Source organism: Synechococcus sp. CCY 0621, from assembly GCF_019038465.1.
GTDB lineage: Bacteria > Cyanobacteriota > Cyanobacteriia > PCC-6307 > Cyanobiaceae > Cyanobium.
Genome location: NZ_JAFKRH010000010.1, coordinates 167,653 through 225,323 on the forward strand (window position 1 = coordinate 167,653; position 57,671 = coordinate 225,323).

49 protein-coding genes (2 of these 49 only partly in view) are annotated in these 57,671 nt (G+C 66.6%); 5 read left to right on the plus strand and 44 right to left on the minus strand.

What is annotated here, in order from left to right:
- From KUG43_RS02830 to KUG43_RS02960, 27 genes are all read right to left on the minus strand, one after another.
- A protein-coding gene (locus KUG43_RS02830) for a hypothetical protein (RefSeq protein WP_216905808.1) crosses the window boundary here: on the minus strand, window positions 1–163 show its start. It extends 275 nt beyond the left edge of the window; 163 of the gene's 438 nt are visible here — the first part of the coding sequence; the start codon lies at window positions 161–163; its stop codon lies beyond the left edge, outside the window.
- 374 nt (window positions 164–537) lie between these two features.
- Window positions 538–1,335 (minus strand): exosortase/archaeosortase family protein, encoded by a 798-nt coding sequence (locus tag KUG43_RS02835; protein WP_216905810.1) that lies wholly within the window; start codon window positions 1,333–1,335, stop codon window positions 538–540.
- Window positions 1,332–3,185 (minus strand): polysaccharide biosynthesis protein, encoded by a 1,854-nt coding sequence (locus KUG43_RS02840; RefSeq protein WP_286194349.1) that lies wholly within the window; start codon window positions 3,183–3,185, stop codon window positions 1,332–1,334. The genes KUG43_RS02835 and KUG43_RS02840 overlap by 4 nt, the downstream gene beginning before the upstream one ends.
- A gap of 398 nt (window positions 3,186–3,583) precedes the next feature.
- Window positions 3,584–4,522: an MraY family glycosyltransferase gene (locus KUG43_RS02845; RefSeq protein WP_216905814.1), complete on the minus strand. Its 939-nt coding sequence runs from the start codon at window positions 4,520–4,522 to the stop codon at window positions 3,584–3,586.
- On the minus strand, window positions 4,519–5,442 hold the full coding sequence (locus KUG43_RS02850) for an SDR family oxidoreductase (protein ID WP_216905816.1): 924 nt from the start codon (window positions 5,440–5,442) through the stop codon (window positions 4,519–4,521). Before KUG43_RS02850 ends, KUG43_RS02845 begins: the two co-directional genes overlap by 4 nt.
- A gap of 8 nt (window positions 5,443–5,450) precedes the next feature.
- Entirely contained in the window at window positions 5,451–6,185 is a 735-nt protein-coding gene (locus KUG43_RS02855; RefSeq protein ID WP_216905818.1) for a YdcF family protein, read from the minus strand.
- A gap of 28 nt (window positions 6,186–6,213) precedes the next feature.
- A complete protein-coding gene (locus KUG43_RS02860; protein WP_353617911.1) occupies window positions 6,214–7,080 on the minus strand; it encodes a glycosyltransferase family 2 protein in 867 nt (288 codons plus the stop codon).
- Window positions 7,077–8,828, minus strand: coding sequence for a carbamoyltransferase family protein (locus KUG43_RS02865; RefSeq protein WP_216905820.1), 1,752 nt, complete (start codon window positions 8,826–8,828; stop codon window positions 7,077–7,079). Before KUG43_RS02865 ends, KUG43_RS02860 begins: the two co-directional genes overlap by 4 nt.
- A 256-nt stretch (window positions 8,829–9,084) precedes the next feature.
- Window positions 9,085–10,905, minus strand: a complete 1,821-nt coding sequence (gene asnB / locus KUG43_RS02870) for an asparagine synthase (glutamine-hydrolyzing) (protein ID WP_216905822.1) — start codon at window positions 10,903–10,905, stop codon at window positions 9,085–9,087.
- 5 nt (window positions 10,906–10,910) lie between these two features.
- Window positions 10,911–12,092, minus strand: a complete 1,182-nt coding sequence (locus KUG43_RS02875; protein ID WP_216905824.1) for a glycosyltransferase family 4 protein — start codon at window positions 12,090–12,092, stop codon at window positions 10,911–10,913.
- On the minus strand, window positions 12,089–13,123 hold the full coding sequence (locus tag KUG43_RS02880) for a GDP-mannose 4,6-dehydratase (RefSeq protein WP_216905826.1): 1,035 nt from the start codon (window positions 13,121–13,123) through the stop codon (window positions 12,089–12,091). Before KUG43_RS02880 ends, KUG43_RS02875 begins: the two co-directional genes overlap by 4 nt.
- 157 nt (window positions 13,124–13,280) lie before the next feature.
- Window positions 13,281–14,084 carry a glycosyltransferase family 2 protein gene (locus KUG43_RS02885; RefSeq protein WP_216905828.1) on the minus strand — a complete coding sequence of 268 codons (804 nt, stop codon included), beginning with the start codon at window positions 14,082–14,084 and terminating at the stop codon, window positions 13,281–13,283.
- Window positions 14,081–15,541, minus strand: coding sequence for a hypothetical protein (locus KUG43_RS02890; protein ID WP_216905830.1), 1,461 nt, complete (start codon window positions 15,539–15,541; stop codon window positions 14,081–14,083). The genes KUG43_RS02885 and KUG43_RS02890 overlap by 4 nt, the downstream gene beginning before the upstream one ends.
- Complete coding sequence (locus KUG43_RS02895; protein ID WP_216905832.1) at window positions 15,538–16,716, minus strand: glycosyltransferase; 1,179 nt, start codon at window positions 16,714–16,716, stop codon at window positions 15,538–15,540. The genes KUG43_RS02890 and KUG43_RS02895 overlap by 4 nt, the downstream gene beginning before the upstream one ends.
- A complete protein-coding gene (locus KUG43_RS02900) occupies window positions 16,713–18,014 on the minus strand; it encodes a glycosyltransferase family protein (protein ID WP_216905834.1) in 1,302 nt (433 codons plus the stop codon). Before KUG43_RS02900 ends, KUG43_RS02895 begins: the two co-directional genes overlap by 4 nt.
- 1 nt (window position 18,015) lies before the next feature.
- Window positions 18,016–20,079, minus strand: a complete 2,064-nt coding sequence (locus tag KUG43_RS02905; protein WP_216905836.1) for a glycosyltransferase — start codon at window positions 20,077–20,079, stop codon at window positions 18,016–18,018.
- Entirely contained in the window at window positions 20,076–21,011 is a 936-nt protein-coding gene (locus KUG43_RS02910; RefSeq protein ID WP_216905838.1) for a glycosyltransferase family 2 protein, read from the minus strand. The genes KUG43_RS02905 and KUG43_RS02910 overlap by 4 nt, the downstream gene beginning before the upstream one ends.
- 4 nt (window positions 21,012–21,015) lie before the next feature.
- A complete protein-coding gene (locus KUG43_RS02915; RefSeq protein WP_216905840.1) occupies window positions 21,016–23,037 on the minus strand; it encodes a glycosyltransferase family 2 protein in 2,022 nt (673 codons plus the stop codon).
- Window positions 23,030–24,355: a glycosyltransferase family 4 protein gene (locus KUG43_RS02920; protein ID WP_216905842.1), complete on the minus strand. Its 1,326-nt coding sequence runs from the start codon at window positions 24,353–24,355 to the stop codon at window positions 23,030–23,032. Before KUG43_RS02920 ends, KUG43_RS02915 begins: the two co-directional genes overlap by 8 nt.
- Window positions 24,352–25,236: a glycosyltransferase family 2 protein gene (locus KUG43_RS02925; protein ID WP_216905843.1), complete on the minus strand. Its 885-nt coding sequence runs from the start codon at window positions 25,234–25,236 to the stop codon at window positions 24,352–24,354. The genes KUG43_RS02920 and KUG43_RS02925 overlap by 4 nt, the downstream gene beginning before the upstream one ends.
- A 22-nt stretch (window positions 25,237–25,258) precedes the next feature.
- Window positions 25,259–26,380: a glycosyltransferase family protein gene (locus KUG43_RS02930; RefSeq protein WP_216905845.1), complete on the minus strand. Its 1,122-nt coding sequence runs from the start codon at window positions 26,378–26,380 to the stop codon at window positions 25,259–25,261.
- Window positions 26,381–26,396: 16 nt separating this feature from the next.
- Window positions 26,397–27,281: a glycosyltransferase gene (locus KUG43_RS02935; RefSeq protein WP_216905847.1), complete on the minus strand. Its 885-nt coding sequence runs from the start codon at window positions 27,279–27,281 to the stop codon at window positions 26,397–26,399.
- Window positions 27,278–28,186, minus strand: a complete 909-nt coding sequence (locus KUG43_RS02940) for a glycosyltransferase family 2 protein (RefSeq protein WP_216905849.1) — start codon at window positions 28,184–28,186, stop codon at window positions 27,278–27,280. The genes KUG43_RS02935 and KUG43_RS02940 overlap by 4 nt, the downstream gene beginning before the upstream one ends.
- Window positions 28,179–29,396: a glycosyltransferase gene (locus KUG43_RS02945; protein WP_216905851.1), complete on the minus strand. Its 1,218-nt coding sequence runs from the start codon at window positions 29,394–29,396 to the stop codon at window positions 28,179–28,181. Before KUG43_RS02945 ends, KUG43_RS02940 begins: the two co-directional genes overlap by 8 nt.
- Window positions 29,393–30,943, minus strand: coding sequence for an asparagine synthase-related protein (locus KUG43_RS02950; protein WP_216905853.1), 1,551 nt, complete (start codon window positions 30,941–30,943; stop codon window positions 29,393–29,395). The genes KUG43_RS02945 and KUG43_RS02950 overlap by 4 nt, the downstream gene beginning before the upstream one ends.
- Before the next feature lie 6 nt (window positions 30,944–30,949).
- Window positions 30,950–31,870, minus strand: coding sequence for a glycosyltransferase family 8 protein (locus KUG43_RS02955; RefSeq protein WP_216905855.1), 921 nt, complete (start codon window positions 31,868–31,870; stop codon window positions 30,950–30,952).
- Window positions 31,871–31,967: 97 nt separating this feature from the next.
- A complete protein-coding gene (locus KUG43_RS02960) occupies window positions 31,968–33,887 on the minus strand; it encodes an ABC transporter ATP-binding protein (protein ID WP_216905856.1) in 1,920 nt (639 codons plus the stop codon).
- 384 nt (window positions 33,888–34,271) lie between these two features.
- On the opposite strand from KUG43_RS02960, the gene KUG43_RS02965 reads away from it, so the two are divergent.
- Window positions 34,272–35,357: a TIGR03790 family protein gene (locus KUG43_RS02965; RefSeq protein WP_286194327.1), complete on the plus strand. Its 1,086-nt coding sequence runs from the start codon at window positions 34,272–34,274 to the stop codon at window positions 35,355–35,357.
- Here KUG43_RS02965 and galE read toward each other — a convergent pair.
- The 9 genes from galE to KUG43_RS03010 form a co-directional block, all read right to left on the minus strand.
- On the minus strand, window positions 35,311–36,357 hold the full coding sequence (gene galE, locus KUG43_RS02970; protein WP_216905858.1) for a UDP-glucose 4-epimerase GalE: 1,047 nt from the start codon (window positions 36,355–36,357) through the stop codon (window positions 35,311–35,313). The genes KUG43_RS02965 and galE overlap by 47 nt on opposite strands.
- Complete coding sequence (locus tag KUG43_RS02975) at window positions 36,354–37,322, minus strand: GDP-L-fucose synthase family protein (RefSeq protein ID WP_216905860.1); 969 nt, start codon at window positions 37,320–37,322, stop codon at window positions 36,354–36,356. The genes galE and KUG43_RS02975 overlap by 4 nt, the downstream gene beginning before the upstream one ends.
- Before the next feature lie 130 nt (window positions 37,323–37,452).
- On the minus strand, window positions 37,453–38,577 hold the full coding sequence (gmd, locus tag KUG43_RS02980; protein WP_216905862.1) for a GDP-mannose 4,6-dehydratase: 1,125 nt from the start codon (window positions 38,575–38,577) through the stop codon (window positions 37,453–37,455).
- 280 nt (window positions 38,578–38,857) lie between these two features.
- On the minus strand, window positions 38,858–39,586 hold the full coding sequence (locus KUG43_RS02985; RefSeq protein WP_216905864.1) for a Bax inhibitor-1/YccA family protein: 729 nt from the start codon (window positions 39,584–39,586) through the stop codon (window positions 38,858–38,860).
- Window positions 39,587–39,689: 103 nt separating this feature from the next.
- Window positions 39,690–40,196: an FUSC family protein gene (locus tag KUG43_RS02990; protein ID WP_216905866.1), complete on the minus strand. Its 507-nt coding sequence runs from the start codon at window positions 40,194–40,196 to the stop codon at window positions 39,690–39,692.
- Window positions 40,193–41,209: a PhoH family protein gene (locus tag KUG43_RS02995; RefSeq protein WP_216905936.1), complete on the minus strand. Its 1,017-nt coding sequence runs from the start codon at window positions 41,207–41,209 to the stop codon at window positions 40,193–40,195. The genes KUG43_RS02990 and KUG43_RS02995 overlap by 4 nt, the downstream gene beginning before the upstream one ends.
- Entirely contained in the window at window positions 41,206–41,634 is a 429-nt protein-coding gene (rpsP, locus tag KUG43_RS03000; RefSeq protein WP_216905868.1) for a 30S ribosomal protein S16, read from the minus strand. Before rpsP ends, KUG43_RS02995 begins: the two co-directional genes overlap by 4 nt.
- Before the next feature lie 45 nt (window positions 41,635–41,679).
- On the minus strand, window positions 41,680–43,149 hold the full coding sequence (gene ffh / locus KUG43_RS03005; protein WP_216905870.1) for a signal recognition particle protein: 1,470 nt from the start codon (window positions 43,147–43,149) through the stop codon (window positions 41,680–41,682).
- Window positions 43,149–45,083, minus strand: a complete 1,935-nt coding sequence (locus tag KUG43_RS03010) for an ARC6/PARC6 family protein (protein WP_353617912.1) — start codon at window positions 45,081–45,083, stop codon at window positions 43,149–43,151. Before KUG43_RS03010 ends, ffh begins: the two co-directional genes overlap by 1 nt.
- Before the next feature lie 144 nt (window positions 45,084–45,227).
- Between KUG43_RS03010 and pdhA the strand changes: the two genes are divergently transcribed.
- Window positions 45,228–46,337 (plus strand): pyruvate dehydrogenase (acetyl-transferring) E1 component subunit alpha, encoded by a 1,110-nt coding sequence (pdhA, locus tag KUG43_RS03015; RefSeq protein WP_216905874.1) that lies wholly within the window; start codon window positions 45,228–45,230, stop codon window positions 46,335–46,337.
- A 66-nt stretch (window positions 46,338–46,403) separates the two neighbouring features.
- Window positions 46,404–47,282: a hypothetical protein gene (locus KUG43_RS03020; protein ID WP_216905876.1), complete on the plus strand. Its 879-nt coding sequence runs from the start codon at window positions 46,404–46,406 to the stop codon at window positions 47,280–47,282.
- Between the two features lie 9 nt (window positions 47,283–47,291).
- Here KUG43_RS03020 and KUG43_RS03025 read toward each other — a convergent pair whose 3' ends face one another.
- Both KUG43_RS03025 and KUG43_RS03030 read right to left on the minus strand, forming a co-directional pair.
- Window positions 47,292–48,221 carry a sigma-70 family RNA polymerase sigma factor gene (locus KUG43_RS03025; RefSeq protein WP_216905878.1) on the minus strand — a complete coding sequence of 310 codons (930 nt, stop codon included), beginning with the start codon at window positions 48,219–48,221 and terminating at the stop codon, window positions 47,292–47,294.
- Between the two features lie 244 nt (window positions 48,222–48,465).
- The gene (locus KUG43_RS03030) at window positions 48,466–50,097 is read right to left on the minus strand and encodes an NAD(P)H-hydrate epimerase (RefSeq protein WP_216905880.1); all 1,632 of its coding nucleotides are present in this window, start codon (window positions 50,095–50,097) and stop codon (window positions 48,466–48,468) included.
- 133 nt (window positions 50,098–50,230) lie between these two features.
- Here KUG43_RS03030 and mnmA point away from each other — a divergent pair, with 133 nt between their 5' ends.
- Window positions 50,231–51,385, plus strand: a complete 1,155-nt coding sequence (mnmA, locus tag KUG43_RS03035; protein WP_216905938.1) for a tRNA 2-thiouridine(34) synthase MnmA — start codon at window positions 50,231–50,233, stop codon at window positions 51,383–51,385.
- On the opposite strand, the gene glf is transcribed toward mnmA, so the two are convergent.
- The 6 genes from glf to KUG43_RS03065 form a co-directional block, all read right to left on the minus strand.
- The gene (gene glf / locus KUG43_RS03040; RefSeq protein WP_216905882.1) at window positions 51,370–52,482 is read right to left on the minus strand and encodes a UDP-galactopyranose mutase; all 1,113 of its coding nucleotides are present in this window, start codon (window positions 52,480–52,482) and stop codon (window positions 51,370–51,372) included. The genes mnmA and glf overlap by 16 nt on opposite strands.
- A gap of 3 nt (window positions 52,483–52,485) precedes the next feature.
- Complete coding sequence (locus KUG43_RS03045; RefSeq protein ID WP_216905884.1) at window positions 52,486–53,532, minus strand: radical SAM protein; 1,047 nt, start codon at window positions 53,530–53,532, stop codon at window positions 52,486–52,488.
- Between the two features lie 124 nt (window positions 53,533–53,656).
- The gene (locus KUG43_RS03050) at window positions 53,657–54,697 is read right to left on the minus strand and encodes a hypothetical protein (RefSeq protein WP_216905886.1); all 1,041 of its coding nucleotides are present in this window, start codon (window positions 54,695–54,697) and stop codon (window positions 53,657–53,659) included.
- 5 nt (window positions 54,698–54,702) lie between these two features.
- Window positions 54,703–54,927 carry a 2Fe-2S iron-sulfur cluster-binding protein gene (locus KUG43_RS03055; RefSeq protein WP_216905940.1) on the minus strand — a complete coding sequence of 75 codons (225 nt, stop codon included), beginning with the start codon at window positions 54,925–54,927 and terminating at the stop codon, window positions 54,703–54,705.
- 416 nt (window positions 54,928–55,343) lie between these two features.
- Window positions 55,344–56,843: a cobyric acid synthase gene (locus KUG43_RS03060; protein WP_216905942.1), complete on the minus strand. Its 1,500-nt coding sequence runs from the start codon at window positions 56,841–56,843 to the stop codon at window positions 55,344–55,346.
- Window positions 56,844–56,875: 32 nt separating this feature from the next.
- Window positions 56,876–57,250: an Npun_F0494 family protein gene (locus tag KUG43_RS03065; protein WP_216905887.1), complete on the minus strand. Its 375-nt coding sequence runs from the start codon at window positions 57,248–57,250 to the stop codon at window positions 56,876–56,878.
- Between the two features lie 54 nt (window positions 57,251–57,304).
- Here KUG43_RS03065 and KUG43_RS03070 point away from each other — a divergent pair, with 54 nt between their 5' ends.
- Window positions 57,305–57,671 carry the 5' portion of a nucleoside triphosphate pyrophosphatase gene (locus KUG43_RS03070; protein ID WP_216905944.1) on the plus strand. Its footprint extends 221 nt past the window's final position, so only the first 367 of its 588 coding nucleotides appear in the window; it begins with the start codon at window positions 57,305–57,307; its stop codon lies off the right edge, out of view.

The following is a 57,671-nucleotide window of genomic DNA, read 5'->3' on the forward strand; positions in this document are numbered from 1 at the left end:
CCAGGCCCATCGCTGTCGGCACCGGTGATTCGCTCAGACGGCGCTGAGTCAGCTTCAGGCTGGGCTGATCCATGCCCATGCTGCTCGCTTGAAAGTTGAACCGCTGGCGCACGGAGCCCTGCATCAAGGTGAGCTCGAAACCTCCACGCAGGGGCAGCCGCACGGGGACGGACGTCGCGAGTTCGAGGCTGCGCTTCGCAGGCCAGGGGTTGGCTGGCGAGCGCCGCTCCGATCGGGAGAGCAGCCCCGCCCCACCCAGTCGAGCCTCCAGCTGCTCAGCCGGGAGGGGGTCGGAGGCCGTTGAGGGCCAGCGTGGCATCACGATGGCCTGGGTGGCGAGCAGTGCCGCCACAGTGGCAAGTGTGCCGTACCACTTCACCAGGAGTGGAGGGGTGATCACGTTGCCTCTCCCTGCGATGGCGGCGAGGGGAGGGGTGGTAGTTCCCTCTCCAGCAACCGCATGTAGACCATGCCGAAGATCAGAACGGCGACTCCGGAGAAGACCAGAGATCCAGTGCTGTCATGGAAGAAATCAAACTACCAGCTTCCCTTGGAGTGACCATTGCCGGCAAAGATGGCCAGCAGAGCGATGCGTAAGGTGTTGCAGATCAGCCCGATCAGCGGAGCCGCCAGAAACATCAGGCAGCGACTACCCCAGGAGCGAATCGGAAAGGCCAACAGGAAGATCACTCCCACGCAGAGGATCTGGGCCATCAGATCGAGGCCGTTGCAGGGGCCAAGCACCTGCACGCCGCCACCAGGGAGCAGCACGCTGCGGGAATTCACGACCACGTCTAATCCCAGGATGCTGAGCCAGATGCCGGACAATCGGGCGGTGAGCAGGCTGAGGGGGGCTTCCGGCAGAATTCGCATCAACAGGGCGAAGCCCGGGAGCAGCATCAGGCAGAGCAGGGGATCGCGGAAGCGGCCAAGCCTGCCGGGCTTCTCGGCCATCAGCCCCAGGGCAAGGCCGCCGATCGGAGCAAGGGCGAACAACAGCCCGTCCCAGTGAACGATCACGGCCGATCGGGTCAGGACCCAGAGGAGTAGCAGAGTGCCGAGGATCAACCCCCAGGCGGCAGGCCTGGGATTGAGGTCTTCAAACTGATCCTCCATGCAGATCACTGCACCTCCCCATACCAGTACGGCGAACACCGTCGTGTGCTCGCTCTGGCTGCTTTGGAAGACGGCGGAGTTCTGGATCGCCACGGCTGCGGCAAGGGCAAGCCAGAGGTTGCGGGGGGTCGGTGGGGGAATGGCTGGAATGGCCGCCCGCCAAGACGATGGAAGCTTCATCAGAAGCCTGTTGGCAAGACGCACGACAATGTTGCTCATCGGGCCATCGCGTCAACGAGGGAGGCGGTCGGAAGCTCTTCAGATGGATCGTATTCCGGCACCAGTCGGCGCAGCAGTGCACCAGTTGTCACTTCGTCCCAGTTGGCGAGAGCCTCGTGCAGTTGCTGAATGAGTGGAAACAACTGTTCTGCTTCGCGATGTGGTTCGTTGGCCCGACGGATCAGCGGGTGCTGGGTGGGCTGGTCGTCGGCGCTGATCAAAAGTTCTTCGTAGAGCTTTTCCCCTGGTCGCAGACCCGTGTACTGAATGGCGATGTCTCCGTCGCTGTTGTGCTCGTCCCGTACCCGTAGGCCGGATAGTTCGATCATCTGCCTGGCCAGGTCGGCGATCCGGACCGGTTCACCCATGTCGAGCAGGAAAAGATCGCCTCCCATCGCCATGCCGGTGGACTGGAGCACAAGCTGCACGGCTTCCGGGATGGTCATGAAATAGCGGGTGATGGCCGGATGGGTGACGGTGACAGGTCCCCCCGTTGAGATCTGCTGGTGAAACAGGGGGATCACCGAGCCGGATGAGCCGAGCACATTGCCGAACCGAACCATGGACAGAATCGGTCCGCCCGCTTCGATCTCCGCGGCGGCGGCTTGGAGAAGCAGTTCGCAGATGCGCTTGCTGGCCCCCATGACATTGGTCGGGCGCACGGCCTTGTCGGTGGAGATCAGGGTGAGCCGGCTGACCCCTGTGGCGAGGGCGGCGGCGATGACGGCCTCGGTGGCGCCGATGTTGTTGGCGATTCCGGCGCAGAGATTGGCCTCCACGAGCGGTACGTGCTTGTAGGCAGCAGCGTGGAAAATCGTGTCCACAGCATGCCGGCGGCAGAGCAGGGTGAGGCGACTCGCATCACAGGCATCGCCCAGAACGGCTTGGAGTTCCACCCCGCACGGGTGGGATCTCAGCTCGCGCTCAATGGCGTAGAGGGCGAACTCATTGCGCTCAACCAGCAGCAGCCGGGAAGCGCCCAACGCCACAACCTGGCGGCAGAGTTCGCTGCCGATCGAGCCACCCGCTCCTGTCACCATCACCACCTTCCCTTGGACACCAGCCTTCAGCAGCACCGGGTCGGGATTGGAGGGCTCTCGTCCCAGCAGATCTTCAATCGCCACCGCCTGCAGGTCGGAAACGATCCTCTGGCCACTGGCCATCTGAGCCAATGAGGGAATCGACAGCACCTCGAGCCCCCTGTGGGTGAGCTGGTCAACAAGCAGCCGCTTGCGACGTCTGGAGATGGCCGGCATGGCAAGCAGGACCTTGGTAACGCCGTGACGCTCGATCAATCGGGGCAGCCTGACGGGCGTGTGGATTCCCATGTTCTGAAGCGTTCGGCCCTGGATCCCTTCGTCGTCGTCAAGGAATCCGATGATGCGGAAGCGGGGGTCGTTGCGCAGGGCCATCAGCAGAGCCATCCCGGAGGCCCCGGCCCCGTAAATCAGGGTGGCATCGCCCTGGATGTTGTCGGGATTGTGGTTGTCCCGTTGATCAAGGTGATGGATCAGGACGTCGCGCAGCACGATTCGGCTGGCGATGGCGCCCCCGGTGAACAGCAACCAGTAGAGAATCCAGAACGAGCGAGGTGGTTGGGCCCCCCCGATCAGGGTGCTGATCAGCAGCAGGATCAGCACCATCGAGCCTGAGCGGGGCACGAGTCCGTAGAGGGAATGGCTGCCGGCGTAGCGGGTGAGCCCCCGGTACCAACCGGAGACCACCAGAACGGGTAGGCCCGTGATCACGGCCAGGGGCAGAAGCAGGATGGTGGATGGCAGGAAACCACTGAGAGACGCGGCATCCGGTAAGCGCAGAATGAAGGCCCCGAGGTAAGCCGCAATGATCATCAGACCGTCAAAGACGACCAGAAGCAGCCTGCGGGCGAGCAGCTGCTTCTGGACATAGCGAAGAATGGTGAGCTGGGGAATCAAACGTTCAGATCGCTAAGAATCGATCGATCAGGTAAAGACTTGCTGAAAAGATACCAAGGCAAAGCCAGTACTAAAGGGTGGCGAGATGTGAAAGCTGCTGAAACAATGATGAAGGGTCGAGCCTGGATCCTTGGACAGTAGTAACGCCTCTGTCTTGTCGCCGCTAGGGCAGTGCATGACATCAGGAACAGATGCTAGCAATGAAAGCTGGGATCGAGATTTTCATCCAACATTGATGTGATCAAATGGATGTGATCAAGGAATGGAATGGATCGCCGGATGGATTTGAGCCCACTTGGCACTTTACTGCCATTTCAGGGTGAGAAGGGGACAGCGTGGTGCCGATCCAGCCAGAGGCCGACAGCGAGTGCCGCCAGCAGCAGGCCGAGCTCCAGGGCCAGGCCCTGGAGAAGGAGGGCCCCGCCCAGCAGGGCGGTGGCACCGATGTACAGGATGGCCACCCGGCTGTGGGGCCAGCCGGCTTGATGCAGGCGTTGGTAGAGATGCAGCCGATGGGCCTGGAAGATGGGCTGTCCTGCCTGCCAGCGGCGCAAAACGCAGAGGCAGGGGTCGCCCAGTAGGGGAAATCCCGCCAGTAGAAGGCCCAGGGCCATGGCCGGCGTTCCCTGCTGCAGCACGACGCCGGCGATCACCGCCCCGAGGAACGTGCTGCCCACGTCCCCCATGAACACCCTGGCCGGGCTCCAGTTCCAGACAAGGAAGCTCAACAGGGCCCCGAGCAGGGGGAGAAGGGCGTTGCCAGCCTCCGGCGCCATCGCCAGTACGGCAATGGTCAGCAGCACCGAGGCGCAGCCGGCGACGAGTCCATCGAGGCCATCACTGAAGTTGACGAAATTGATCACCGCCGTGACGGCGAACCAGGCCACGGGCAGCAGCCACCACGCCAGAGGAAGCGGGGTGATCGCCACCAGGGCCAGGGCCGTGGCGATCTGGATGCCGTAACGCCCTGCTGCCGGCAGATCAAGGCGGTCGTCCAGCAGACCCACGAGGGCCAGCGGCAGGCAGATCATCGGAATCCAGGCCGGCCAGCCTGCCCCGGCCAGGGGAGCCAGCCCACTGCCGACCAGGACAAAGGCCAGGCCCCCGCCCCGGGGGGTGGGCCGTTGGTGAGAGCTGCGGGCGTTGGGCTGATCCACCAGCCCACGCCTCAACAGAGGCAGCAGCAGGTGCAGGAGCAGCGCCCCCAGGCCCCCGCCCAGCATCAGAACAACCGCGTTGTGAAGGGCGGTCATGGTGCCAGCGGCAGCACGGGAAAGGGTTCAGGTGGTGCCCCCAGGATGCGATGGGCTGGGGTGAACCCGGCCAGGTCGGCGCCCATGCGGAGCACCGCCTCGAAGAATTTCGGCGAGAGCAGCAGCAGCGGTGCGGCCAGGATCTGAAAGAGGCGTGGCGGCAGGGCCAGCAGCCGGCAGCCTCGGGCCGGATCGCCCGGCTCGGTCGCGTCCTGAAGACGGCGCAACATGCTGGCGTAGGTCAGGGTGTCATCGCCTCCGAGGGGCAGATGCACCGGCTGGGCATGGTCGCCCCCCGACGAGGGCAGGAGGTGGGCCAGATGCAGCGCCACGGCGGCCAGCTGGCGGCAGTGGATGGGTTGCCGCAGGCCCCCCTCGCCGGGTAGGGGCAGCAGGGGCAGGCGGCGCAGCAGCTGGCGCAGCTTGCTCAGGTTGCGATCGCCCAGGGGGCCGGCCTGGCCATAGATGAGGGTGGGCGCCAGGATGCGGAGGGGCAGGCCGTGGGCCGCGCAGGTCAGCGTCAGCTGCTCCTCTGCCTGTCGCAGCCGTTGCACCAGACCTCGGTCGAAGCCATTGGCGGCGAACCGCTTGGTGATCACCGAGGAGGAGGAGCAGGCGATCACCCCCTGCAGGGAGGCGAAGCCGAGCGGGTCGGTGCTGGCATAACGGGCCACCCAGGGTGCGAACGACCAGATGGGGGCAAAGCTCACCAGCAACCCGGACGGGGCCATGCCCAGACCGTTGGCATGGTCGAGGTCGCAAGGCAGAAAGGGAGGTGGATCGCCACCCCAGGCGGGCGACTGCGGAGGACGTCGGCCAGCCACCACCAGCTGGGTCCCCCTGGCCAGCTCCATCAGGGCCTGCCCGCTGGGGGTCGTGGCTCCGAAGAGCGTGATTGGGGCGGGGGCCGGGAGGGCCAAGGGGGAGATCAGAGGCATTCGTTGCCATCCAGGCGGCCATCCCACCCCGTCAGTCGCCAGAGGGAGGTGCGCACCTGGTCGCGCCAGAGCCGCAGCTGGGATTCGGGGCGCAGATCACCGGTTTCGGCGTCAGAGCCCTCCACCTGCCAGCCGGTGCCGGCAAAGACGATCCGGGCGATGGCCAGGGTACGGGCCATGTGGGTTTCGGCTGTGACGAAGGTGAGCTGTCCCGGTCCGGGTCTGGTCTCCAGCATTCGGGCCAGGGCGGTCACCTGACCGACGGTGTCGCAACCGGCAAGCAAGCGCAACAGTTTCGAGGTGTCCTGGGGCCAGAGCCTTCGGTTGCGGAGGTGGTTGTAGGTGATGGCCTGGTACTCGGCGTTGCCCTGCAGTACCAGCAACGCACCTGGTCGCTCCCGCCAGAGGAGAAGGGCCGACTGGCTCCGCCAGGGATCCTCAATGAAGGCGGTGATCACCTGGGTCCCTTGTCCCGTGCTCGTCTTGGGCGCCGTGACGGTGTCTCTCCCTGACGTTGGCCCCGGACCCCGGGTCCCCTGCCAGGCGGGAGAGAAAAACCAGGCGACCACGGCCACGATGCCCAACGCCATGGCCCCCAGGCGGGCTGTGCGGTTGGCCCAGAAGCGTTGCAGGGGGCTGCCCTGGATGGTCCGGGGGGTGTGTCGCCGCACCCGTTGCCGCTGCCGTTTCCGGTCTGCCCCGGCCGGCCCGCTCTGCTCTGGCAAGGGAATTGACGCGCAGGCCCAGGTGAGTTTATCTGCCCTGTCCCGTTCTCATCCGGGCCTTCCCCAACACAGGGATCCGACTCCAGAGACGCCTGACATAGCGCAGCAGGAAGGGGATCCACCAGAGCCAGCCGAACGCCCGCCCATAGGCCAGCCGGACCTCCTGAAGCCGCCGGCGGGTCTGCTGGCCGCTGACACCCGCCTCGCCCATGTGCACCAGCTCCAGATCCAGTGTCCGGCACGAAAGGTCGGCGCAGGCGCTCAGGCGGAGGAAGTAGTCGAGGTCGGCGGAGAGCCGGAAGGGTGCGGCGAACGGATCGACGCGCCGGCGGGCCCCCGGCCCGATCAGGGTGGCCTGGTGGGGTGGGGTGGAGCCCAGAAACAGGTTGAGGCGATAGGCCCCACAGCTGGAGAAGGCCGTGCTGCGTCCCAGCCGGACCGCCCCGTCCTTGCCTGGCCCTGCATAACGGCCATGGCAAACCACCAGATCGGGTGGGTCGCCCCCTGGCGTGGCCGGCCGGGTCGCCTTGAGCGCCTCCTCGAGTGCGGTGGGGCTGGCTGCCCAGTCGTCACTGCCCCAGCACAACAGCCAGTGGTCCGCGGGCGCGGCAAGGAAGCCCTGGTTCATGGCGCCAAAAATGCCAGGACACGTCGGCTCCTGGGGCTGCCAGGTGAAGCGCTTGTCCCGGTGGCAGAGGGCCTCCAGCCAGGCCCGGTGCTCCGCTCGGCTGGGCCCGTCGATGAACAGCACCCGCCAGTGGGGCCAGCTCTGACGTTGCAGGGAGGTGACCAGCCGGGGCAGCAGCCGGTAGGAATCGAGAGTGGGAACGATCAGGGTGAGCCCTGTGGCGGATCCAGGGGGCAGCGGGGCGCCTGCGGCAGCGGGGGAGCTCACCCCTGCCGGCGGATCAGCACATCTCCCAGCACCAGGAGGTCCATGCGGGTGCGCAGGAAGCAGTCGAGGGCCTGGGCGGGGGTGCAGACGATCGGCTCGTTTTCGTTGAACGAGGTGTTGAGCACCATCGGCACGCCGGTCTGGTCGGCGAAGGCGCGGATCAGGCGGTAGTAGCGGCCATTGTCCGCCGCGTTCACGGTCTGGAGACGGCCGCTGCCGTCCACATGGGTGACAGCTGGGATACGGGCCCGCTGCTCCTCACGGATCGGATACACCTGCATCATGAAGGGCACCTCCCCATCGAGGCTGAACCAGTCGCCCACCGCTTCCTCCAGCACTGAAGGGGCGAACGGACGGAACGATTCCCTCCGTTTGATCTTGAGGTTGAGGATGTCCTTCATGTCGGCGCGGCGAGGGTCGCCGAGGATCGAACGGTGCCCCAGGGCCCGCGGTCCCCACTCCATGCGGCCATCGAACCAGCCGATCACCAGCCCCTCGGCGATCGCCGCCGCCACCTGTTCACAGAGGGCACCTTCCTCCGGTCGCTCCAGGCTGCACTGGGCCTGCTCCAGGGCCATGCGGGTGTTTGGGCTGGCGAGCAGTTCCTCCACCTCTCCTGGCGCCGGCTGGCTGCCCAGGTAGGCATGGCGCATCGGCGCGCTGCGGGTCCGTCCCAGGCTGTGCCACACATCCAGGGCGGCGCCGAGGGCGCCCCCGGCGTCACCGGCGGCCGCCTGCACATAAACCCGCTGGAACGGGGTGGCCAGGGTCAACTTGCCGTTGGCGACCGAGTTGGCACCGCAGCCCCCGGCAATGCAGAGCTGGTCGCTGGGGTGGGTCCGGTGCAGGGCCCGCAACAAGTGGAAGAAGGCTTCCTCGTACATCGTCTGGGCCGAACGGGCGATGTCCATGTGGTGCTGCTGGAGTGGCTCCTCCGCCTGGCGGGCAGGACCGAGCAGGGCTTCCAGCTCCGGGCTCCAGTGGCCGCCCACCACCGGGGCCCCATGGCTCCACTGGTGGGGCAGCTTCTGGGTGGCGTGCAGGAAATAGCGCAGATCCAGCCGATAGGTGCCGTCGGACTGGAGCCTCACGATGCGGCGCATGGCCTCCATCCGGGTGGGCTGGCCATAAGGCGCCAGCCCCATCACCTTGTATTCGTCGCCGTAGTTGGGGAAGCCCAGGTACTGGGTGATGGCCGTGTAAAAAGCGCCCAGGGAATGGGGGAACCAGATCTGGCCATCGAGGCTGAGCTGGTTGCCCTGGCCATGGCCCCAGGCGCCGCTCGCGAAGTCGCCGAACCCATCCACCGAGATCACCGCCGCCTCCTGGAAGGGGGAGGCGAAGAAGGCCGAGGCGAGGTGGGCCCGATGGTGCTCCACGAAGTGCAGTCGGGCCCCGATCTCCGATCCAGGGAAGGCCAGGGCCAGTTGCTGGGCCAGGCCGGCCCGTTCCCGCTTGTTGCGCCAGCGGGCGACCAGGAAGCGGGGATCGGGGCGGTGCCCCAGGGTGTACGCCACCTTGCGCCAGCGGTGGGCCCCCGGCTGGGAGTTGATGGCGATGTGGTCGAGGTCGGCTGGCCCCACGCCGGCATCGGCCAGACACCAGGCGATGGCCTCGGAGGGAAAACCGGCCCAGTGTTTGATGCGGCGAAAGCGCTCCTCTTCTGCCGCGGCGACGATCACCCCATCCCGGACCAGGGCGGCGGCCGCATCGGCGTGGAAGGCATTGATGCCCAGGATGAGCGTCATGAAGCGGGTGAACCGGTTGGCGGGGGCGGGGTGGTGCTGGTGGCGTCGGCCAGCCTCGGAAGGGTCCGGGGATCCACGCACCGTTGCAGCGTCATGGAGCCGGGAGGCTGGCTCTCAGGATCGGATCGGCCTCGCCATCCCCGAACGGAAGGACGGAACACGGGAGCCGATGACCCGGCGGGTTGGGCATTCAGCGGCAGCCGGATCCTAGGGGACATTCCCGGGGGCAACCTGAGGGCGCAAGGCGGCGTGTCGTTCACGGGTGTGGGGCCGCGGACAGGCTGACGCCGAGGTGAACCTCCAGCCAGTGCTGCAGCACCATCAGGCTCCAGCGCCGGTACCAGGGCGCCAGGTCGATCCCACGGGGGGTCGAGGGCAGCCGCAGTGCCAGGGGTGAGGCCGGGTCGTCGAGCCAGAGCTGGAACGGAAAACGGAACCCCTGCTTGGGGCGGTTCAGAAACCAGCCGGGCAGCTCCGGCAGGCTGTCCGCCAGCAGCTGCTTGCCATGCGCCAGCCGCAGGGCGGCGGGGATCGGCGCCAGCCGGCGCTGCAGCTGGGCATCCACCAGGGGCAGGCGCAATTCCAGGCCGGCGGCCATGGCCATCACATCGCTGTCCGGCAGGAGCTGGTTGCGCAGGTAGCGGGTGCCCTCCAGCCAGGCCACCCCTTCGCGCCCGCCGGGTGCCTCTGCCCCGCCAGCTTCGCCGGTCGCAGGCGTCCCAGCTGAGGTGCTGAGCCCCCAGTGCGCCAGCAGGCGCTCGATTTCGTTGGGGGAGAACAGTCCCCGGAAACATCCGTAGGCCTGGCCGAGGGACGCGGGGGCCTCCAGCAACCCCGTGATCCGCTGCAGCCTGGCCCGGCGCCCCTGGGGCAGCCGGTGCAGAATCCAGGCCGCCGGCGGACCGGCCGGTCCGATACGGCGGCGCCAACGGCATAGCTTCGGCACCATTTGGAAGCTGGGGTAGCCCCCGAACAATTCATCGCCGCCAAGACCGGAGAGGGCCACCTTCAGCCCGTGCTCCGTGGCCAGCCGGGCCACACACCAGGTGTTGTATCCGTCGATGGAGGGCTGGTCCTGGCTGGCCAGGAAGGCGGGCAGCCACTGACGGACCTGGTCGGCCGAGAGGTTCAGAGGCGTGTGATGGGCACCGAAGTGGCTGGCGATGCGGTCCGCCGGCCCGGATTCATCGAAGCCGCCGGCCCCTGCCGCCTCGAACCCGATGGTGAAGGTGTGCAGGCCCCGGGGGGCCAGCGCCAGCAGGGAGGCGGAGTCGAGTCCGGCGCTGAGGAACAGCCCCACGGGCACATCGCTGACCATGTGGGCCGCCACGGAGTCCTCGAGCGCCGAGCGGGTGAGGGCCACGGCTTCGGCCGCCGTCATGCCGGTGTCGCGGCTGGCACCGTCGAGGCTCTCCGGCAGGGCCCCCCAGGGATACACGCTCAGCTCACCCCGGTGCCAGCTGGCGGCGTGGCCGCTGGGCAGGCGCTGAACGCCCTGCACCAGGGTGGCGGGCTCGCTCACCGATCCGGTGGCCAGGTAGCGAGCCAGGGACTGGCGATCCAGGTGGGGCCGGTTCGCCTCGGCCGCCAGCAGGGCCCGCAGTTCTGAGGCGAAGGCGAGCGATCCCTCCGGACCGCTGCGCAGGTAGAGGGGCTTGATGCCATGGGGATCACGGGCGAGCAGGGCGCTGCGCTCGCGGCTGTCGTAGAGGCAGAAGGCGAACATGCCGCGCAACGCCGCCAGCCCGTCCCGTCCCCAGCGGATCAGCCAGGCCAGCAGCACCTCGGTGTCGCCGCTGCCTCGGAAGTGCTGCCCCTCCGCTTCCAGCCGGTGGCGCAGCTCGACGTGGTTGTAGATCTCACCGTTGAAGACCAGCTGCCAGCGGCCGCAGGGGGAGGCCATCGGCTGGTGGCCCAGGGGAGAAAGATCCAGAATCGCCAGGCGCCGGTGGACCAGGCAGGTTTCGGCGTCCTGCCAGACGCCGGCGTCATCGGGTCCCCGGTGGGCGAGGCGGGGGCCGACCCTGGCGGCGAAGTCGCCCGGTTCCCGGCCCAGCTGGCCCGCGATGCCGCACATTGGCTCTAGGCCTCCAGGTGGGCCAGAAAGGTGCGGCGGGCCGCCTCCGGGCTGGCCTGCTCCCGCACCCAGGCCAGGGCCCCGGCGGAGAGGCGCTGGCGGAGGCCGCGATCGGCGCAGATCGCCGCGATCGCCGCCGCCATGGCGGTGGGTTCGCTGGCCACCAGCTGGCCCGTGCCGCCGTCAATCACATAATCCTCCGGGCCGCCACAGCGGGTGCTGACGACCGGAACCCCGCAGGCCATCGCCTCGAGGGCCGCAATGCAGAGGCCCTCCTGGTGGGAGGGGATCACAAACAGATCCAGTCCCTGCAGCACCTCCGCCAGGGCGCTGGGGCCCAGACAGGGGTGGCACTGCACCCGTCCTTCGAGACCCATCGCCGCCAGGGGGCCCTCAAGGCGATGGACGTCCTGTTCGCCCGCCAGCACGAGTTGCACCGGATGCCCCTGCGCCACGACTCGGGCGACGGCCTCCAGCAGCAGGGTGATCTGCTTGCGGGGGTCGGCGTAGCGGCCAGCGAAACCGATGCGCCAGGGCACAAGCCGCTCAGGGGCGGGATGGAAGATGGCGGGATTCACCGGCATGCGCATCACCCCGTCCATGGGGCGGTGGGCGATGGAGGCCAGGGCCTTGGCCGTGTAGCCGCTCAACGCCAGGATGCGCCCCCGGGGGGCCTGGAGCACCTGACGTTCCAGCCGGCGCAGCACCGGGGCGTTGAGGCTCCGGTCAAGCAGCCGCCTCGGCCTGGAGAAGCGTTTGACGCGGTCGACCCGGTCGTCCTGCCAGGGGGTGGCCACCCAGGCCAGAAAGGGGATCCCCAGCCTGGCGAAGGGGGTGGCGCAGAGGGGATTGCCGGTGACCGACAGATGCAGATCGCAGCTGGCGATCAGCTGGCGCCAGGCCCGCCTGGGCAGGTAATGGGTGAACTCCAGCTCCGGCAGCCAGGCCCCCAGGCCATGGCCTTCATGGTCCCCGTAGACGCGGCGTTGCATCTGGCCGGGCCGCCGGCCGCTGGGGACGGCATGGAGGGGAACCGACAGCTTTGGATGGGTGCTCCAGGGGGCATACCAGGCGAAGACGGGCTCGACGCCGAGCTCCTCCAGCATCCGGGCAACGCAGGCTGTCATGGCGGGAACCCCCCCATCCACCGGCTCGATGGTGCTGATCAGGGCCCGCCGCCGGCTCATCGCTTAAGCCAGCCGAACAGGTCCCGGTTGTCACGGACCCAGCGGATCAGGTGCCGTACGCCTGCATCGACGCTGATCTGCGGTGTCCAGCCCAGCTGCTCGGCGGCCTTGGTGACGTCACAGATGAAGACGGGTTGGTCGCCGGGCCGGGACTGGCCGCTGAGGGGGCTGAGCGTGATCGCCAGCTCTTCTTCGAGGAAGCGCAGCAAATCCCGCAAGCAGAGGGTGTTGACGGGGCCGCCGCCGATGTTGAAGGCCTGGCCGCTGATCGTGGCGCGGTGGTGCCAGGCGGCTTCATAGGCCCGGGCCAGGTCACGCACGTCGAGCACGTCCCGGGTCTGCCAGCCATCGCCGTAAAGGGTGATCGGCCGCTCCAGCAGGGCGGCGATGCTGAACCAGGCCACCCATCCCTGGTCCTCGATGCCGAATTGTCGGGTGCCGTAGATGCAGGACTGCCGGAAGGCGCAGGTGTGCAGGTCGTAGATGCGAGCGTAGTCGATCGTGTACTGATCGGCGACCCCCTTGGAGCAGCCGTAGGGCGAGTGGAAGTCGAGGGGCTGGCTCTCCGGCACGCCGGCGGGCAGATCCCGGAAGCGATAGCCATGGGCTGTCATCTCCACCGCCACGGTTTCCATACCGCCGTAGACCTTGTTGGTGGAGGCGTAGAGCACGAAGCTCTCGGGGGAATGGAGCCTGACCGCCTCCATCACGTTGAAGGTGCCGAGGGCGTTGATCTCGAAGTCTTCCCGTGGGTTGGTGTAGGAGGTGGTCACCGCCACCTGGGCCGCCAGGTGCAGCAGCATCGAGGGGCGCAGGCTGGCCACGACCTCGGCGAGGGCGTCGGCTTGACGGATGTCGACGCGATGGAAGGCGATGGCGGGATGCTGGCTGAGCAGCCAGCGGAGATTGTCCTCCGTGCCTCGACGGGACAGGTTGTCCAGGATCGTCACCTCCCACCCCAGGGAGGCGAAGTGCTGGGCGGCGTTGACACCGATGAAACCGGCGCCGCCGGTGATCAGGATCGAAGGCATCGAGATGGACGAGGCGAGGGAATCGACGGGAACAGGGCGGCGGGCGGAGAAGCCTTCCGATCGCGAAGGGTATGGAAGAGCGGCGGAGAGTGGAAGCCTCCGGCGGTCAGGGCGGACCTTAATCCAACATCCAGATCCTCAGGAATCTTGCGACCTCTCATGGTGGTGTTGAGAGCTGGGGGTGGTCCTCCAGAAGCATGAGATGCAGCAGGAGTTCGGCATACATGCGTTGCTGGGCATAGGCCCAGCCGCGCCAGCCCTCCAGCAACCCTCCTTTCCAGAGCAGACAGAACAAAAGAGCGGCGAACGGTGCCAGTGGAGTGTGCTTGCGGAGTCGATCCGCCAGCGATAGCTGGCCGGAGGGAGTGACGCGCAGTTTGGCGGCTTCGATCGCCAGGTAGGTCCCCTGGGAGGTCAACCAGCGCTGCAAGGGTTTGCGGTCGTCGTGGAAGATCGGCTGCCGCAGGGGTTTGATCGGACCCGGAAGAGCGATGCGGTGCCCATGGCCGTCGTTGTGGTAGCGCCCCAGTCCCCGGCGGTAGAGGCTGATCCTGGGCGGCAGCATGCCGCTGCGCAGGGGACGGCCGCCGATGCAGTAGCGGAACGGGATGGCGAAGCCTGACACTTCTGTGTTGTCCGGATCCCTGATCACCGTCTGGATTTCGCTCGCCAGCGACGGCGGGATCCGGTAGTCCGCATCAAGGCTAAGGACCCAGGGGGTTTCAATCTGATCCAGGCCGAAATTGCACTGGTCAGCGAAGTTGTCGAAGGATCGGTGCAGCACCCGTACGGCTGGATTCGTGGCGAGGATCGAGAGGGTGGCGTCGCTGCTGCCACTGTCAATCACCAGGATCGAGTCCAGCCAGCCCAGGTGATCGAGAGTACGGGCAATATTCGCCTCCTCGTTGTAGGTGAGAATCAGTGCACTCAGGAGATTGCCTGGGTTCTCGGACACGCTCATGCCAGGGGCTGGGAGCGTTGCTCCATAAGGATCTGCCGCCGGTGTTGTTCTTGCTGTTGCCACAGTGCCCATTGCTCTTGTTGTTGGGACGCCAGGGTGGGAATAGCCAGGAAGGAACCCAGTGAAAGACTCATCAGAATCAGAACGAAGGGGTCGCCATAGAGCTGGGCGGCAGAGAAGAACGCTGGGACATTGGCCAGAGCGAAGGACATGAGTCCCATCAACAAGGCAGAGGTGGACTGGGGCAGCAGCTTGAGGAGTCGGAAGTTGCGCAGCAGCACCAGTCCCAGCAGCACCAGGATCACCCCGAGAATCACCATGCCGGGGACGCCGAGTTCCAGGATCAGGCGCCCACCACCACCTTCGGAGACGAAGGCCACACTCTGGATCGCGTCACGGGCGGCATTTTGAACAAGACCGCCCGTGCTCGCACCTGCGCCCACCCCCATGCCGATGCCGTCGGAGATCTCGATGGCCCTCAGGGTGGCGCCAATGCCCTGGGTGTCGAAGCGCTCGACCAGATCCTGTTGGATGGTGAGGGAGCGATTGGTGTATTCACCGAAGTTTTCGCCAAGATTCTCGGAGAGAATGAAGGCATAAAGGGGATAGAAGATCCCAGCCACCCCGAGCACACTGCTGATCACCCGCTCCTTGGAGGCGGGGCTGGCCCGTCGGCTGAAGAGCAGCAGATAGATGGCCACGAAGGCCAGGATCAGCACCTGGGCTTTGCGACGGCCGGTCAGGAGGGTGAGGAAGGCAAACCCTGCCGCCATCAGCAACAGCCCGAACTGGTTGGTCGGCTTCTGGCTGGCAATGCCCATCGAGGCCGCAATGCAGGCCGCGGCCGACAGCTGCCAGGAGGCGATTTCACTGGTGCGCCAGAACCCCGAGGCCCCCTGGGCCGAGAATCCAAAGCGGAAGGTGATCACCAGCCCCTCGCCCACTTCCTTGAGGGTGGGATGGTCGACACCCTGAAAACTGAGATAGACCGTGACCGCCATCGCTGCCGAGCCGACCAGATACACGGTCAGCAAACGTTTCAGCAAAGGCAGGTTGCATCCCACCTGGAAACCCACCCACAGGCCGAAGGCCGGCGCCAGATAGAAGGCGGCGCCGATGGCGGTGAGGCGAATATCGGAAAAGCGGGCGAAACTGTTGAGGCTTTGCAGCGCGATCAGGCTGAAGTAGATCGTTACCCAGCCATCGAATTGCGGCACGGTCCAGAACATCGCCCGCAGATTGAAGCGTCCCGCCCGTTCCAGGAGCACCACGCCACACAGAGCGAAGCCGATCAGCACCAGGCCGACCATGTAGGCGGGTTGGTCGGGCGTGATCTTGCGCAGGGGGTCCTGGACGAAGCCGATGATCAGCGTGACCACCAGACCGGCGCGCCAGTCACCGTCGAGGAGCACGGCGGCGAGAGCTCCGAAGAGCACGATCAGCAGCAGGATGGTCATCGACCGGCGGAGGGGGGCAGCACCTGGCGGTAGGCGTCACGCAGCTGAAGGGCGATCGTGCTCCAGGAAAAATCCGATTCCGCCAGGTTAAAGGCGGACGTCCGCATTGACAGCGAAGGCCGTACCAACGCGGTGGCCAGGGTCATGGCCAGCGCTTCCGGGTCGCTGGCACAGACGAGGCCGGCACCGGCACGGTCCACGTCGGCAGCCACGGCCACCTCAGGAGAAAGGATGACGGGGGTTCCCGAGGCAAGGGCCTCAACGGCGGCAATGCCGAAGTTCTCCGCCGCCGATGGCAGGACGTACCAGTCGGCGGCGTCCAGAGCCTGCCATTTCGCTTCCCCCTCCACGAAACCCAGCCAGTGGCAGCGGGTGTCGATGCCCAGTTCCCTGGTCTGCTCCTGCAAGGCGGCGACATAACGGGGCTCCCCATCGCCGGCGATGGCCAGTTCCCAGCTGGCTGCGGGCCGCTGCCGCTGCAGCAGGGCCAGGGCCTCCAGCAGCTTCTCCAGCTGCTTCTTCGGGTGCAACCGCGACAGGAAGAGGAAGCGGACGGGCGTCGAAGGCTTCGGAACAGCCACTGGCGCTGCCAGCAGGTCTGGGCCGCGCACCCCCAGGGGCAGCACCAGGCTCGGCGGGGCCAGGCCGAGGGCGGCGGCTTCGTCCCGTTCGGCGGTGGTGGTGAAGTGCAGGGCAGCCGCCTGATCGAGATTGCGCCGTTCGATCAGGCGCAACAACAGGCGTTTGCGGCCGCGGCTCTGGGCCAGGCTCCACGGGCTCAGCTGGCCGATGCTGCGCAGGATGTAGGGAACGCCGGCCCAGCGGGCCTGCACCATGGCGCTGGTGGAGGGATAGGAGAAAAGGGCATGGATGTGGAGCAGGTCGTACTGCTTCAGATGCCGGGCCAGCCAGAGGCTGAGTGCAGGGCTGAAGGCGAACTCCCGCAGGGCCGCCACCGGCGGACTCCAGCGGGGGAACGCGAGCACCGGCACCCCCTGGTGCCACTGCCAGCGTCCGGTGACCAGCTCCGGGTGCAGGCCCGGACCATGGTCGTTGGTGGTGAGGATGGCGGCGTCCACGTCCTGGCGGCGCAGGGCCGCCACCATGTCGATCACGGCCCGGCTGGGGCCGCCCCGCAGCGGGCTGATCGAGGGGATGACATGCAGAACCCTCATGGCAAAGGGCGGGCTGCCAGGAAGCCATCGAACGCCGCTCCCCAGTTCCTGGCCACCCGGTTGGCGGCATAGGCGCCGATGGCGTCAGGGTTGTGGCGCTGGTGGTCCCGGTAGGAGCCGCCATGGCGTTGCAACGCCACCAGGGCGTCGAAGATGGCCCCGCTGCTCTCGATGTCGCAGTAGACGCCCTTGTGAAGGGCGTCGAGGATGGCCTCGAGCGGGTTGCCCGCCGGTCCCGCCACCAGCACCGGTGTGGCGTGGGGGAGGTATTCGAAGAACTTCGAGGGCAGGTTGTCCGTGTGGCGAGGCCCGATCAGCACGAGCACAGCATCGGCCGCCTCGGCCAGCTGGTGCGAGTGACTGTTGCTCACGGCGGCGTGGACCCGAATGCTGGTGCGCAGGGTGGGGTCGCAGCGGATGGCCGTTTTGGCCGCTTCGTAGAGATAGCCGTAGAGAAAGATTCGCAGGTCCCCGCGCCCCTCACCGTGCCATCGCCGCACCGCCTCCAGCAGCGGCTCGATCGGCCGCCAGGGGCCCAGGTTGCCGGGGTGAAACAGGGTCAGTGGGGCGCCGGCCGCCCCAATGGGCACCCCGGGTGCCGGCGGGCCTGTCCGGGCAGCTGATGGTGGGGTCTCGCCGACCTCGAAGCAGTCCGGCAGGAAGCGGGCGGGGGTGGATCCCAGGAGTCCCTGCTCCCGGTAACGCGTGAGGGTGAGCGGCGAGGCGAACACGGCCCCCGCCGCCGCGGCCAGCACGGCCCGCTGGCGCTCGGGTTGGGCCGGGTGAAAGAGGTCCTTCTCCCGATGGCCGTAGGGGTCGTCATAGATCGCGACGAAGGGTTTGCCGAGTTCGTCGGCCACAGCCCGCGCCACCTCGAGCACCCGGAAATCCGGGCAGATCCCGGCCACCAGATCGAACCGGATCGCCGACGCCGTCTCGAGGGCCGTGGTCCTCAGGCCCTCGAGGGCGTGGGTCTGGGGGTCGTGGCCACCCAGCCGCTCCAGCCGCTGGTGGATCAGTTGGCGCAGGCCGAACCACAGGTGCAGTGGGGTGCCGGCCCTGCGCCGGTTCTTGCGGATGGCGCAACGATGGGAGCGGGAAACCTGGCGGCTGTAGTGGCAGAAGCGGTCCTGGCCGTCGATGGGCTCCGGTGTGACGGCGTCCAGCCGGGGGTCGGGACCGACGACATGGAATTCCCAGCCCGCCCCCGGCAGATGGGGCAGCAACTTGGCGTAGCGGCGGGCCTGGACGCCGCCACCGCCTGGGGGTTGCAGCGAGAGAATCAGGGCCCTGGCCATCTCAGCCCTGCTCCAGCAGGGCCAGCCCAGCCAGGATGCCCTCAGCCGCGTTGTGGACGCTGAAATGGGCCTGGACGAGCTCTTTGGCCGTTGCCCCCATGTGGGCGGCGGCGGCCGGATCGGCAGCCATTCTCCCCATGGCGGCGGCCAGGGCCGCTGGCTGGCCGAAGGGACTCACCAGGCCCGTGCGGCCCTCGAGCACCAGGTCTTCGGCACATCCCACCTGGTCGCTGACGATCGCCGGCAGGCCGCAGGCCATGGCCTCATTCACCACCAGGCCCCAGGTTTCGCCGTGGTCGGAAGGCAGCACGAGGCTGTCGGCCACCGCGTAGGCCGACGGCATTTCGGATTGATTCAGGAAGCCGGCGAAGCTCACCGGCAGGCGGTGCTGGGCGGCCAGTGCTCGGCAGGTCTCCTCCAGGGGACCGGTGCCCACCAGCAGCAGATGCACCGGCGGGGCCAGGGGGTCGACCTGGAGCAACCGCAACGCTTCGAGCAGGTCGAACGGACGCTTCTTGGGCTGGAGTTTGCCGGCGAACAGGAAGCAGAAGCTTCGCGGCGGGATGGCCCAGCGCTGGCGCAGCTCATCCCGGCGTGGGCGCAGGGCGCCGGCCCGCTCGCTGAAGTAAGCGTTGTCCACGAAGTGGGGGGAGGGCACCAGCCGCTTCTGGGGGACGCCGAACTGGCGGTACCAGCGGGCATTGGCCGTGCCGACGGGAAGCCCGACCGAGACCCCTCGGAACAGGAACCAGTAGGCGAGCGTCAGGGGCCAGGGCCTGGGGCGGAAGGCATTGGAATCCATCCGCAGCAACACAGGCAGGCCCTGCAGGCGGGCGGCGATGAACAGCTGCACCATCCCCAGGAAATGCCAGCCGGTCAGCAGCAGGGCATCGGGCCGCTCCCGGCCGGGACCGAACCCCAGTTCCGCCAGCGGGTTCGCCAGCCAGACGCCCCGGTAGCCGGAGGTGATGCCGCGGCCGCGGCCGCTGCTGGCTTCGTGCCAGGCGTAGCCCTCCAGGAGGGGCACGTCCCACTCGAAGCAGACCCCGAACCCCAGCCCCTGGGTGCGGGCGTCCGGAAGGGTGAGGTACAGCACGTCGCTGCGCACACCGGGGGAGGTGGCGAGGGTCTGGAACAGCGGGGTCTGGTACTGCACCGGATGGCTGCCGGCGATCAGCAACCGGCGCCGGCGCGTCGGCAGCAGGGCCGGACCCCGCTTCTGCAGCCGCAGGGCCCAGACCAGGCCACGGCCCTCGGCCAGCAGGGTGGGGGGGATCCACCAGGGATGGCGCAGGTGGTGACGGCTGCGCACCGACCCCAGCCAGCCGCGCAGGCACCCCGCCAGGGCCAGCGGCAGGGGCTGGGTGCGCAGCTGGAAGTAGTACCGCCCCACGGCGTGGTCGGGCTTGACGGTGGTGAGGTGTTTGCCGTAACTGCGGGTGCCGCCTCGCTCAGCCCTGAGGTGGTGGATCAGGGCGCCAGGCACGTACTGGATCGGATGGCCGGCCTGGCGCCAGCGGTGGGCGAACTCGGCCTCAAAGCGGTAGGCCACCCGCACGAAGTTCTGGTCGAACCCACCCAGGTCCAGGGCCAGTCGGCGGGGGATGGCCACATTGCCCCCCATGAACTCCTCCACGGAGCGGGGCTGCAGGCTGTTGAACAGGAAGGGCCCGTCGTCCGGATCGCTCTGGCCCTGGTGCCAGGGCTGCAGCACCCGGCCGGCGAGCATGGCGTCGGGGTCAGCGGCACCCGCCTGTTCGTGGGCGTTGAGCAGCTCCGGGTCCGGCAGGATGTCGTCGTCGAGGAACAGCACCCTCTCGCCGCTGGCCTCCTGCAGGGCCACGTTCATGGCCGCGGTGATCGAGGGGGTCGGCAGCCGCAGCCATTGGATCCGTCCCTCCGCCTGCCAGGCGCTCAGCCGCGCTTCGCAGTCGGGATCGTGGCGGGGTGTCTGGTCGACCACCAGCAGCTCGAACGGGGGCGGATCGAGGGCCAGCAAGGCGGCGACGCTGTCGATCAGCACCTGATCGCGGCCGAAGGTGGGAATCGCGACGCTGAGGGTCATGGCAGGGTGGCCAGTTTGAGCCGGGCCTTGAGGTGCCAGGGGTTGAGGGCGAGGGCCTGGCGCAGGTACTGGCGGGCCAGGTCCGGACGCTCGTGGCTGAGGCAGGCGCCGATGAAATAGGCCCCATCGGCCTGCCGGCGCGGTTGGGCCCGCAGGCCGCGGCAGCGCTCGCTCAGGGCCTCGGCCTCGGCCAGGACAGGTGTCTCCGGCTGGCCGCCGCGGCGGGCCTGGGTGGCCGCCACGATCAGGGCGTGGAAGGCCTCCTGTTCCTGGCGCCGAGAACCGCTGATCGATCCAGGGGAGAGGGTGGCCTCGTAGAGCACCTCCGGCACCACCAGGTGGCTGCCGATCTCCACCATGCGGCTCCACAGATCGATGTCCTGGGCGAAATAAAACATCGGCCGATAGCCTCCGGCCCGTTCGTAGGCGCTGCGGCGCAGCATCACGGAGCCGTGGATGGCCGGCCCGGTGAGGCCATCGGCGAGCTCCTCCGGCTTCGGTGCGTTCACCCGCACGGTGGCCCCCTCGGGCACCACCAGGCGCACGTGGGTGGAGCAGAGGCTGGCCTCCGGGTTCGCCTCCAGGCAGCGCAGTTGGCGCTGCAGCCGCCCCGGCAGGGAGATATCGCCGGCATCCTGCCGGGCAATGAAGCGGCCGCGGGCCACCTGGCAGCCTTCGATCAGAGAGCGGGTGAGGCCCCGCCCCTGCCGCTCCAGCACCCGCAGCCGCGGGTCGGCGGCGGCCCGCGCCGCCAGCAACGCTCCGGTGTCGTCAGTGGATCCGTCGTTGATCACAACGATCTCAAGAGTCACCCCCTCCTGGCTGGTGAGGGAATCGAGGGTGGCGGTGAGCCCGGCACCGCCATTGCGAACGCCCATCACAACGGACACCTGCGGCGCCGTGCCGGATTCGTGCTCCACAGGCTCGTGCATCACCTCAGGCCATGTTCCCCCCTGGGCGGGGTCCTGTCGGCAGCCGTGTCCGGACCCCCATGCTCAACCGGGCCGCCCGGCCCCAGCCCAGGACGGCGGCCAGCAGCCCGTACAGGGCGAACTCCAGCCGCCGGCGCCCCTGCCAGGCCCCGGTGCGGCGGGCCAGCTGGAACAGCCGCTCTGAGGCCTGCTCCGCTCCGGCGGCGCCGCACTGGCGGCTGAGCAGGAAGGCGGAGCGCGAGAAACGCGCCATCTCGGGACTGTGGCGGTCGACGCCGGCGGCCAGGGCACTGCGCAGCAGGGAGTCCTGCGCCCGGGCCCGGTCCGCCAGCTTGCGGGGGTCGAGGTGTCCCCGGTCGCTGAGGTGATCGTCACCCATGTGAATCCGCCGCACCGACACCTCGCTTGGCACCCACACCAGTGGGGCCCCGGCGGCGCCGGCCCTGCCGTCGTACTCCCAGTCCTCCTCGTTGATCCAGGGCTGCCAGGGGCCGATGCGATCGAGCAGCTCGCGCCGATACAGCGGACAGCTGGTGGTCCACCAGCGCTCCAGCAGCAGCAGCGGGAACAGGCGTTCCAGGGGTGTACCGGTGGCCCGCATCGGACCGCGGCGCCGGATCGGGCGCTGGGAATGGTCCTCCTCCAGGCTGGGGCCATAGGCGATCTGGGCCTCTTCAGACCGCTCCAGGGCCGCCACCTGGGCGCTGAACTTGCCGGGCAGCAGCAAATCGTCGCTGTCGAGGTATTGCACGAATTGCCCGTGGCTGTGGTCGAGGCCCCGCTGGCGGGCGGCGCCGGGCCCGCCGTTGGGCTGGTGGATCACCCGGATGATCGCCGGATGGGCGGCGGCCAGGCCATCGGCCACCGCGCCGGTGTCGTCGCTGGAGCCGTCGTCGACGATGACGATCTCGATCGGCCGGTGGTCCTGCGCGAGCACGCTCGCCACCGCTTCGCGCAGCAGGGTGGAGCGGTTGTGCACCGGGATGATCGTGCTGACCAGGCCGGGCACCGGCGCGGGTCGCAGGGCGGCGATCCGCTCGAGCGCGGGGCGCCGCATCACGGCACGGGCCCGCTCCAGGTTGGGGTTGTCACGCTGGTGCTTGAGGGGCTGGCCGCGGTGCCAGAGGTGCACGATCGGCTCATAGCCCCAGATCCAGGTGGGACGGGTGAGGCAGCGGTCCCAGAACTCGTTGTCTTCACCGCCCCAGCCGACGAAGCCCTCGTCCATGCCGCCGATGGCGGCATAGGCCTCGGCGGTGATCGCCATCGAGCCCCCCGCCTCCAGGTTCTGCACGATCGCTTCGGCGGGCCGCGCCCCGTACGCCTCTGAGCCGGCGAGCACCGAGGCGCTGTGGACCGCATCGAGGTAGAAGACGAACCGCTTCGGGTTCACCACCGCGTAGCCGCGGGCGACCCTCTCCAGCAGGCGGCGGGCGTAGCCGGACGGCACGAGCATGTCGTTGTCGTGCAGCAGCAGCACCGGAGCGCGGGCCTCGCGGGCGCCCAGATTGAAGGTGTGGGAGCGGTTGTAGGGGGCGGTGGGGTCGGGCAGGGGCCCATGGACGTGGCGCACCCAGGGCGGCAGGCGGTCGGCGATGCGGGGTTCGCTGTCCTGCTCGATCACCAGGCATTCCAGGCGCACGTTCTCCTGGGCGGCCAGGGACTCCAGGGTGGCCAGCAGCAGGGGCAGCCGCTCAAGACCCCGGTGGCCGATCAGCACGCTCAGCTCCGGCGGCCCCTCACTCCAGAGGGGGGCGGCGCGGCGGCGGATCGGCGCGGCCGCCAGGCAGCGCTCCAGCAGGCGCCTGCCCAGTTCCGGCTGCAGCCGGGGCGCATGCAGGCGGGAGGTGAAGCGCCAGAGACAGGCCTGGCCACCGCCATCGGGGGCCGCTTCCAGCCGCTCGTCGCGGTTGGCGATCGCCAGGTGGGCTGGCACGGGCTGGCGCAGCAACCACTCGTAGCGCAGCCGCTCCTTCAGCCAGACGCCCAGCCATTCCTTCCGGGAGGGTCCAGTCGCTTCAGCCATGGGGAGCACCGGGATGGTCGACCCGCCCCGCCGTCGCCAGCAGGGCCTCTTCTGCAGCCCCATCGGCCTCGCCACCGGAATGGGGCCACTCGCTGCCAGCGCTGCCGTGGCGGAAGCGCTGCCCCAGCAGCTGGCGCAGATCTTCACCGCGCCGGCGGCCCAACCAGCGATCCAGCCGCCCGGCGGGGGCCGGATCCGGTTCAGGGGGGATCTCTGGGAGCCTGGGAAGCTCCAGCACCTGTGTGAGGGCCCGTTGCCAGGCCGCCAGGGAAGCACTCCCGCTGTAGCGCCCGGCCACCAGGGCGTGGCCGGCCCGGGACAGCCGCTGCAGCAGGGCGCCCTGCCGCAGCCGTGCCAGTTGGGCGGCGGCGGCGGCGACATCGCCGCAGGGGAAGAGCAGGGCCGTGGCGTCGTGCTCCAGGGCTCCCTCCAGGCCAGACCCCACATAGCGGCTGCTGACCACCGCCATGCCACTGGCCATGGCCTGCCAGGCCACGATCGGGCCCGTTTCCCAGGCGGAGGTGATCACCAGGGCATGGTGATGGCCGTAGATCTCCGCCGCCAGCCGTTGCTGGTCGACGTGGCCCAGCAGTCGCACCGTGCCAGCGGCGATCCTGGGCGCCAGGGAGCGCTCCAGGGCCGGGCGCTCCTCGCCATCGCCGGCAATGCTGAGCTGGATGGCGATGCCCAGGGCCTCGAGCTCCGCCAGCAGCGGAGGCAGGTCGTGCACCCGTTTCTGGGCCTGCTCCAGCCGGCCCACCCAGGCCAGCTTCAAGGTGGCGGCGGGATCGCCGCCGGGGCCCTGCCAGGGCGGCACCGGTACGCCGTAGGGGGCGTAGAACACCCGGGTTGGTTCCATCCCGCCCCGATCGCTCGCCAGCCGGCAGGCCAGCCGATTGGTGGCGATCACCGCATCGATGCCGGCGCCGTGGCGCTGCAGGTCGTCGAAGTACTCCGCCTGCAGCGCATGCAGGGTCATCACCACCTGTCCGTGAAAGCCCCCCCGGCGGCGGGCCCGCTGGGCCGCGGGGTAGAGGTCGACCAGATTGACCCCGAGCACGAGCTGGGGATCGAGCCTTCCCAGCAGGGCGGCAATGGCGCGGATCCTGCCCTCGACGCTGCCGCTGGGGTTGGCGAGCGGTTGGGCCGCCAGCGCCGGATAGGCCCGGGCATAGGGGCCATGGCGGTGATGGTCGCCGTCGGGTACCGCCACCGTGACTTCCAGCCCGCTGGCCCGCAGCCCCGGTACCAGATTCGCCAGCCAATCCTGAACCCCGCCGAGCAGGTAGGCGGAGGGGGCGAGCACCAGCACCTTCATGGCGTTCGATCCAGGAACACGACCCCCGCCCCGGAGGGGATCAGCGGTGGCGTGGTCAGGAACGGCAGGGGGGCGATGGGGCGTACGTGTTGGCCCAGCTGGCGGATGTAGATCCCCTCCGTCGCCGGGCAGCGTTGCCACTTGCGGAAGAAACTCTCCTGGTTGGCGGAGGTGTATTTACCCCAGACCCGCGCCGATTGATCATCGAAGGAGGTGGTGTCCGGCTGGTCGTTCGCATGGTGCAGATAGGGGCAGTCCACTCCTGCGATCTCCACGCCTGCCAGCGCTGCCCGGGCGGTGTAGTCCATGTCCTCAAAGCCGATGCCGCTGAAGCTCTGGTCGAAGGCGCCGATCCGCTGCCAGCAGTGGCGACCGATGGCGAAGTGGGACCAGGTGTTGTTGAGCAGGGTGAGATCCACCGTGTCCCACGCCATGATCTCCGCCCAGCGCCGCAGCCAGGGGTCGATGCGCAGATCGTCGTTAAGGACCAGGGTGGTGGCCGTCGGGCTGGCCTGGAGCAGCTCGTTCCAGAGCTGGCAGAGCCCTACCACGCGATTGTGCAGCAGGAAGCGGCGATGGGATGGCTCGCCGCTGGCCAGTTCGCGGCAGATCCGCTCCAGATAACGGCCCTGGCTGGCCTGATCACCGTGGCCGTTGACGGCCACCAGGATCGGTACCTCCGGGAAGTTGCGGCGCAGCGAGAGATAGAGCGGGCGGAAGTAGCTCTCGTAACGGGCTTCGAAGGTGGTGATCGCGATCGTGAAGCGATCTCCCAGGGGCTGCCGAGGCGGCAGCAGGGCCCTCGGAATGCGGCGCCGGCCTCCATGCAGAACGGCCCGGGCGGCGAGGTAGAGGCGCAGTTTTAGGCTGGAGCGATTCATGGCGTCGATGGTGACTCCTGCCTCAGGGGTGCCTGAGGGCGCCGATCGCCTCGACAAGGGCGCGGTAACGCTCCTTGGGGCGGATGTGATCGTGGAAGCAGCGGGCGCAGTCCTCCCGCCGGGCGTCCAGGTCGGCTCCCAGGTGGTGGGCAGCCGCGAGAAAGCCGGCGCCATCGTCCACCATCACGCCGCAGCCGAAGTCTTCGACGAACTGAAAACTGACCTGGCGGCTGCAGATCACCGGTACCCCCATCGCCAGGTACATGCACAGCCGGTTCGAGCTGACCCCCATGGCCTGGAACTGGGGTGCTGGATTGGTGTAGACGGCCAGGCCGATGTCGTAGCCGACGGCCGATCGCCAGGCTTCCTGCCATGACAGCCGCTCGGTCTCGATGTGGAGTCGGCCGCCCAGGCTCAGGCGCCGCAGCAGGTAGAGGGCCAGGGGATCCACCCCCAGGGGCTGGATCACGGCGCAGAGGGAGGCGTCCTCGTGCAGCGCGTCCAGCAGCCAGTCGGCACCTGCGGTGAGGTTGAAGCCCCCGGAGATGGCCAGAGTGAGGGCGTCGGGCCCGATTCCCCAGCCCTGGCGGAGCCTTTGACGCAAGAGCGGATCCCGTTGCGGCGGGTTGCGGAAACAGCCCGGGTAGACCAGCACCGGCTGGGCCGGCGGCAGCTCGGCGTAGTCGCGCACCAGGGGCACCCGGTGGCTGTCGTTGACGATCGTGAAGCGCGCCCGCCGGTAGGCCTGCAGACAGAGCCGTTTCCAGCGTTTCGAACGGGGACCCCGGTAGCTGCCGGCGCGGATCTCGTCCCCCAGGACGAAGGAGGGGCGGCGGTGCAGACGGGCCAGCACGCCCACCACGGCGATCGGATCCTCGGTGGTGCCCGAGAAGCAGGCATAGCGGCGCCAGTGGGGACGCCAGGCCTGGCCCAGCAGCCAGCGCATCGAATAGAAGGCCAGGTGGGTGCTGACCCGCTCGCCGTAGGGAGCGGTGCTGCCGCAGGGCCCCGGGGCATAGACGTGGACATCAAACCCGTTCTCCAGCAGGGCCGAGATGATCGCCTCGTTGGGGGGCGAATGCAGCAGCTCCGGCACCAGCAGGAAGTGGGCGGCGATCGGCCGTGGTGGCGAGGGACCGGTCATGGAGGAAGGGATGGGGCTAGAGCGCTCGGGGGGTGCGGGTGGTGCTGAGATCGGTGGGCAACTCCAGCCTGCCGGCGCCGTAGTCGTCCAGCAGGCGATGGGTGTAGGAGCGGATGAACTCCACCGGAAAATCCTTGCGGCCGGGCGTCGGCGCCGGTTCGCTCTTCTCCCGGGCGGCGATCCGGTCATACCAATTGTGGTAGTGGGTGATCGTGCCGTCGAGGCCGTAAAAGTTGCCGAGTCCGTAACGCAGATAGGCCAGCTCGTCACTCCAGACCGCCGGCGGCGATGACGGCGTGAACAGCGGTTCGCTGGCCCGGTTGGAGACGTAGACGTCCATGGGCACCCAGGTGAGCTGACGCCGCTTCAGCTCCATCGGCAGGTGGTGGGTGATGTGGGGCCCGTGGAAGTCGATCTCCAAGCGAGGCCGCGGCCAGCGCCCCTTGCGTCGCCAGTGGAGGCGCCGGCAGCGGCGGAATCGCTGGGTGTGCATCAGCAGGAAGGAGCTCTCCGGCATGCCGGCTCCGAAGGGACGGGTGAGCGGCCCGCAGCCAATGTCCTGGGGTGACACCAGCGCCACCCCATCGGTGAGACGGGAACGGCAGAGGCTGAACCACTGCTGGGAGAGCAGGATCACATCCGCATGCAGCAGCAGGGTGTAAGGGGAGTGGGAGCGGCGCAGCAGGGCATTGAGCGCGTCCGGCTGGCTGCAGGAGCGCTGCACCACCTCGGCGCCCCGCTCCAGGGCCATCGCCACCGAGCGGTCGCTGGAGCCGTTGTCCAGCACGCAGACGCGGGTGGTGAGCCCCCGGGTGGTGGCCTGGAGCGCCTCCAGGCAGTGGGGCAGAAACAGCTCGCTGTTCCAGCTGGTGATGCCGACGAAGAGTTCGGGTCTGGTCATGGTCGGGGGAGGAGCCGCAGGCGCCGCAGCAGCCGCACCGGAAGTTGGCGCTCCAGGGCTGAGAGGCGTTCGCCAAGGGCGGATTTCTCCTTCAGCAGGCGCTGCACCAGCCGGTCGAGCGGCTCGCTGGCCCCATAACGGGCGTAGATGGTGGCCAGTTCGGCTGGAAAGCGTTCCCCCTGGCGCCGGGTCTTCACGGTGGTGTAGTAGCGCATCGCCCCCAGTTTCTCCTGGGTGACCAGGCCGGTGCAGCGCTGGGAGAAGCGCCACCAGAGGTCGTAGTCCATCAGCAGGCTCAGGCCCTCGTCCACCCCGCCGGCCTCCTGCCAGAGGGAAGCCCTCCAGAAGCAGCTCTGCTGCAGCAGGAAGCAGTCGTTCTCGATCGCCAGCAGGGTCTCGGCCGAACCCTCCCGGGCGGGCACGTGGCGCAGAAACTGCTGGTCGGCGCTGATGATGTCGCCGCTGCCGATCACCCAGCGGCCGCTGGGGTCGGTGGCGAAACGCTCCATCACGGTGCGGAAGGCTCCGGGCAGGTAGAAGTCGTCGGAGTTGAGCCAGGCAAGGATCGAACCGGTGGCCCGGCGGAATCCCTTGTTGATGGCGTCCGACTGGCCCCGGTCGGGCTCGCTGATCAGCACCGAGATCCAGGGCCGGTAGCGCTCCAGCACCCCCGGGGTGTCATCGGTGCTGCCCCCATCCACCACGATGATTTCGACGTTGTCGTAGCCCTGCCAGAGGATCGAGAGCAGGGTGTCCTCGATGAAGGCCCCCTGGTTGAGGGTGGGGATGACGATCGAGAACAGCGGCCGCTCCGGATCGGCGTTGAGCCGTTCCGGCACGGCGATCGCGCCCTCCTCGGGCCAGCCGTAGAGGCGGCGGGAGGAGGGCAGGGGCACCTCAACCACGGCGGGGTCTGGCCGCCACGGCCCGTTCCATGCAGGCCAGCAGCTGGGGCGCCACCCCATCGATGCTGGACTCCTGCAGCACCTTGGCCCGGCTGTGAAGACCCAGTCGCCGACGGGTGACCGGGTCTTCGCTGAGCCGGTGCAGGGCGGTTGCGAAGGCCTCCAGGTCGAGGTAGTCGACCGCCACTCCGCAGTCATCGGCGACGAAATCAGCGATGCCACCCCCGTCGCGGAAGCACACGGTGGGTACGGCCGCGACGGCCGCTTCAAGGGCGACCACGGGGTAAGGATCCTCCCGTGAGAGCAGCCCATGAACCGCATAGCGCCGGATCACGCCGATGCCCGTGGGCATCGGCGGCAGCAGCAAAGCGCGGTGTTCCAGCTGCAGCAGACGCAGATCGCGTCGGGCCACGATCACCTCCTCCTGTGCCGGAGAAGCCCCGAGCCAGACCGCAAGGAAGGGCGTTCCGGCAAAGACCCGCTCGCATTCCCTCACCAGCTGGGGGAAGAGGTCGAACCCCTTGCGGGCGATCGCCTGGCCGGCGAACCCGAACACGAAGGTGCCGTTCTCGAGGGCGATCTCAAGGCGCTCCAGGCATGGATCCCTGGCGTCTCCGTCCAAAGAGACGAGGGGCTCAGCCGTCGGACCATGGCCCTGAGCAGAAAAAGGAACGAACTCCGGAATCACTGAGCAGCGATCCAGGGGGAGACCGTGCTGGTGGTGCAGGGACTTCCTTACCCCTTCAGCGCAGGCCACCACCGCGCTGGAAAGGGCCAGCTGCCGGGACACGGCCTCCGCGGTGCTCATGGTCGCGAGCGTGGTTTCGAGCTCATGGGCGTGGCTGAGGCAGGCCGGCCGTGCCGGGTCGGCGTTAAGGCCCCGCAGGTGCTGGCCCAGCACCAGGGTGTTCAGGTAAATCAGATCGGGCCTGTGGCGCTTGACCGCTGCCTCCAGCAGGCCGGCGGGACTGCTGGCTTGCCCCCTGCCCAGCCGGGCCGCGAGCCGCTCAAGAAGGGGTTGGAACAGGGGCTGGCTCCAGGCCACGGTGGGCGCCAGGGCTTCGAACTCGGGCCGAAGGGGCCCATCGCTGAGCAGCACGACGGCCGGATCGATCCCGCACTCGTGCTCCATCAGCCAGCGCAACAGCCACAGCAGCAACAGGGGAGCACCACTGCGGGTGGCCATGTGGGAGACGAAGAGCACCCTCATGGGGCGATCACCTGCTTCCAGAAGATCAAGGTGAGCAGGAAGGCCAGGGTTCGGGTTCGGTCGCTGCCGTTGCGATGGGCGTCGAGGATGCGGGTGAGCAGCCCCGGATCCACCAGATCGTCGATCAGCCCGCCGTGCTCCAGCAGAAAGGTATGCATGCGGGGGTCGCGGTACCAGTCGGCGCTGAGGTCGTAGCTCACGTACCGGGACCGTCGCAGGGGGGGTGTCCAGTAGAGGGGAGGGGCCTTGGTCAGCATGCGGCCCCGGTCGAAACCGTTCTCTTCGGGAAAGCTGAGCAGTTCCGGACAGTTGCGGGCTATGGCATGGCGGTGCCAGTTGGAGCCCAGCTTCCAACCATCGGGAAGATTCCAGATCGCCTCGATCCAGCGGCGGTCGTGGAAGGGGGATCGCCAGGCGCTGGAGGCCCGGTACATGCGGATGCCGTTGGCGTAGAAGTTGGGCACCCGCTGCTCGAAGTAGTAGCGGGTGAGGCCTTCGAGGAAACCTCCCCGACAGAAGCCGGCCAGCCTGGCGGCGCGCTGGCCACGACCCTCCGGCATCAACTGGGCAGCCAGCGGTGGGGCCAAATGACGCAGTTCCTCGGCTGAGAAGCTGAGATGACGCTCCACTTTCATGCGCCAGAACTGGCCCAAGGCGGCTTCGGGAGCCAGAGAAGCGATCCGGCCGAGCCAGCCCCGGTCGAAGTAGTAAGTGCGGGCGAATTCCCCCAGGGTGCCGACGAAGAACGTGGCATCGGCGGGAATCTGGGCCTTCAGCGGATAGAGAAAGGTGTGCCAGTGGCAGGCGGTTTTGGTGCCGTTGGTGAGGTTGGAGATGCTGGGCGCATGGGCGAAGAATTCCTCGAGCTCCAGGTTGATCAGCTGATGGGGCAGATCGAAGCGCCTGGCCATGTGGCGGGCCACCTGAACGTCGGTGGCTTCCTCCCTGCCCATGGTGATCAGATGGGGGCGCAGCCCCTGGTGAAGCATCGAGGCCAGAATCACCCTGGAATCGAATCCGCCTGAAAGGGACAGGTAAGGGTTGGCCCCCGCCAGCCGGAGCACCGCGGCGTTGAGAGCTTCGACGGCGGCATCCGGATCGGCGGGTGCCGGTGGGATCCGGTCGAGAACCGACTCGGTGCGGAGTGCCAGGCGACCGTCGGTGAAATGCAGGATGCTGCCGGGTGGGACCCGATGGATCTCAGGGTGAAGCGTGTGGTTGTCAGTCAGGTTCTCCAGCTGGCAGAGATCGCCGAGGGCCTGCCAGTTCCAGCGCCACTCCAGACCGCTGCGGCGCAGGATCTCGGCCACCCGGTCGCCGTGGAACAGTTGGCCGTTCCGCTCGCAGTAGTAGTAGTGCGTGGCCCCGACGGGTGAGGTGACCACCGTCACGTCTCCGGCGTCTGTCTCGATCACCAGGGTGTATTCCCCTTCGGTGTCCGCCAGGGCGCGGCTTCCCTGGCGCAGGAAGCGTCCCAGCAGGTCCGCCTCTGAGCTGTCGCTGTAGCCGATGCAGGTGAGTCGGTGATCGCCGAGCTGGATGGTCATGGTTCCCTATGGCTTCAGCTTGTTGAGGATCTGCTTGCCTGCGCACTTGATTCGGAAGCGCAATGACCCGAGCCGATCGCCAAGTGACGGCGTGGGGATCCCCTCCAGAGGCAGGCTCGCCCAGGGGGTCTGCTGGCGAATCTCCAGGTAGCGCTGGCGCCAGGGATGGGTGCAGAGATGGTGCCAGGGTTTGGCTATGCCAGAACCCGCGAAGTGGATCACGGCGGGGCTGACCCGAGCCGCCTCTGCTTGCCGGCCAAGGGCGGTGCTGGCATCGGCGTATTCAGGATGCATCCAGAGATGGGGCAAAGCATTGAATCGCCAGTCAAGGGGCAGCCAGCGGGCTTCAAGCAGGGAATTGAGCACATCCTGGTCCCAGTGCTTGATTCGCTCGGGGTGGGTGCGTGCGAACTCCAGGCCCGTGGCCAGGATGTTCTCCCTGCGCCAGCGGCCCAGATCAATCAGCATCGCCCCGGCATTAAAGACCAGGGAACCCTCAGCAAGGCCGAGGCGATTGCGGTCAAACTCCTGATTGTGTTCCTCCACTGCAGCGATGCTGTTGTCCCCAAGGGCCGATTCCCAGAGTGCATGAAGCGAGTCGACCACGATCAGATCGGAATCCAGATAAAGAACCTTCTCCACTGCATGGGGAAGGGCAGCAGGCAGCAGCAATCGGAAGTAGGTGGCCAGAGTGATGTGGCCGAAGACCGGAAATCCAGCAAGCATCTCCTCGTCGAGTTGGATGAAGGAGACTGAAGGTAGAAAGGCGCCGAGATAGGCCGCTAAGCGAGCTCTTTCAGCAGTATCAATAACACCGTGCAGGATGTAGACGCTGATCGTTTCAGCCGGATTGGAGAGCTGAAGAGATTTCAGCATCACGGCGCAGTGCCGGATGTAATTGTTGTCGATCGTGCAGGCAATGATCATCTGGTGGTAGCCATTGTTGCTGCGTAAACTTGAGGAGAGAATCGGGCCATGGTGTGGTCACCATGCGGGAGGTTCCTGTTGGGCAATAGGCAACTCATCAGACGGGTGTCGAGGCCAAGGATGTCTCGCGAGGATGCTTCGACTGGTCGTTCCAGAGTTTTGCGTAGGGACCTGACTGAGCCAGTAGTTCATGGTGACGACCCCGTTCAACGATTCTTCCTTCCGAAAGCACACAGATGATGTCAGCTGTGACAATCGTACTGAGTCGGTGGGCGATCACCAGCACGGTGTGTTGACGTTCGAATTGCTCAATCGCTTGCTGGACCAGGCGTTCACTCTGGCTGTCGAGAGCGCTTGTGGCTTCGTCGAGGATCAGGAGCTCGGGTTTCCGCAGAATGGCCCTGGCCAGGGAAATTCTCTGGCGCTGTCCACCACTGAGTCGATAGCCACGTTCACCGATCTTGGTGTCGTAGCCCTCGGGGAGATCAGCGATGAACCCAGCAGCTTGAGCCTTGGTTGCTGCCTCAATGATGTCTTCTCGGGTGGCGTCATCGACGCCGAAGGAGATGTTATTGGCGATGCTGGCGTTGAAAAGGAATGTATCCTGGCTGACGACTCCCAGCCGATTCTGCCAGCTGGCCAGATTGATGGCGCGAAGGTCGACACCATCGATCAAAATACATCCTCCGGTTGGATCGTAGAGCCCAACAAGAAGATCAGCGATGGAGCTCTTGCCGGCACCACTGGATCCCACAAGAGCAACAGTCTGACCACGGCCGATCCTGAGTTGGATGGAGGAAAGAGCAACTGGAAGATCAGGGCTGTAGCGCAGCGAAACATCGTCCAGGACGATCGCATCACGAAGGGTTGTGAATGGTTGGCCTCCGGTACGGATGAATTGCTTGTCCTCATCGCTGAGGATGAGGTTGAGCCGCTCCACACTGGCGCTGTTAGCGGCATAGCTGGTGGCCAGGCCTGTCAGTGTGCCGACGCGCTGGTTGAGTCTCTGCAGGGCGATGATGAAGGTCACAAGGCTTGGCAGGACACCACTACTACGGTCCTTGAACACCAAAAGACTGAGCGCAGCAATCAGAGCGATGGAAATGATTGGCAGCATGTTGGAAATCGGCTGCACAATGTTCGAGAGTTTGCTCTGGCGGATTGAGAGCCTTTTACTTTCATCCAGAAGACCCTTCAGTTTTGTTCTCGAGCTTTCCAGCTGGCCAGTGCTGTGGAGCAATCGCAGACCCTGGATCTGCTCGTTTTGATGGCTGGAAAGCTCCACGCTCACCTGCTGTTGTTCCCGTGAATTCCTGCGAATGGGTGGCAGCAGCAACTTCTGAACGAATTGCATGGCGGCGGCCATGCCAAAGGCCACTAGCAGCAGCCAGGGAGAAATGGCCACGAGGATGGCCAGGTAGATGAGCAGCTGCAGGCTGTTCATCAACAGCGCGTTGGCCAGGGAGATTTCCCTCTGCACGGTGCCGCCACCGGACCCTACGTAGTCCAGTAGGTCGCCAACTCGGTACCGGCTGGCGCACGGGAAACTGAGTGACAGCACCCGATCGTTCAACTTGCCGGTGATTTCGGCGCCAAGTCGGGACCCCAAGACCGCCGTGCTGACGCTGTTCACATAACTGGTCGCCGCCATCAGTCCCTGCAGCGTCACGGCGGTGGCGAGGAGCAGCACGAAGATGGCGTCACGTCCAGCGCGGGTGCTCAGGGCACCTTGGATGGAGTCTTGAAGCCAGGGGAAATGACCCAGCGAGCCAAGCAAAGAAACCTTGCTCCAATCACTATTTTCTGGAGCACTGATTAGGCTCACGGACAGGAAAATGATCCCGAGCGTGGCACCTTCGCTGAGACTGGCCGCCAAGCTGGTGGCAAAGTTCAGTGAGAGCAGCTTCCAATAGCGTTTCGCTGAGCGCCTGATCAGTCGCGCTGCTGGTCGCTGATCGGTGAACGGAGCGATCAGAGAGTTGGGAAGTTTTCTGGCGATGCGATGGAGAAGCGGCATCAACGGCGTGGCGGAATGGGAGCGAATCGAATTAGGTCAGGAATCAGGTCTATGGCTGATTGTTGCCATTCATCGGGGGGGCGGATGGATGATTGGCACAGGGATGGGTGCAGTTGATCCGTGCTTCTGATCAGAACACCTGATCAGAAGCACTCCATCAGGAGAACGGAACACAGCTCATTCATGATCAACGTAGGGCTCGACGATCTCAGTTCAAATCTAGGCCGTCAATGGGAGAGTGCATGAACATGGTCCAGCTCCCATCGGTTCCGCCAGGGTGTGACTCCTTCCGCCGCCAAGGCTGTTGCGGCCCCCCATCCTATGGCTGGTAGGCCCTCAAGAAGACTGCTGCTGCAGCCAAGGCGCAACCAGCTGACAGGCGGGTTGACGCTGCTTCTGCTGATGACCCTCACGGCCAGTGGGCGCCTTGGGACCGGCCCACGGATCACCAACGCCGATGCTCCCTCTCAGGGCCCCCTTGACCATCGACATCTGGCGATCATCGTCAACTCCGCCGATCCCCTCAGCGAGGCCATCGGACGGATGTATCAGGCCGCCAGGCTGATTCCCCCAGGGCAGGTGATCAGGGTTCGTTTTCCTCCCCGCACACCGGAGCTGAGTCCGGCCCTGTTCCGGCGCATCAAACGCAGTGTGGACAGCCAGACGCCCAGACACGTTCAAATCTATGCCCTGGCCTGGGCAGCTCCCTACCGGGTCGGCTGCCAGTCGATCACCAGCGCCTTCACCTTCGGCCTGGATTCACGGTTCTGTGCCGATGGTTGCCGCACCACCGCCCTGAGTCCCCTGTTTGCCCGTGGCGATGTGCGCCGTCCCTGGGCTCAGCTGGGGATTCGGCCCAGCATGTTGCTGGCGGCGACCAGTCCCGTGATGGCCAGGCGTCTGATCCAGCAGGGTGTGGCGTCGGACGGTACGGCACCTCCGGGGACGGCCTATCTGCTGAGTACCAGGGACGCCAGGCGCAACACCCGGGCCGCCGGCTATGGCCGGGTCGTGGCGACCATGGGATCACGGTTTCGGGTCAGGATCGTCGCTTCCGATGCCCTTGTGGGAGCCCAGGACGTCATGGCTTACTTCACCGGATTGGCCTTCCCCGTGGGGATCCGCACCAACCGCTTCCGGCCGGGTGCGGTTGCCGACCATCTCACGTCCTTCGGCGGGATGCTGACCGACAGTTCGCAGATGAGTGCGCTTCGCTGGCTTGAGGCCGGTGCCACCGGGAGCTACGGCACCGTGGTGGAGCCATGCAATTTCCCTGCCAAGTTTTCCGATCCCGGCCTGCTGCTCACCTACTACCGCCGTGGCGACACCTTGATCGAGAGCTACTGGCGCAGTGTGGCGATGCCTGGCCAGGGGGTCTTCATCGGTGAGCCACTGGCCAGGCCCTGGCCAGTGCGCGCGGAACTCAAGCCTGGTGACGTCGCTGGTGCCAGGCCCAGGCATGCTCAATGATCGTTTCCAGTTCCGGGTAACGGGGCCGCCATCCCAGTTCCTGATGGGCCCGGGTGGCCCCGGCCACCAGCTGGGGAGGATCACCCTCGCGACGTTTGGCCACATGGGCCAGCAGACCCCTGCCAGTGACGGCCTTGGCGGTTTCGATCACCTGCTGGACGGAGTAGCCCGTGCCATTGCCGAGGTTGTAGATCAGGGGCCTGCGCTCCGTCTCCTCCCGCTCCCGCAGTCGCAGCAGTCTTTCCAGGCCCAGAACATGGGCGTCGGCCAGATCGGCCACGTGGATGTAGTCGCGGATGCAGGTGCCATCCGGGGTGGGGTAATCGTCGCCGAAGATCTGCAGGTAGGGTTCCCGCCCGCTCATCGTGTCGAGCACCCTGGGGATGAGGTGGGTTTCCGGGTCGTGGTCCTCACCCAGGTCGCCGTCGGGATCGGCACCGGCGGCGTTGAAGTAGCGGAAAATCACACTGGGCAGGCCGTAGGCCGTTGCGAAGTCGGTGAGCAACTGCTCCACCATCCACTTGCTGCGGCCGTAGGGGTTGATCGGAGCCTGGGGATGGTCTTCGGTGATCGGCACCTGCTGGGGAACCCCATAGGTGGCGCAGGTGGAGGAGAAAACGATCGGTAACGGGCGCTCGGTGGCCACCAGGGCCTCCAGCAAGGTGAGGGTATCGCCAAGGTTGTTGCGGTAGTACTTGGCAGGATCGCTCACTGATTCGCCCACATAGGCATAGGCGGCGAAATGGAGCACTGCCTCGATCGGCTTGCCCTCCAGCGCCGTCCCATCAAGGGCGGGGTGGCGGCCACGAAGCAGGGGCTCGAGCACTTCACGGTCGCCCACCTGCCCCAGAACCAGGGGAACCTTCAGAGTTTTTTCGACGATGTCGGCATGGCCGTACACCAGGTTGTCGAGAACCACGGGTTGGTGACCGGCCCGGGTCAGGGCCCTGACGGCATGGCTGCCGATGTAGCCGGCGCCGCCGGTGACGAGGATCCTCACAGCCGCACCTCGGCGCCGCTGGCCCGTTCACTGACGAACTCCGCCACGGTGCGTCGCAATCCCTCCTGCAGGGGGATCTCTGATCGCCAGCCGAGGGCGGCCAGGCGGCTGACATCCAGGAGCTTGCGCGGGGTGCCGTCCGGTTTGGAGGTGTCCCAAGCGATTCGGCCGCGGAAATCCACCGCCTCGGCCACCATCGTTGCCAGGTCCTGAATGCTCACGTCGGTTCCTGTCCCCACATTGATGTGTTGTAGATCCTCGGCGCCCGGTTGCCAGTGGCGCAGGCAGAACAGCGCTGCGGCCGCCAGATCATCGACGTGGAGGAACTCACGCCGTGGCCGGCCACTGCCCCAGCAGACCACTTCTTCGGCGCCGGCTTCACGAGCCTCCTGGAAACGGCGGATCAGGCCGGGAAGCACATGGCTGTTGGTGGGGTGGTAGTTGTCGCCAGGCCCATACAGGTTGGTGGGCATCAGGCTGATCGCGTCGAAGCCATGCTGCTGGCGCAGGGCACGGCACAGCTGGATGCCGGTGATCTTGGCGATCGCATACCACTCGTTGGTGGGCTCGAGGGGCCCCTGTAGCAGGGCCTCCTCCCGGATGGGTTGGTCGGCCAGCTTGGGGTAGATGCAGCTGCTGCCCAGGAACAGCAGCCGACGGGTTCCATGCCGCCAGGCACTCTCGATGACGTTCTGCTGGATCTTGAGGTTGTCGAGCAGGAAGTCGGCGGGATAGGTGGCGTTGGCCAGAATTCCGCCCACCCGCGCCGCTGCCAGCACGACGACATCGGGCCGCTGGTCGGCGAACCACGCCGCCACCGCCGTTCCGTCCATCAGGTCGAGTTCCGAGCGGCCTACCGTGAGCAACTTCTGGTGGCCTTCCGCCTTCAGGCGTCGGGTGATGGCCGAACCGGCCATACCGCGATGGCCGGCGATGAAGATCCGATCGTCCGGTGAAATCAGCATGGGAAAAGACTCAGGCCCCTGGGCCGTTGCGCGAGGTGGAAAATCGCTTGTGAAGGTACCGTTCCTGCCGTGAGTCGCTTCGGTGAGGGCTGGTCAAAGACCTGACCATAGCGGCGTTTCGGATCACGTCTCACGGCGCGGTCTTGAGTCCGACCTGGGGAGGATTCTCCATGGAGCCGACGACCTTGAAGCCCTCCCGGCGCAGGGTGGCCTCCTTGGCGGCTTCCTCCTTGTCGGTGGCAACCATTTCCGCCACCAACTCTTCCAGGGTGGTGGTGGGCGTCCAGCCCAGCCGTTCCCGCGCCCGGGTCGGATCCCCGAGCAGGGTCTCCACTTCCGCGGGGCGGAAGTAGCGGCGGTCGATGCGCACCACGGTGGCACCGGTATCGCGGCGGGCGCCCGTCTCTTCAACCCCCGTGCCCTCCCAGACAATGCCACCCCAGCCCAGTTCCTCGGCGGTGAGTTCGATGAACCGTCGCACCGATTCCTGCCGGCCTGTAGCGATCACGAAGTCTTCAGGCTGATCCTGCTGCAGCATCCGCCATTGCATTTCCACATAGTCTCTGGCGTGACCCCAATCGCGCAGGGAATCAAGATTTCCCATGAAAAGACCCTGGTCAAGGCCTGCATCGATTCTCGCCATCCCTCGAGTGATTTTCCGGGTCACGAAGGTCTCACCCCGACGCGGACTTTCGTGGTTAAAAAGAATTCCGTTGCAGGCATACATCCCATAGGCTTCCCGGTAATTGACCGTGATCCAGTAGGCGTAAAGCTTGGCGACGCCGTAGGGGCTACGGGGATAGAACGGCGTGGTTTCTTTCTGGGGGATCTCCTGGACAAGACCATAGAGCTCGCTGGTGCTGGCCTGGTAGATGCGGGTTTTTTCCGTCAACCCGAGAATGCGGACGGCCTCCAGAATGCGCAGGGTCCCTAGGGCATCCGAGTTGGCCGTGTATTCAGGGCTTTCAAAACTCACGGCCACGTGGCTCTGGGCCCCGAGGTTGTAGATCTCATCCGGTTGAATCTGCTGAACAATCCGAATCAGATTGGTGGAGTCCGTCAGATCTCCATAGTGAAGAACCAGTCGCGGATCGCGCTCGTGGGGGTCCTGGTAAAGGTGGTCGATCCGGTCGGTGTTGAAGCTGCTGGCCCGGCGCTTGATTCCATGCACCACATACCCCTTCTCCAGGAGCAACTCCGTCAGGTAGGAACCGTCCTGACCGGTGATTCCGGTGATCAGAGCCGTTTTGGTCATGGGGTTGCCTGTGCAGTCAAGGGTTGGTGTGCCACGGTTGCTCTTCAGAGGTTCTGGGGCCACAGCTGTGACGCCATGCCTGTTGTGCCCGTTCAGGCCCGGCTGGAGTTTAGCCGGACAGATGCATGGCGTCCGAAATTGCCTGAACCGATCGGGATCCAGGTGGCGGAGCGCGACCCGTAGAGCATCGCAACTGACTCCATGGCCAGCTCAAAAAAAGGACCTCTCCATCGTGGAGAGGTCCGTGAGAGTGATCAGGTGGAGTGTGATAATCCGCTTCTCAATCGCGCCTGCCGCCGCCCTGGAGGGCAATGATCAACCTGAGGATGAAGATGAAGAGATTGATATAGGTGAGATACATGCCGAGGGCACCGGCCAGGTACTGGTCGTCCCTGTAGCTGCGGGGCATCGTGTAGAAGTCGACGAAGGCCGCTCCCACGAACAACACGGTGCCGAAGCCGGCAATCATCAGCTCAAAGCCATTGCCTCCGAAGCCGGGGATGAAGATGCCGCCAACCAGCTGCACCACCATGGCGATGAGCAGGCCGACGATGCCTAGGCCGACCACGCCGCTGAGGGCCTGGCCGAGGTTGTCGCTCATGTTCCGACCCACCACCGAGGCGATCACAAACGTGATCCCTGTGGCCAGGGCCGCTGTGCCGATGGCTCCGATGCCGGCGGTGCCGATGGCCATTGCCACGATGCCGCTCAGGGTGAAGCCGGTGATCAGGCTGTAGGTGGCCAGGATCGGCAGGGCGGTGCCGTTGTTGCCCTTCATCGCCGCGTTCTGGGCCACGAAGAAGAGGATGAAGTTGCCGATCAACGCCACCCAGAACAGGGGCATGAAGATCGGGTTGCCGATCATCGTCAGGCCGCCGACAACGCCGGCGGCGGTGAGCACCATGCCGCCGCCCACGTAGGGCAGAGCCTTGTTGACAACGTTGGGACCGATCAGGGCGCCGGATTGGGCCTCGCGGATCGCTTCCTGGAAATTGCTTCTGGCCGGCATGGCGCTGGCATTTCAAACTGGTTCTATCTTGCCAGCGGCCCCAGGGTTACGGAGAGGAGGGCGGTTCGGATCTCCCCATGTGGGCCCGTCATGCAGGCACGCTTCAGGCGTCGCACCCTGGCTGGCTGCGGGATCCGGGCCAGAGCCATACCGTCAGCAGCGCGACGCCCGTGCCGATGGAGGATTCGAGGAAGCGCAGCAGGGCATTCAGACCCGGACTCAGGGCCGTTTCCAGGCTGCCGGTGACCATCACGACAATCACCGTGATCGCCGCCAGACGGCCGTGGCTTGGCACGTTGATCGCCGCACAGATCATCACCGTGGCGAAGATCGCCGCGGCCATGCCGAGGGGATGAAAGGGGAGGAAAGTGAGGTAGGTGGCACTGGTGATGGCGCCGATCGCCGACCCCAGAATCCTCAGCGAGGCGGAGGAGGCCCCATCCTTCCGGGTGACCTGGGTCACCATGACGGCGGAGATCGCCGACCAGAGGGCGCCGATCTTGGGCAGGTAGCCCGGAAACGGGCTCGTGAACCAGAAACCCAGCAAGTAGGCCACCAAAGCGGACGCCGCGATCTGGGCGGGGATGCGAACGCGTTCAGCGCTGTTCATGTTTCCGATCGAGCAGGGGGGCCATCCATCCGCTTCCTGGTTGTGGGGGCCGGTGGGCGAGCGTCGCGGCGGGCGTAGGCCTGCACCAGTCGCTGCACCAGGGGGTGGCGGACCACATCTGCATCGCTGAACTGGCAGATGGCCACGCCCTCCACCCCGGCCAGCACCTGCTCCGCCTCCACCAAGCCGCTCAGCTGGCCCGGGGGCAGATCGATCTGGGTCGTGTCGCCCGTCACCACCATGCGGGAGTTCTGCCCCAACCGCGTCAGCACCATGCGCATCTGGGCGCAGGTGGTGTTCTGGGCCTCATCGAGGATCACGAAGGCGTCGGCCAGGGTGCGGCCGCGCATGAAGGCCAGCGGCGCCACTTCGATCACTCCCTTCTCCAGGAGCTGGGTGGTGCGTTCCTGGCCCAGCAGCCCATGGAGGGCGTCGTAGAGGGGGCGCAGATAGGGATCCACCTTCTGCTGCAGGTCACCGGGCAGGAAGCCCAGCCGTTCGCCCGCTTCCACCGCCGGCCGTGTCAGTACCAGCCGCTCCACCTTGCGCTCCTGAAGCATCCGCACCGCCAGGATCGTGGCCAGGAACGTCTTGCCGGTGCCGGCCGGGCCGATCGCCAGGGTCAGGTCGTGGCGTTCGATGGCCTCGACATAGGTGTTCTGCCGCAGGGTGCGGGGACGCAGGGGCCGGCCGGTGACACTGGTGGCCAGCACCTGGAGCCCCATGCTGCGGTGCTGATCGGAACGGCCGGTGTCCATGGCCGTAAGGGCCGACTGGATGTCGACCGGGCTGATGGACTCCCCGCGTTGCCAGAGAGGTTGCAGCAGCTGGATCAGAGCAAGCAGCCTCTCCACCTGGCTCGTTCGGCCGCGGATCTGCAGATCAAGGCCCCGCAGAACGATCTGGGTGCCCGTGAGGGCTTCCAGCCGCCGCAGGGAAGCACCATCGATGCCCGCCAGGGCAACGGCGGCGCCGCTGTCAGGCAGGGCAAACGTGGAGGAGAGCTCGCTCAGGCCTCGGTGGCAGCAGGTTCGGCATCGGCAGCTTCGGTGGCGGCAGCGGCCGCCGCGGCAGCCTCCTCAGCCAGCTTGGCCGCTGCGGCCTGCTTGGCGGCTTCCGCTTCCTTGATCGCAGCGGCAGCGGCGGCCTCGCGGGCTGCGGCCTGCTGGAGCTTGCCAACGGTTTCGGCCGGACGGACGGTCTTCTCAATCAGACCGCCCTTTTCGAGCAGGGTGCGCACGGTGTCGGTGGGCTGGGCTCCCTGGCCGAGGCGCAGGCGGATGGCCTCGGTGTCCAGGCGCGTTTCCTTGGTGCGGGGGTTGTAGAAGCCCAGCTCCTCAAGCGGACGGCCATCGCGGCGGGAGGTGCTGTTGGTGGCCACCAGACGGAAACTCGCTTCCCGTTTCTTGCCGAACCGCTTCAGCCGGAGCTTGATCATCTGGAAATGGTGCTCGAAATGCAGCCCCCAATCCTACAGGGGTGCTCAGAGCTGCCCAAATCCCTTGCGCTTCTTGGCCGGCTTCGGGGGCTTGGGCGGCTTGCCACCGCCGCGGCCACCAGGGGCCCCCATCCCGGGCATCCCGCCCATGCCCGGCAGACCACCTCCCATCCCTGGCATACCTGGAAAACCACCCATGCCCGGCATTCCCGGCATGCCACCACGGCTCATCTGCTGCATGAAGCCGCGCATCTTCTGGAAGTCGGTGAGCACCTTGTCGACGTCGGCCGGTGTGTGGCCGCTGCCGGCGGCAATCCGGCGACGGCGGGAGGGCTGGGAGGCGAGCAGTTCGGGCTGGCGGCGCTCGGCCTCGGTCATCGAGCCGATCATGGCCTCGATGCGCTTGAGCTGGCTCTCGCCCTGCCGCAGCATGCCGTCGTCGATCTTGTTCATCCCCGGGATCAGCTTCATCAGCCCGCCCAGGGATCCCATGCGCTTGATCAGGCGCATCTGCTGCACGAAATCGGAGAAATCGAAGCTGGCTTCCTGCAACTTGCGCTGCATTTTCTCCACATCGGCCAGCTCCACTTCCTTGGTGGCCTTCTCCACCAGGGTGAGCACGTCGCCCATCCCCAGGATCCGGCTCGCCATCCGCTCCGGGTGGAACGGCTGCAGCGCCTCCACCTTCTCGCCGGTGCCGATGAACTTGATCGGCGCCCCGCTCACCTTGCGGATCGAGAGCGCCGCCCCGCCGCGGGAATCCCCATCCAGCTTGGTGAGCACGGCACCGGTGATGCCCACCTGCTCATGGAAGGCGCGGGTGAGTTCGGCGGCCTCCTGGCCGATCATCGAATCCACCACCAGCAGCACCTCATCCGGGGCCGCCGCCTCCCGGATCCGGACCATCTCCTCCATCATCGAGGCGTCGATCTGGAGCCGGCCGGCTGTGTCCACCAGCACGGTGTCGAAGCCTTCGTCCCGCCCCTTGGCCACGCCGGCGGCAGCGATCGCTTCCGGCTTGGCGTCACTGCCGAGACTGAACACCTCCACGCCGATCTGGCGGCCCAGGGTCTGCAACTGGTCGATGGCGGCGGGCCGGTAGACATCGGCGGCCACCAGCAGGGCGCGCCGCCCCTGTTCCTTGAGGTGGAGGCCCAGCTTGGCGGTGGCGGTGGTCTTGCCGGCCCCCTGCAGACCGGCCATCAGGATCACGGTGGGCCCGTCCGCCGCCCGGGCCAGGGGCGCATTGGCGCCGCCCATGGTGTCGACGAGCTGCTCGTGCACCAGCTGGATGAACTTCTGGTCCGGGCTCACCCCCCGCACCACCTCGGCGCCCACGGCCTTGCGCCGCACCTCCTCCACGAACTCCTTCACCACCGCCAGGCTCACGTCAGCCTCCAGCAGCGCCCGTCGCACCTCCTTGAGGGCACCGTCAACGTTCGTTTCCGAAATGGCCGCCTGGCCGCGCAGTCCCTTGACCGCGTCTTCAAAGCGCTGGGAGAGTTCGTCGAACATCAGTTGAGGGATTGGGTGGCCGCCAGGCGCCAGCTGTCGCCGTCGCGTCCGAATACATAACCATTGCGCAGCTCCAGCGGAGCCGTGGTCTCCAGCACGGTCCCGTTGGCATCAAGGCGCCGATCGCTGTAGCGCAGCCGGGCGATGGCGACGATGCGCCGGGGGCCATTTTCCGAAAGGGTGAGATCGATGATCTGAACATCCAGCTGCTGGGTCTGGCCCCGGGCGAGATCGCCGCGGCGCTCCCTGGCGAGCAGGGCCATCGGCCCTTCCCGGGCGATGCGATCGAGGTCCTGAGGCGTCGGCTCACCCGCCAGCACGCCGCTCTTGACGGTCAGCCAGTTCTCCAGCAGTCGGCGCACCTGGGCCGCATTGGGACGGCTCGTGGTGAGTGGGGTGACGCGCAGCCCGACCACGGGATTGGGAGTGGGCTTCGGGGCGGGAGCTGGGGCGGAGACCGGCGGAACTGGCGCCGGCGCCGGTGGGGGCGAGCTCTGGCGCTGCCGCAGCACCCAGGCAGCGACCAGCGCCAGCAGCAGGGCGGCGACGCCCCCCAGCAGCCACGGCTTCGGGGGCAGCGGCCAGCGCAGGGGAACGTCGTCATCGAGCTCCCCGTCGTCGTGGAAATCCATCGCTTCGTCGGCCGCCGGGAGCGGGACGAAGCCGCCGGCGGTGCCCCCATCCAGGGTCAGGGGCACAGGGGGCGGCAGTGTTCCCAGGCCGAAGTCGTCGTAGGGGGGGAAGGCTGGGCCTGGGGCAGGCTCCACGGCTGCCGGGGCGGCGAGATAGGCGCGGCCCCGGCGTTGGTCCTCCCGCTCGACGTAGGCGACCACGTCGCGGTCACTGAAGTAGGCCACCAGATCGGGCTCAGCTTCCAGGTCCCGGTAGCCGGGCAGCACATCCCGGACGAGCCAGTCGCTGCAGTAGGCGCAGAGTTGACCCAGGGGGTCGGCACTCTTGCCGGCGGCCCAGTCCTTCAGCTCCTGGCTGGCGCCTCGGTCGAAGCAGGTCCGTGCCGTGTCGGCCTCCCCCAGCAGCAGATGCAGGTTGGCGAGCAGCGGTTCGATCCCCTCCCGTCCGCTGCGCTGCAGGCGGTGTCTGGCCTCGGCGATGCGCTCGGGCTTGCGCTGGGCGAACCCGGAGGCGGTCAGGGCGATGGTGGCCAGGAAGTCGGCCGCGTCGGAGCCGCTGGCCGCCCAGCGGCTGAACAGATCCACCTGCTCCTGAACGGTGAGAAAGGCGCGGATCTGGTGGAAGAAGGGCTGGAAGTCCTGGCTGGGGAACTGGGGATCGCCATCGCCCTCCAGGCCCCCGCGCCGCTGCACCAGTTGCTCAAGCAGCGCCAGTCCCTCCTGTCGCTCGCCATCGGCGACCAGATCCCGGCTGAGCAGATCGAGCACCCGGTAGGGCGTGAGGTGGTCCAGCTGGGAATGCATGGTCTCCCTGAGGTCAGGTTGCCGGCCGAGGCGTTGCAGCAGCTGCAGACCCTGCTGCAGGGTGCGGGCAGCGGCTTCGAAGCGACGCTGCTGCTCCAGTTCGCCGGCGGCCGCCAGGCAGGCCAACCCCGCCAGCAGCGTGAGATCCCCTTCGGGGCCACTGCCGAGGGTGGGTGACTGAGGGGGCTGCAGCAAACGGCTGGCCAGTTCGAAGGCCTCCAGGGGCTGGCCCCCCTCCATCAGCAGCACCAGCCCGCCCACCTGGCGGGCGGTGGTGATCTCCAGGGCCGGCTGGAGGGTTCCGTCGGTGTCGGCCAGGCTGGTCAGCTCCGCTTCGTAGGCGGCTCGTCGATCGGGATCGCAGAGCAGGTCGGCGCTGGCCCTGAGCAGCTCCGCCCTTGTCTGCAGGGTTTCGGCGGTGAACCCTGCGTGGGGCAGTCGGTCCAGACGTGACTGGAGGGTGCGCAGGACCCCCTGGGCATCGGCGGACGGAGGCACGCCCAGCAAGCGGAAATGATCGATCGGCAGGTCCAATCCGATGATGACGCTGGGGCGCGACTGTAGTCAGAGGCAGTGGTTTTGACTGTCATCAGGGAACGGACCCCGTACAGTCGGGGCCACGAATCGCATCGCTTTCCTGCCATGACTCAGGAATTGACCGCGGCGCGGGCAGCCCAGACCTCCATCCCTGGGCCCGCCGCGTCTTCTGAGGAGGCCGGCAGCCACGCAGTGAGGTTGGAGGGTCTGGTTCCGGCCGAGCGGGCCAGTGTCAGCCGAGACGAGGGCCTGATGCTCTACCGGGACATGACCCTGGGGCGCCGCTTCGAGGACAAGTGCGCCGAGATGTACTACCGCGGCAAGATGTTCGGCTTCGTGCATCTCTACAACGGTCAGGAAGCCGTCTCCACGGGGGTGATCAGGGCGATGCGGCTGCAGCACGACTGGTTCTGCAGCACCTACCGCGACCACGTGCATGCCCTGAGCTGCGGCGTGCCGGCCCGGGAGGTGATGAGTGAGCTGTTCGGCAAGGCCACGGGCTGCAGCAAGGGCCGTGGGGGGTCCATGCACCTGTTCTCCCGGGAGCACCATCTGCTAGGCGGCTATGCCTTCATCGGTGAGGGCATCCCGGTGGCCCTGGGGGCGGCCTTCACCAGCCGCTACAAGCGTGACGCCCTCGGCCAGGCGGACAGCGATGCCGTCACGGCTGCCTTCTTCGGGGATGGCACCTGCAACATCGGCCAGTTCTACGAGTGCCTGAACATGGCCTCGCTGTGGAAGCTGCCGATCCTGTTCGTGGTGGAGAACAACCGCTGGGCCATCGGCATGGACCACAACCGTGCCACCAGCGAGCCCGAGATCTGGCGCAAGGCGGCGGGCTTCGGCATGGTCGGTGAGGAGGTCGACGGCATGGATGTGCTGGCCGTGAGGGCCGCGGCCCAGCGGGCCATTGAGCGGGCCAGGGCCGGAGACGGCCCCACGCTGCTGGAATGTCTCACCTACAGGTTCCGTGGCCATTCCCTGGCCGATCCCGATGAGCTCCGCGAAGCGGCCGAGAAGGAATTCTGGGCCAAGCGCGATCCCATCAAACAACTGGCGCTGCGCCTGACGGACATGGGCCTGGCGACGGCCGAGGAACTCAAGGCCATCGAGAAGGAGATCGACGCCGAAGTGGCTGACTGTGTGGAGTTCGCCCTCGCGGCGCCCGAGCCGGATGGCAGCGAACTCACCCGCTACATCTGGGCCGAAGACTGAGTCAGTGCAGGGGGATTGCGTTGTCCTCCTTAACATCATTCCATTGCCCTGGGTGCTTCAGCTCTGATGCCCAAGCGTGTCCTCGTTACCTTCACTGACAGTCGCATGAAGGCGGCCAGGAGGCGGTTATGTCGTCAGGCGAAGGAGATGCAGGTGTATACGGATATCGTTTCGGCGTCGGAACGGGATCTCAGTCCTGATTTTCGCCAGCGTTTCAAGGACTATCTGACTCCTGAGCACCGCGGTTTCGGCTACTACGCCTGGAAGCCCCAGATCGTCCTGCAGACGCTCGAGCGCCTGCAGGATGGCGACCAGGTGCATTGGATCGATTCCGGCTGTCATCTCAATCCAGCCGGACGAGAGCGGCTGCAGGAGTTGTTCGCCATGACCGTGGAGGCACCCTCGGGAGTTCAGGGTTTCGAATGCCTGCCTCCCAACGGCTCTTTGCTGTACAAGGATCGCCAGTTCCCGGATCAGGGGGAAAGCCAATGGACCAAGGGTGATCTGCTTGATCGGCTGGACGTGAGAGGCAGGGCGGAGATCACCACGACCCAGCAGCTGGGGGCCACCACCTTCTTCGTGCGTAAATGCCCTGCCTCCATGGACTTCATGCGCCACTGGGTGCGGGTGTTCAGCGAGGATTTTTCCATGATTGATGATTCCCCCTCACTGGCGCCCAACCTGGAGGGCTTCATCGAGCATCGCCATGATCAGTCGATCTATTCGATTCTCGGCAAGTTGCTGCCGATCTCCACGATCTCCGTGTTTGAGTTCTGGTTCCCAAGGGCCGACAACTGCTGGTTGCCGGATTGGGAGATGGTCGGCGATTCCCCGATCCAGATCCGCCGGGACCGGGGCCTCAAGGGAGAGAGTCGATGGAAAATCGCCGCTCTCCAGGCCAAGGGCAAGCTGAAGCGACTCCTGGACCGGCGTCAACCACGCTGAAGGCCCCGTTCAGGGCAGAGGGGTGGAGCGTGTCGAAAGGCTGCGTAGTTTGCGAAGGGCCTTGAGTTCAATCTGCCGGACCCTTTCGCGTGACACATCCAGCTGTCGACCGATGTCCGCCAGGGTGTGTCGCTCCATGCCGTCGAGACCGAAGCGCAGGGCCAGAACCTCCCTTTCCTGGCTGGAAAGGTGACTCATCAGCTGGGCCAGTTGCTCCTGATGCATACCCCGCTCGATGCGGTCGAGAGGTTCCTCGGCAGAGCCATCGGCGATGAGATCACCCAGGAAGCTGCGACCATCCTCGGCATGAATGGGGGCATCCAGGCTGGAGATGGTGAGGGCCTGGCGAAGCAGGGAGTCGAGCTCCTCGACGGGAATAGCCATCGCTTCAGAAATTTCGCGACGGCTGGGCATGGCGCCGAGCTTGTGGGCCAGCTCCAGGCTCACCTTGCGGACTGTGGTCAGACGCTCGCTGAGGTGGACCGGCAGTCGAATGGCCCGGGACTGGCAGGCAATCGCGCGCGTCATGCTCTGGCGAATCCACCAGAAGGCATAGGTGGAAAACTTGTAACCCCGGGTGGGGTCAAACTTTTCGACGGCGCGCTCGAGGCCAAGGGAGCCTTCCTGGATCAGATCCAGAAGCTCCAGGCCCTTGCCCTGGTACTTCTTGGCCACGCTCACCACAAGTCGAAGATTGGCGCGCATCATCCGCTCCTTGGAGCGCCGACCGATTCTGATCGTCTTGTTCTCCTGAACCGAGTAGCCGTTTTTCGACTCCTCCACCAGGTGCATCATGGCCTGCACCTGGTTGCCGAGCTCAATCTCTTCAGCTGGGGTGAGCAAGGGCTCTCTGCCGATCGAAGTGAGATACCAGGTAATGGAATCACTCCCTCTGCGGCTGGAGCCCTCCCTTCTCGTCGCGACGGCAGAGGCGGTCATAGGAGGGGGCGAAGTGGCGCCATCGAATGTGTTGGCGAATTATCCACCCTCTGGTAAGCACAGAAAGTGTCTGGAACAACTTTTAAGGACTTGCTAGTGAAACCACACACAATTGCTTTTCTTTAGCCGTTGGCTTCTTTTGGATGAGCAAAGGGCTAATTTCCAGGTTGAAGTAACGGTGAATGGCGAGCCTTGCCAGATCAGGAAGTGGCCTTGCCTCCCCTAATCCTCCAGTCCTGGATCTTCATCGCATGTCCCTATCGGCCGCTGCCGGTTCTCGCTGGGCCAGTGCTTCGGCCACCGCGAGCGGCGTGACGCCCCCGGCGCCCCGGCGCTCCTTGCAGTGGAGACCGGCGAGGGCATGGTCGAGGGCGGCGGCCGCCAGCCAGGCCCCATCAGCGCCGGCCGCAGGCCCTGGCCCTTCCGGGGCGGTGGCCAGGGCCATGGCCCCCCGTCCCGCGGCGTAGCCCGCGAGCACATCGCCAAGCCCGGCCCTGGCGGCGTCCGGGCAGGCCTGGAGCAGTTGCCAGCGGCGTCCCTCAGGGGTCGCCACGACGCTGCGGGCTCCCTTGAGCAACACGCTGGCGCCGCAGCGGTGCGCCGCCGCCAGGGCCGCTTCTGGCCGGGGCAGCTGGGCCAGATCGGGAAAGAGTCTCCGGAACTCCCCCTCGTGGGGGGTGATCCAGGTGGGGCCTCCGCGGCCCTGGAGCCAGTCGGCGCCCATCGCCGCCACCCGGTTGAGGCCATCGGCATCGAGCACCAGCAGTCCTGTGAAGTCAGCCAGCTCCTGCCAACGCTGCCGTTCCCGGGCTTCGATCGCTGCCGCAAGCGACCCACCGGGGTTGCCCAGCCCGCCCAGGCCCGGACCCAGCAGCACCGCATCCAGCCGATCCAGCCAGCCCTCGGCCAGATCCCCCAGGGCCAGGCCGCCGGAGGGGGTGGCGCCCAGGCCAGGTTCCAGCACCACGTGGGGATGGACCTGCCAGAGCTGGGGGGCGATCTCACGGGGCGGGGCGGCACGCAGGCTGCCGCATCCCGATGCGGTGGCGCCCGCCAGGGCCAGATGGGCGGCGCCCCTGAAACGGCGGCTTCCGGCGACGACCAGCAGCCGTCCCCGTTCGTATTTCCCGGCGGCCGGATCCGGATCGGGCCAGGGGGCCGTGGCCCGATCGGCGGCCGTCAGGCCCAGCAGCGGATCGCCGGATGGTTGGCCCAGCAGGGCGGACGGCAGTCCGAGGCAGACCCGCTCCAGCTGACCAACCCAGCGCAGGGCGGCATCCTGCACCAGGCCCCGCTTGATCAGGCCGATGCAATAGGTGGTGGAGGCGGTGGCGGCCGCAGTGCCAAGCAGGGCCCCGTCATCGGCGTCCAGTCCGGTGGGGACGTCAATGGCCACCAGGGCACCGGGCCGCAGCCTCTGGCGATCCCGCAGCAGGGTTTCGATCGTGGCATCGGCCGGGCGGTGCTGGCCGATGCCGAACAGGGCATCCACGCAGAGGGCGGGATCGGCGGGGTCCGGAGGGTCTTCCAGCATGGGCAGACCCAGCCAGCGGGCATGGCGCAGGTGGGCGTCGGTGAGGGGTCGGAGGCGCTCGAAGGGGCACCAGATCCGCACCCGGCCCCCCGCCAGATGCCATTCCCTGGCTACCACCAGCCCATCACCGCCGTTGTGGCCCGGTCCCACCAGCACCAGCAGACCGTCGTGGCGATCCTGACCCGGCCGCTCCCGCAGGCGGCGGCTCACCGCCAGGGCCGCCTTCTCCATCAGGGCCTCCACCGGCAGGCCGCTGTCGAACAGCTGTTGCTCGATGGCCGCCATCGTGGAGCCGCTCACCAGGACGTGGTCGGCATCCAGCGGCGGCCAGGGGGCGGGCATCGGCCGGAAGTCCACGTCGGCCTGGGCAGTGCTCTCCCATGATGGGACGGTCTGTTCCATCCACCCACCGGGATCCTTGAGCCCCGCCCCCGCCATTGCATCGGACACCGCCGCCAAGCGCCCCTCCCCAGAGGTGGCCGCGGTGCTGGCGCGGCTGGGCGCCTGGCCTGGCGAGCGGCGCGTGGCCGTGGGGCTCTCCGGCGGTGTGGACAGCTCCCTGACCGCGGCCCTGCTGGTGGCCGCCGGCTGGGAGGTGGAGGGTCTCACCCTGTGGCTGATGAGTGGCAAGGGCTCCTGCTGCGCCGAGGGCCTGGTGGATGCGGCCGGCATCTGCCAGCAGCTGGGGGTGCCCCACCACGTCGTTGACAGCCGGGCCCGTTTCCAGGAGCAGATCGTCGGGTTTCTGGTGGAGGGTTACGGCGAGGGCCTCACACCCCTGCCCTGCTCCCGTTGCAACCGGGCGGTCAAGTTCGGACCGATGCTCGAGTGGGCCGCCGCGGAGCGCGGCCTCAGCCGACTGGCCACCGGCCACTACGCCCGGCAGCGGCCCGCTGGCGCCGCCGACGGCCCGCCCTTGCCAGGGGATGGGGCCGGCCGCCACCAGCTGTTGCGGGGCCTGGATCCTCTCAAGGACCAGAGCTACTTCCTTTACGACCTGCCCCAGGCGGTGCTGGGCCGCCTGGTGTTTCCCCTGGGTGAACTCACCAAGGAGGCGACCCGCGCGGAGGCCGCCCGCCTCGGCCTGCGCACCGCCGAGAAGCCCGAGAGTCAGGACCTCTGCCTGGCCGACCACCATGGCTCGATGCGGGCGTTCCTCGACGCCTACCTGCCGCCACGCCAGGGGGAGATCGTGCTTCCGGACGGAACGGTGCTCGGCTCCCACGACGGCATCGAGCATTTCACCATCGGGCAACGCAAGGGGCTTGGAGTGGCCTGGAGCGAACCCCTGCATGTGGTGCGGCTGGATGGCGCCATGAATCGGGTGGTGGTGGCCCCCCGCCGGGAAGCGACCCGCCAGGCCTGCGTGGTGGGCGCCATCAACTGGGTGTCGATCGCCCCGCCGGAGCAGCCGATTGCGGTTCAGGTGCAGGTGAGATACCGGAGCCTGCCGGAACCTGCGCTGCTGACCCCCCTGCCGGAGACTGCCGCTGACCACGCTGGCGATCGGCCCCACCGGGCCCGGCTCGACTTCGCCGAGCCCCAGTTCTCAGTGGCACCGGGGCAGGCGGCGGTGTTCTATTGCGGTGAGGTGCTGCTCGGCGGAGGCCTGATTCAGGCCGACGGCTGACGTGTTTCGCTGCGGAACCGGTTCATGGCCGATTCGATCACGACGTGCATGTCCATATATTTGTACTCGGAAAGCCGGCCCCCGAAGATCACGTTGTCGGAGCTGTGGGCCAGCTCCTGGTAACGGCGATAGAGCGATTGGTTGGCAGGGTCGTTGATCGGGTAGTAGGGAATGGCGTCGCCGCTGCAGGCCTTGGGATACTCCCTGGTGATCACTGTGACGGCCGAGCTTGCGCCCTCGAAATGCTTGTGCTCGATGATGCGGGTGAAGGACTCACTGGTATCGCAGTAGTTGATCACGGCGTTCCCCTGGAAGTTCTCCAGCTCTTCGATGCTGTTCTCGAAATCCAGGGAGCGGTATTCCAGGCGGCCGAGCTCGTAATGGAAGTACTGGTCGATGCAACCGGTGTAGACCACCTTCCTGGCCATGGACGTCAACTGGGGCCTGGCATCGAGAAAATCGACGTTCAGGCGCACTTCAATTCCCTCCAGCATCGCCTCGAAAAGGGCCGTGTAGCCGCCGATGGGGATGCCCTGGTAGCGGTCGGTGAAGTAGTTGTTGTTGTAGGTGAAGCGCAGCGGTAATCGCTTGATGATAAAGGCCGGAAGCTCACGGGGATCCTTGCCCCACTGCTTGCGGGTGTAGTCGCGAATCAGGGTCTCGTAGATGTCTTTGCCCACCAGGGAAAGCGCCTGCTCTTCAAGGTTTTTCGGCTCTCCTAGAAAGCGCTGGTCCTCAATCATTTGCCTGGCTTCAGTAGGCGTTCGTGTCTGCCAGAGCTCGTAGAACGTGTTCATGTTGAAAGGAAGTGAATAAAGCTTCCCGTCGGAAATTGCCTTTGGAGAATTGATGTAATTGTTGAATTCGGCAAACCTGTTGACAAAGCTCCAGACGGCCTTGTTGCTCGTATGAAAGATGTGGGCTCCATAGCGATGAACGTTGATGCCTTCCTGCTTTTCTGTGTAGCAGTTGCCACCGATGTGCGGGCGGCGGTCGATGACAAGACAATGCTTGCCGGCATCGGTGGCAAGCCGCGCGAAGGTGGCCCCAAACAGTCCGCAGCCGACGATCAGGTAGTCGTAGGGGAGTGTGGTCACTCCTCAGCTGAAATCCTTCAGATCGACGGGCAGGAGATCTTCGATCGATTGCTGGATTTCCGGTGGTTCCTGCATGCCATAGGTGGCAAAAATGTTGATGCCGCTGCTGGTGCATTTCCTGCAGAGGTCGCTGGCATAGCGCTTGGCCTGCATCACCTGGTATGGCGTATCGAGATAGTTGGCGATCGAAGGAGCTGAAGGGGATTGCACGCAGCAGACGGAAAAATTACCCTCGTGATCCAGGCAGACCTGGGATTCGCGCATGAAGCAATTCTGGGAGCGATGGCTGCCGATGGCCTGCTGCACCAGCTGGGGGCTGTAGTAAATGTATTCCAGTTCCGGTGGGACTTCCTCCAGGCCGTCAAACATCTTGTCGATGGGCATGTAATAGGCGTGGTAGGGAGAGAACTTCATCCCCAGCTTGTCGCAGAAGTGTTTGAACAGATGCACTTCATGCAGGTTCTGCTTGTGCACCAGATAGCGCACATCAATGTTCTTATAGCAATCCCAGTCGCCCAGGGTTTCCGAGATGCGAATCAGGTTGGCGAGGACCGGTTCAATCCGCCCCCCCTTGTGGTTGATCTGGTAGGTGCGCTGGGTGAAACCCGACACCGTGATCGTGAAATTCCAGAGATGCAGCGGTTTAAGGAGGGACCAGTCGTAGTCGTAGTTAAGGTTCGAGGAGATTCCGCAGGGCACGCCATGGCTTTCGGCACAGGCGATCAGCTCATGGAGCTTGGAGTGAAGGGTCGGCTCTGTCCAGTTGTATAGGCCGAAGCGGCAATTGCCATTGGTATCTGCCTTCGCCTTAAGGCAAATCTTTTCGAACAACTCAATCGGCATCTCCGTCAGCTTCTGGCCGATGCTGTTGGTGTACTCGGGCATGCCGACGGGGCAGGCCGTGCAACGGAGGTTGCAACCACTCACCACATCCACCCAGAATTCAATGACTTTTTGACCGGGAGTGGCAGGGGAGTATTCAGGCCACAGCAACCGTTTGACTGCCGATTGCACGTTGCTGGGAACAGCACGCTTCAGGACTGTTGGCAAGGCCATCTAGATGTCTACCTGAACGTGTTACGTCTTTTTATCGTAGCTCCTGCCCGCTGACATCGAAGTCCCCTGGCGTTTCCGTTCCACGTTGTCGAGCCAACGGCGTGGCGAAGTGAGGAGTTCAGCGGTTCGTCGAACCTCTGCCTTGCCTGGCGCCAGCACCAAGGAGTCGCCCCAGGCCCCTGACCATCCGTTGGCGCCGCCGCCACCAGCAGCTGATCGGCGGAGGGGTCAGCCAGTTCCCCAACCGATGCAGCTGCCGACTCCAGACCACAGACCGGTGCTGGGCGCGTCTGTCCCGACAGCACCTAGCCAGCTGGACGGCCGAAGGCCCCTGGTAGGCCGGCAGATCCAGTTGGCGGGCCAGTTCACCAGTGGCTTCCTGCCAGTAGCGGGTGGCCTCGTTCTGGATCTGCCAGCACTCCCGGATCGACGCCACGCTGAGCAGCGTGTCCGGATCGAAACGCTCCACCTCGAGCAGGCCCGGCAGCCCAAAGGGATTGGTGCCCTTTTCGCTGATCACCAGGCACCCATGCAGGGGGGCCTGCCACATCCGGCCGGAGAGGGTGGTGCCCCGTTGATAGGGGTACATGAGCCCGTAGCAGCAATAGGCTCCCGCCAGCCGCCGGTTCGCCTCCAGATAGCTGAGCCCGTGGGTGTTCAGGCCGAGCTTGTCCCAGTGGCGGCCATGGACTTCCACCAGGCCCCTGCGGGCGAGATGGGCCAGATCCCGCTGGTAGGGATCGTCGCCCATCGGTTTGAAGTTGGCGATGTGCAGGGGCCTGCCGGCCCGTTTGCGGAACGGAAGCTGCTGCCAGAATTCGGGAATCACCGGCAGGTACCCCTGCACCCAGCGGACCCCCTCAGGCAGCACGGCCGGCCGCAGGAGCGAAATCAGCCGGATCTCGCGGGCGTGGGGAAAGCGGGAGCGCCAGTCCACCTGGAGCTCCTTCACGTAGTCGTAGACATGGACGATTCCCCCATAGTCCTGGTGGGACAGGCCGGGATCACCCCGCAGGATCACCAGCAACTGCGGATCTGGGTCGTCCCACTCGCGGATCAGCGAATAACCTGATGCCAGATAGAACAGCCGCACATTCCAGATCACATCGAGATCCTGGAAATCGAGCGAGAGGATGTGGCACCGGGGGGTGGGGCTCACACGCGTTACCAGAAGGGATCGCTGGCCAGGCTCACCGTCAGCCGGCCACTCGGGCTTGATGGCACGGTGGCGATGCAGGCCCGCACCATGCGTCCGTTGACCTCGATCTCACAGGCACCGCAGCTGCCCCCCAGGCAGCCGGTAGGGATCACCACCGCCGCCTCATGTGCGGCCTGCAACCAGTCCTGGCCGGGTAGGGCCGAGCTGGTCCGCCCGTCCGGCCACGCGATGGTGATGGCTGGGCGGGAGAGGCCGATGGGTCTGGACTGACGGTCCAGCGAATCTAGGGGCTTCGCCGCGATCAGGGGGGCGGCAGCCGGAAGCGACCACCGGAAGGTGGCTGGCCCCAGGCCTCAGAGGCCCTGCTTGAACGCCTTGATCTTGCCCTTTCCGTCGACGTTGCAAGTGCCGTTGATCTTCTTGACGCGGATCTCTCCAGTGTGATTGTGACTCGTCAGTATGGGAACAATCACAACGCTTGGATGGCCTGAACTGATGGGAACCGTTGCACATCGGCCAGCAAATGTAAGCCAAATGCAACGATCTGGAGTCAGGCTGATTGGAGGATGACGATGTTCCCTTTCGCTTCACTGCATTCAGGCCATCAGCGCTGTCTTGGGGTGTGTGAATGGCGCTTGACGCGCGCTCAACGGCCAGTTCTGGCCAGCAGGGGCGACAGATCGATGTGGGCCTCGAAGGCGTCGGCGAGGCGGTCCAGCAGGGCGTCCCGCTGACGGGCGTGGTGGGGTTGGTGTTCATCCAGGGGCGGCAACTGGCGCCGTTGGCGCAGCTGGTTCAGCCAGCGCCTGCGCCAGGGGCCGTTCTCGAAGATGCCGTGCAGGTAGGTGCCGGCCACCAGGCCCCCCTGGGTCCCCGAGGCCGCCCACCAGCCCAGTTGGCCGTCCTCCGCCAGGGGGGCGCAGTCCGCCCGGTCTGTCGGCTCGCTGCGGCCCTGGTGGAGCTCAAACCCCTCCAGCAGCGGCGGTTCGCCCGGGCCCGGCGGCCAGAGGGCCCGGCTGCGCCGTTGCCGCAGGGCCTTGCTGCCCGCGAACACGGTGCGCAGGGGCAGCAGGCCCAGCCCGGCCGCCCTGTCCCCGGACCGGTCCCCCTCCAGGCCTTCGGGGTCGTAGAGCTCCTCGCCCAGCATCTGCAGACCACCGCAGAGGGCGAACACCTGACCACCCCGGGCCACGTAGGCCTGCAACGCTTCCGCCAGGCCGCTGCTGCGCAGACTCGCCAGGTCCCGCAGGGTCTGCTTACTGCCGGGCAGGATCACCGCATCGGGCTGGCCCAGTGGCTCACCGGGTCGCCGCCACAACAACTGCACGCTGCTTTCCGCCTCGAGCGGGTCGAGATCGGAGAAGTTGCTCAGGGAGGGCAGCCGCAGCACCGCGATGCTGAGCTCGCTGCGGGACTTGCGGCTGCCCCTCTCCAGGAGATCGAGGGAGTCTTCCGGTGGGAACAGTTCATCGAGCCAGGGCATCACGCCGAGCACCGGCAGGCCGGTCTCCTGCTCCAGCCAGAGCCGGCCCGCATCGAACAGGGAACGGCGGCCGCGGAAGCGGTTGATCAGCAGGCCGCCGATCAGGGGGCGCTCCACCGGCCGCAGCAGGGCCAGAGTTCCGACGATCTGGGCAAAGACGCCACCCCGTTCGATGTCCGCCACCAGCAGGCAGCGGGCCCGCAGGTACTGGGCTAACCGCAGGTTGGTCAGGTCCCTGGCCTGCAGATTCACCTCCACCGGGCTGCCGGCCCCCTCGAGCACCAGCCGGCCGCCGGGGTGGGCCGCCTGCAGCTCCGTCAGACCCGTGCGGATCGCTGCCCAGCCGGGGCGGAACCAGTCGCGGTAGTAGTGCTCCGCCCGGGCTGTGCCCACCGAGCGGCCCAGATGGATCACCTCACTGGTGCTGTCGCCCCTGGGTTTGAGCAACACCGGATTCATCGCCACCTGGGGCTCCAGGCCGGCAGCCCAGGCCTGCAGGGCCTGGGAGTAGGCCATCTCACCGCCCTGCTGGTCGACCCAGGCGTTGAGGCTCATGTTCTGCCCCTTGAAGGGCAGGGGCTGCTCCCCCCGGCGCCGCAGCACGCGGCAGAGGGCGGCGGTCATCAGTGATTTGCCAGCGCCGCTGCTGGTGCCCAGCACCATCAGCGGCCGGGGTGCGGTGGGGTGGGGGCGGGTCAAAGGCGGGGGCGGTGGCGACGCAACGCTTCCACGATCCGCTCCCTCCGTCCCGCCCGGGGGATCTCGCTGGGCCATCGCCGCAGCACCTGGCGGCCCAAGGGCGTCAGCCGTACCCGTTCGGTCAGTCCCTGGCCGTCAACTTCCCGGCGCAGCACTCCCAGCCGGATCAGCCAGAGGAAATGGTCCTCGGCCCGATCGCTGCTGAGGGGACCGAAGGTGAGCGGGGAGGCCGGGTCGGTTTCTTGGGCGAGCTCCTCGCTGCTGAGCGCCTGGCCTTGCACCGCCTCGTAGAAGCCGCGGCGGAACGGCAGGCAGCGGAGCGAGAGAGCGGCACGTGCCAGGGAAAGGGACTCGGTGTCGGCCTTTGGCATGGCCCCATTCTCACCAACCGACGGGCAGGCTGGGGAACCATGCCGGCACCTCCTTTGCTCCTTTTGGCTTCCGCTTCTCCTGCCCGGCGTCGCCTGCTGGAGCAGGCCGTCGTCCCCCACAGGGTCCAGGTGAGCGGCGTGGATGAGGAGGGGATCCAGGAGCAGGATCCGATGCGGCTCGTGCAACGGCTGGCCCTCGCCAAGGCGCAGGCCGTGGCGGAGAGGCTGAGTTCCGGGGCGGCGTGGCCGTCCCTGGGGGTGCTGGGCTGCGACTCCCTGCTGGTGGTGCAGGGGGAGGTGTGGGGCAAACCGCGGGATGCCGCCGAGGCGGTGGCCCGCTGGCGTCGCATGGCCGGTGGTTGGGGCGACCTGCACACCGGCCATGCCCTGGTGCGGCGACCCGCGCCGCTGCTGGCGGTGG

What these genes read in the sequence shown, in the direction of transcription:
- gmd (WP_216905862.1), bottom strand. Translation starts at nt 38,577, where the DNA reads ATGACCAAAACGGCTCTGATCACCGGAATCACCGGTCAGGACGGTTCC.
- KUG43_RS02840 (WP_286194349.1), bottom strand. Translation starts at nt 3,185, where the DNA reads ATGATCATTGCGGCTTACCTCGGGGCCTTCATTCTGCGCTTACCGGAT.
- KUG43_RS02880 (WP_216905826.1), bottom strand. Translation starts at nt 13,123, where the DNA reads ATGCCTTCGATCCTGATCACCGGCGGCGCCGGTTTCATCGGTGTCAAC.
- KUG43_RS02990 (WP_216905866.1), bottom strand. Translation starts at nt 40,196, where the DNA reads ATGAACAGCGCTGAACGCGTTCGCATCCCCGCCCAGATCGCGGCGTCC.
- KUG43_RS02845 (WP_216905814.1), bottom strand. Translation starts at nt 4,522, where the DNA reads ATGACCGCCCTTCACAACGCGGTTGTTCTGATGCTGGGCGGGGGCCTG.
- KUG43_RS02955 (WP_216905855.1), bottom strand. Translation starts at nt 31,870, where the DNA reads ATGATCATTGCCTGCACGATCGACAACAATTACATCCGGCACTGCGCC.
- KUG43_RS02835 (WP_216905810.1), bottom strand. Translation starts at nt 1,335, where the DNA reads ATGAGCAACATTGTCGTGCGTCTTGCCAACAGGCTTCTGATGAAGCTT.
- KUG43_RS03025 (WP_216905878.1), bottom strand. Translation starts at nt 48,221, where the DNA reads ATGACCGCCTCTGCCGTCGCGACGAGAAGGGAGGGCTCCAGCCGCAGA.
- KUG43_RS02865 (WP_216905820.1), bottom strand. Translation starts at nt 8,828, where the DNA reads ATGACGCTCATCCTGGGCATCAATGCCTTCCACGCCGATGCGGCCGCC.
- rpsP (WP_216905868.1), bottom strand. Translation starts at nt 41,634, where the DNA reads ATGATCAAGCTCCGGCTGAAGCGGTTCGGCAAGAAACGGGAAGCGAGT.
- KUG43_RS02895 (WP_216905832.1), bottom strand. Translation starts at nt 16,716, where the DNA reads ATGAGGGTTCTGCATGTCATCCCCTCGATCAGCCCGCTGCGGGGCGGC.
- KUG43_RS03065 (WP_216905887.1), bottom strand. Translation starts at nt 57,250, where the DNA reads ATGCCAAAGGCCGACACCGAGTCCCTTTCCCTGGCACGTGCCGCTCTC.
- KUG43_RS02920 (WP_216905842.1), bottom strand. Translation starts at nt 24,355, where the DNA reads ATGAAGGTGCTGGTGCTCGCCCCCTCCGCCTACCTGCTCGGCGGGGTT.
- KUG43_RS02960 (WP_216905856.1), bottom strand. Translation starts at nt 33,887, where the DNA reads ATGCCGCTTCTCCATCGCATCGCCAGAAAACTTCCCAACTCTCTGATC.
- ffh (WP_216905870.1), bottom strand. Translation starts at nt 43,149, where the DNA reads ATGTTCGACGAACTCTCCCAGCGCTTTGAAGACGCGGTCAAGGGACTG.
- KUG43_RS02915 (WP_216905840.1), bottom strand. Translation starts at nt 23,037, where the DNA reads ATGGCTGAAGCGACTGGACCCTCCCGGAAGGAATGGCTGGGCGTCTGG.
- KUG43_RS02930 (WP_216905845.1), bottom strand. Translation starts at nt 26,380, where the DNA reads ATGACCGGTCCCTCGCCACCACGGCCGATCGCCGCCCACTTCCTGCTG.
- KUG43_RS02905 (WP_216905836.1), bottom strand. Translation starts at nt 20,079, where the DNA reads ATGACCCTCAGCGTCGCGATTCCCACCTTCGGCCGCGATCAGGTGCTG.
- KUG43_RS02950 (WP_216905853.1), bottom strand. Translation starts at nt 30,943, where the DNA reads ATGACCATCCAGCTCGGCGATCACCGACTCACCTGCATCGGCTACAGC.
- KUG43_RS03030 (WP_216905880.1), bottom strand. Translation starts at nt 50,097, where the DNA reads ATGCCCGCCCCCTGGCCGCCGCTGGATGCCGACCACGTCCTGGTGAGC.
- KUG43_RS03060 (WP_216905942.1), bottom strand. Translation starts at nt 56,843, where the DNA reads ATGGTGCTGGGCACCAGCAGCGGCGCTGGCAAATCACTGATGACCGCC.
- KUG43_RS02935 (WP_216905847.1), bottom strand. Translation starts at nt 27,281, where the DNA reads ATGACCAGACCCGAACTCTTCGTCGGCATCACCAGCTGGAACAGCGAG.
- KUG43_RS02910 (WP_216905838.1), bottom strand. Translation starts at nt 21,011, where the DNA reads ATGCACGAGCCTGTGGAGCACGAATCCGGCACGGCGCCGCAGGTGTCC.
- KUG43_RS02945 (WP_216905851.1), bottom strand. Translation starts at nt 29,396, where the DNA reads ATGAGGGTGCTCTTCGTCTCCCACATGGCCACCCGCAGTGGTGCTCCC.
- KUG43_RS02975 (WP_216905860.1), bottom strand. Translation starts at nt 37,322, where the DNA reads ATGCTGATTTCACCGGACGATCGGATCTTCATCGCCGGCCATCGCGGT.
- KUG43_RS02925 (WP_216905843.1), bottom strand. Translation starts at nt 25,236, where the DNA reads ATGAATCGCTCCAGCCTAAAACTGCGCCTCTACCTCGCCGCCCGGGCC.
- KUG43_RS02890 (WP_216905830.1), bottom strand. Translation starts at nt 15,541, where the DNA reads ATGACCATCCTGCTGCTGATCGTGCTCTTCGGAGCTCTCGCCGCCGTG.
- KUG43_RS02985 (WP_216905864.1), bottom strand. Translation starts at nt 39,586, where the DNA reads ATGCCGGCCAGAAGCAATTTCCAGGAAGCGATCCGCGAGGCCCAATCC.
- KUG43_RS03020 (WP_216905876.1), top strand. Translation starts at nt 46,404, where the DNA reads ATGCCCAAGCGTGTCCTCGTTACCTTCACTGACAGTCGCATGAAGGCG.
- asnB (WP_216905822.1), bottom strand. Translation starts at nt 10,905, where the DNA reads ATGTGCGGCATCGCGGGCCAGCTGGGCCGGGAACCGGGCGACTTCGCC.
- pdhA (WP_216905874.1), top strand. Translation starts at nt 45,228, where the DNA reads ATGACTCAGGAATTGACCGCGGCGCGGGCAGCCCAGACCTCCATCCCT.
- KUG43_RS02875 (WP_216905824.1), bottom strand. Translation starts at nt 12,092, where the DNA reads ATGAGCCGGCGGCGGGCCCTGATCAGCACCATCGAGCCGGTGGATGGG.
- KUG43_RS02900 (WP_216905834.1), bottom strand. Translation starts at nt 18,014, where the DNA reads ATGGCCAGGGCCCTGATTCTCTCGCTGCAACCCCCAGGCGGTGGCGGC.
- KUG43_RS02885 (WP_216905828.1), bottom strand. Translation starts at nt 14,084, where the DNA reads ATGAGCGTGTCCGAGAACCCAGGCAATCTCCTGAGTGCACTGATTCTC.